This is a genomic window from Arthrobacter sp. B1805, assembly GCF_002929745.1.
In the GTDB taxonomy this organism is placed as follows: Bacteria; Actinomycetota; Actinomycetes; order Actinomycetales; family Micrococcaceae; genus Arthrobacter_D.
This window is the reverse complement of the sequence record NZ_PJIQ01000001.1, coordinates 451,891-507,057: the sequence shown is the minus strand read 5'-3', so window position 1 is coordinate 507,057 and position 55,167 is coordinate 451,891. Positions and strand designations below refer to the sequence as shown.

Annotated in this window: 57 protein-coding genes and 1 pseudogene (2 of these 58 cut by a window edge); 19 read left to right on the top strand and 39 right to left on the bottom strand. The window is 68.0% G+C overall.

What is annotated here, in order from left to right:
* Positions 1–853: the 5' portion of an alpha-ketoacid dehydrogenase subunit beta gene (locus CXQ96_RS02510; protein WP_104116413.1), read on the bottom strand. The gene continues 224 nt to the left of window position 1, outside the view; the window shows 853 of its 1,077 coding nt (coding positions 1–853); it begins with the start codon at positions 851–853; its stop codon lies beyond the left edge, outside the window.
* Positions 850–2,031, bottom strand: coding sequence for a pyruvate dehydrogenase (acetyl-transferring) E1 component subunit alpha (pdhA, locus tag CXQ96_RS02505; protein WP_181036332.1), 1,182 nt, complete (start codon positions 2,029–2,031; stop codon positions 850–852). Before pdhA ends, CXQ96_RS02510 begins: the two co-directional genes overlap by 4 nt.
* 240 nt (positions 2,032–2,271) lie before the next feature.
* Here pdhA and CXQ96_RS02500 point away from each other — a divergent pair, with 240 nt between their 5' ends.
* The 3 genes from CXQ96_RS02500 (at position 2,272) to CXQ96_RS18570 (ending at position 3,836) form a co-directional block, all read left to right on the top strand.
* Entirely contained in the window at positions 2,272–2,715 is a 444-nt protein-coding gene (locus CXQ96_RS02500; RefSeq protein WP_104116411.1) for an Lrp/AsnC family transcriptional regulator, read from the top strand.
* A 99-nt stretch (positions 2,716–2,814) separates the two neighbouring features.
* Complete coding sequence (locus CXQ96_RS02495) at positions 2,815–3,195, top strand: hypothetical protein (protein ID WP_104116410.1); 381 nt, start codon at positions 2,815–2,817, stop codon at positions 3,193–3,195.
* A 95-nt stretch (positions 3,196–3,290) separates the two neighbouring features.
* Entirely contained in the window at positions 3,291–3,836 is a 546-nt protein-coding gene (locus CXQ96_RS18570) for a CE1759 family FMN reductase (RefSeq protein ID WP_219816068.1), read from the top strand.
* Between the two features lie 21 nt (positions 3,837–3,857).
* Here the strand turns inward: CXQ96_RS18570 and CXQ96_RS18565 are convergent, their stop codons facing one another.
* The 7 genes from CXQ96_RS18565 to CXQ96_RS02455 form a co-directional block, all read right to left on the bottom strand.
* Complete coding sequence (locus tag CXQ96_RS18565) at positions 3,858–4,637, bottom strand: enoyl-CoA hydratase/isomerase family protein (RefSeq protein WP_104116497.1); 780 nt, start codon at positions 4,635–4,637, stop codon at positions 3,858–3,860.
* Between the two features lie 53 nt (positions 4,638–4,690).
* Positions 4,691–5,821 carry a 1,2-phenylacetyl-CoA epoxidase subunit PaaE gene (paaE, locus tag CXQ96_RS02480; protein WP_104116409.1) on the bottom strand — a complete coding sequence of 377 codons (1,131 nt, stop codon included), beginning with the start codon at positions 5,819–5,821 and terminating at the stop codon, positions 4,691–4,693.
* The gene (gene paaD, locus CXQ96_RS02475; protein WP_258058755.1) at positions 5,821–6,330 is read right to left on the bottom strand and encodes a 1,2-phenylacetyl-CoA epoxidase subunit PaaD; all 510 of its coding nucleotides are present in this window, start codon (positions 6,328–6,330) and stop codon (positions 5,821–5,823) included. The genes paaE and paaD overlap by 1 nt, the downstream gene beginning before the upstream one ends.
* Positions 6,331–6,337: 7 nt before the next feature.
* Positions 6,338–7,162: a 1,2-phenylacetyl-CoA epoxidase subunit PaaC gene (paaC, locus tag CXQ96_RS02470; RefSeq protein WP_104116408.1), complete on the bottom strand. Its 825-nt coding sequence runs from the start codon at positions 7,160–7,162 to the stop codon at positions 6,338–6,340.
* Positions 7,159–7,506, bottom strand: a complete 348-nt coding sequence (paaB, locus tag CXQ96_RS02465) for a 1,2-phenylacetyl-CoA epoxidase subunit PaaB (RefSeq protein WP_104116407.1) — start codon at positions 7,504–7,506, stop codon at positions 7,159–7,161. The genes paaC and paaB overlap by 4 nt, the downstream gene beginning before the upstream one ends.
* Positions 7,506–8,480, bottom strand: a complete 975-nt coding sequence (gene paaA, locus CXQ96_RS02460) for a 1,2-phenylacetyl-CoA epoxidase subunit PaaA (protein WP_258058754.1) — start codon at positions 8,478–8,480, stop codon at positions 7,506–7,508. Before paaA ends, paaB begins: the two co-directional genes overlap by 1 nt.
* A gap of 98 nt (positions 8,481–8,578) precedes the next feature.
* Positions 8,579–8,959, bottom strand: coding sequence for a hypothetical protein (locus CXQ96_RS02455; RefSeq protein WP_104116405.1), 381 nt, complete (start codon positions 8,957–8,959; stop codon positions 8,579–8,581).
* A gap of 208 nt (positions 8,960–9,167) precedes the next feature.
* On the opposite strand from CXQ96_RS02455, the gene CXQ96_RS02450 reads away from it, so the two are divergent.
* Positions 9,168–9,782 carry a TetR/AcrR family transcriptional regulator gene (locus CXQ96_RS02450; protein WP_104116404.1) on the top strand — a complete coding sequence of 205 codons (615 nt, stop codon included), beginning with the start codon at positions 9,168–9,170 and terminating at the stop codon, positions 9,780–9,782.
* Between the two features lie 24 nt (positions 9,783–9,806).
* Here the strand turns inward: CXQ96_RS02450 and paaZ are convergent, their stop codons facing one another.
* From paaZ to CXQ96_RS02430, 4 genes are read right to left on the bottom strand one after another with little or no spacing between them, the layout of a single operon-like run.
* Positions 9,807–11,894: a phenylacetic acid degradation bifunctional protein PaaZ gene (gene paaZ, locus CXQ96_RS02445; RefSeq protein WP_104116403.1), complete on the bottom strand. Its 2,088-nt coding sequence runs from the start codon at positions 11,892–11,894 to the stop codon at positions 9,807–9,809.
* Between the two features lie 14 nt (positions 11,895–11,908).
* Entirely contained in the window at positions 11,909–12,874 is a 966-nt protein-coding gene (locus CXQ96_RS02440) for a 3-hydroxyacyl-CoA dehydrogenase family protein (protein WP_104116402.1), read from the bottom strand.
* A complete protein-coding gene (locus CXQ96_RS02435) occupies positions 12,871–13,611 on the bottom strand; it encodes an enoyl-CoA hydratase/isomerase family protein (RefSeq protein ID WP_104116401.1) in 741 nt (246 codons plus the stop codon). Before CXQ96_RS02435 ends, CXQ96_RS02440 begins: the two co-directional genes overlap by 4 nt.
* On the bottom strand, positions 13,611–14,819 hold the full coding sequence (locus tag CXQ96_RS02430; protein WP_104116495.1) for an acetyl-CoA C-acyltransferase: 1,209 nt from the start codon (positions 14,817–14,819) through the stop codon (positions 13,611–13,613). The genes CXQ96_RS02435 and CXQ96_RS02430 overlap by 1 nt, the downstream gene beginning before the upstream one ends.
* A 179-nt stretch (positions 14,820–14,998) precedes the next feature.
* Between CXQ96_RS02430 and CXQ96_RS02425 the strand changes: the two genes are divergently transcribed.
* A complete protein-coding gene (locus CXQ96_RS02425; protein ID WP_104116494.1) occupies positions 14,999–17,194 on the top strand; it encodes a S9 family peptidase in 2,196 nt (731 codons plus the stop codon).
* On the opposite strand, the gene CXQ96_RS02420 is transcribed toward CXQ96_RS02425, so the two are convergent.
* The 5 genes and pseudogenes from CXQ96_RS02420 to CXQ96_RS02400 form a co-directional block, all read right to left on the bottom strand.
* Positions 17,125–18,204 carry a LacI family DNA-binding transcriptional regulator gene (locus CXQ96_RS02420; protein WP_104116400.1) on the bottom strand — a complete coding sequence of 360 codons (1,080 nt, stop codon included), beginning with the start codon at positions 18,202–18,204 and terminating at the stop codon, positions 17,125–17,127. The two genes, CXQ96_RS02425 and CXQ96_RS02420, sit on opposite strands and share 70 nt — an antisense overlap.
* Positions 18,204–19,673: a GH1 family beta-glucosidase gene (locus CXQ96_RS02415; RefSeq protein ID WP_104116399.1), complete on the bottom strand. Its 1,470-nt coding sequence runs from the start codon at positions 19,671–19,673 to the stop codon at positions 18,204–18,206. Before CXQ96_RS02415 ends, CXQ96_RS02420 begins: the two co-directional genes overlap by 1 nt.
* On the bottom strand, positions 19,670–20,575 hold the full coding sequence (locus CXQ96_RS02410; protein ID WP_104116398.1) for a carbohydrate ABC transporter permease: 906 nt from the start codon (positions 20,573–20,575) through the stop codon (positions 19,670–19,672). Before CXQ96_RS02410 ends, CXQ96_RS02415 begins: the two co-directional genes overlap by 4 nt.
* Positions 20,572–21,561 carry a carbohydrate ABC transporter permease gene (locus CXQ96_RS02405; protein WP_104116397.1) on the bottom strand — a complete coding sequence of 330 codons (990 nt, stop codon included), beginning with the start codon at positions 21,559–21,561 and terminating at the stop codon, positions 20,572–20,574. Before CXQ96_RS02405 ends, CXQ96_RS02410 begins: the two co-directional genes overlap by 4 nt.
* A 3-nt stretch (positions 21,562–21,564) precedes the next feature.
* Positions 21,565–21,843: pseudogene (locus CXQ96_RS02400) on the bottom strand (carbohydrate ABC transporter substrate-binding protein); the annotation flags it as partial.
* Between the two features lie 174 nt (positions 21,844–22,017).
* On the opposite strand from CXQ96_RS02400, the gene CXQ96_RS02395 reads away from it, so the two are divergent.
* The gene (locus CXQ96_RS02395; RefSeq protein ID WP_104116396.1) at positions 22,018–22,449 is read left to right on the top strand and encodes a hotdog fold thioesterase; all 432 of its coding nucleotides are present in this window, start codon (positions 22,018–22,020) and stop codon (positions 22,447–22,449) included.
* A complete protein-coding gene (locus CXQ96_RS02390) occupies positions 22,446–23,297 on the top strand; it encodes an SGNH/GDSL hydrolase family protein (RefSeq protein ID WP_104116395.1) in 852 nt (283 codons plus the stop codon). The genes CXQ96_RS02395 and CXQ96_RS02390 overlap by 4 nt, the downstream gene beginning before the upstream one ends.
* Here the strand turns inward: CXQ96_RS02390 and CXQ96_RS02385 are convergent.
* Positions 23,294–24,007: a DUF4386 domain-containing protein gene (locus CXQ96_RS02385; protein ID WP_258058753.1), complete on the bottom strand. Its 714-nt coding sequence runs from the start codon at positions 24,005–24,007 to the stop codon at positions 23,294–23,296. The two genes, CXQ96_RS02390 and CXQ96_RS02385, sit on opposite strands and share 4 nt — an antisense overlap.
* Before the next feature lie 104 nt (positions 24,008–24,111).
* On the opposite strand from CXQ96_RS02385, the gene CXQ96_RS02380 reads away from it, so the two are divergent.
* The 4 genes from CXQ96_RS02380 (at position 24,112) to CXQ96_RS02365 (ending at position 27,965) form a co-directional block, all read left to right on the top strand.
* On the top strand, positions 24,112–24,798 hold the full coding sequence (locus CXQ96_RS02380) for a TetR/AcrR family transcriptional regulator C-terminal domain-containing protein (protein WP_258058752.1): 687 nt from the start codon (positions 24,112–24,114) through the stop codon (positions 24,796–24,798).
* Between the two features lie 138 nt (positions 24,799–24,936).
* On the top strand, positions 24,937–25,890 hold the full coding sequence (locus CXQ96_RS02375) for a 1,4-dihydroxy-2-naphthoyl-CoA synthase (protein WP_104116394.1): 954 nt from the start codon (positions 24,937–24,939) through the stop codon (positions 25,888–25,890).
* 7 nt (positions 25,891–25,897) lie between these two features.
* A complete protein-coding gene (locus tag CXQ96_RS02370; protein ID WP_104116393.1) occupies positions 25,898–27,028 on the top strand; it encodes an AMP-binding protein in 1,131 nt (376 codons plus the stop codon).
* A gap of 52 nt (positions 27,029–27,080) precedes the next feature.
* On the top strand, positions 27,081–27,965 hold the full coding sequence (locus CXQ96_RS02365; protein WP_104116392.1) for a 1,4-dihydroxy-2-naphthoate polyprenyltransferase: 885 nt from the start codon (positions 27,081–27,083) through the stop codon (positions 27,963–27,965).
* A 39-nt stretch (positions 27,966–28,004) separates the two neighbouring features.
* Here the strand turns inward: CXQ96_RS02365 and CXQ96_RS02360 are convergent, their stop codons facing one another.
* Entirely contained in the window at positions 28,005–28,310 is a 306-nt protein-coding gene (locus tag CXQ96_RS02360; protein ID WP_104116391.1) for a DUF4229 domain-containing protein, read from the bottom strand.
* A 30-nt stretch (positions 28,311–28,340) separates the two neighbouring features.
* Here CXQ96_RS02360 and CXQ96_RS02355 point away from each other — a divergent pair, with 30 nt between their 5' ends.
* Positions 28,341–28,781: a PLD nuclease N-terminal domain-containing protein gene (locus CXQ96_RS02355; RefSeq protein ID WP_104116390.1), complete on the top strand. Its 441-nt coding sequence runs from the start codon at positions 28,341–28,343 to the stop codon at positions 28,779–28,781.
* A 213-nt stretch (positions 28,782–28,994) separates the two neighbouring features.
* Here the strand turns inward: CXQ96_RS02355 and ccsB are convergent, their stop codons facing one another.
* From ccsB to CXQ96_RS02330, 5 genes are all read right to left on the bottom strand, one after another.
* Positions 28,995–30,023 (bottom strand): c-type cytochrome biogenesis protein CcsB, encoded by a 1,029-nt coding sequence (gene ccsB, locus CXQ96_RS02350; protein ID WP_104116389.1) that lies wholly within the window; start codon positions 30,021–30,023, stop codon positions 28,995–28,997.
* The gene (locus tag CXQ96_RS02345) at positions 30,023–31,681 is read right to left on the bottom strand and encodes a cytochrome c biogenesis protein ResB (RefSeq protein WP_258058773.1); all 1,659 of its coding nucleotides are present in this window, start codon (positions 31,679–31,681) and stop codon (positions 30,023–30,025) included. Before CXQ96_RS02345 ends, ccsB begins: the two co-directional genes overlap by 1 nt.
* A 119-nt stretch (positions 31,682–31,800) precedes the next feature.
* Complete coding sequence (locus tag CXQ96_RS02340; protein ID WP_258058751.1) at positions 31,801–32,592, bottom strand: cytochrome c biogenesis CcdA family protein; 792 nt, start codon at positions 32,590–32,592, stop codon at positions 31,801–31,803.
* A gap of 21 nt (positions 32,593–32,613) precedes the next feature.
* On the bottom strand, positions 32,614–33,147 hold the full coding sequence (locus CXQ96_RS02335; protein ID WP_181036330.1) for a TlpA disulfide reductase family protein: 534 nt from the start codon (positions 33,145–33,147) through the stop codon (positions 32,614–32,616).
* A 123-nt stretch (positions 33,148–33,270) separates the two neighbouring features.
* Positions 33,271–33,948 carry a histidine phosphatase family protein gene (locus tag CXQ96_RS02330; protein WP_104116388.1) on the bottom strand — a complete coding sequence of 226 codons (678 nt, stop codon included), beginning with the start codon at positions 33,946–33,948 and terminating at the stop codon, positions 33,271–33,273.
* A 169-nt stretch (positions 33,949–34,117) separates the two neighbouring features.
* Here CXQ96_RS02330 and CXQ96_RS02325 point away from each other — a divergent pair, with 169 nt between their 5' ends.
* Entirely contained in the window at positions 34,118–34,675 is a 558-nt protein-coding gene (locus tag CXQ96_RS02325) for a YceI family protein (protein WP_104116387.1), read from the top strand.
* 196 nt (positions 34,676–34,871) lie between these two features.
* Positions 34,872–35,537 carry a DUF4282 domain-containing protein gene (locus CXQ96_RS02320; RefSeq protein WP_104116386.1) on the top strand — a complete coding sequence of 222 codons (666 nt, stop codon included), beginning with the start codon at positions 34,872–34,874 and terminating at the stop codon, positions 35,535–35,537.
* A 16-nt stretch (positions 35,538–35,553) separates the two neighbouring features.
* Here CXQ96_RS02320 and CXQ96_RS02315 read toward each other — a convergent pair whose 3' ends face one another.
* Together CXQ96_RS02315 and CXQ96_RS02310 are read right to left on the bottom strand one after the other, a co-directional pair.
* Positions 35,554–36,240 carry a redox-sensing transcriptional repressor Rex gene (locus CXQ96_RS02315; protein ID WP_104116385.1) on the bottom strand — a complete coding sequence of 229 codons (687 nt, stop codon included), beginning with the start codon at positions 36,238–36,240 and terminating at the stop codon, positions 35,554–35,556.
* Between the two features lie 179 nt (positions 36,241–36,419).
* Complete coding sequence (locus CXQ96_RS02310; RefSeq protein WP_104116384.1) at positions 36,420–36,677, bottom strand: glutaredoxin family protein; 258 nt, start codon at positions 36,675–36,677, stop codon at positions 36,420–36,422.
* 95 nt (positions 36,678–36,772) lie between these two features.
* On the opposite strand from CXQ96_RS02310, the gene CXQ96_RS02305 reads away from it, so the two are divergent.
* Positions 36,773–37,585 carry an HAD family phosphatase gene (locus CXQ96_RS02305; RefSeq protein WP_104116383.1) on the top strand — a complete coding sequence of 271 codons (813 nt, stop codon included), beginning with the start codon at positions 36,773–36,775 and terminating at the stop codon, positions 37,583–37,585.
* Between the two features lie 137 nt (positions 37,586–37,722).
* Here the strand turns inward: CXQ96_RS02305 and CXQ96_RS02300 are convergent, their stop codons facing one another.
* The 4 genes from CXQ96_RS02300 to CXQ96_RS02285 all read right to left on the bottom strand — a co-directional run bounded on the left by CXQ96_RS02300 (position 37,723) and on the right by CXQ96_RS02285 (position 40,270).
* Positions 37,723–37,821, bottom strand: a complete 99-nt coding sequence (locus CXQ96_RS02300; protein WP_003792170.1) for an AURKAIP1/COX24 domain-containing protein — start codon at positions 37,819–37,821, stop codon at positions 37,723–37,725.
* Positions 37,822–38,013: 192 nt separating this feature from the next.
* Positions 38,014–38,226: a helix-turn-helix domain-containing protein gene (locus tag CXQ96_RS02295; protein ID WP_104116382.1), complete on the bottom strand. Its 213-nt coding sequence runs from the start codon at positions 38,224–38,226 to the stop codon at positions 38,014–38,016.
* A 195-nt stretch (positions 38,227–38,421) separates the two neighbouring features.
* On the bottom strand, positions 38,422–39,018 hold the full coding sequence (locus CXQ96_RS02290; protein WP_104116381.1) for a helix-turn-helix transcriptional regulator: 597 nt from the start codon (positions 39,016–39,018) through the stop codon (positions 38,422–38,424).
* A 49-nt stretch (positions 39,019–39,067) separates the two neighbouring features.
* Positions 39,068–40,270, bottom strand: coding sequence for an acetoin utilization protein AcuC (locus tag CXQ96_RS02285; RefSeq protein WP_258058747.1), 1,203 nt, complete (start codon positions 40,268–40,270; stop codon positions 39,068–39,070).
* Between the two features lie 147 nt (positions 40,271–40,417).
* On the opposite strand from CXQ96_RS02285, the gene CXQ96_RS02280 reads away from it, so the two are divergent.
* Positions 40,418–41,830, top strand: coding sequence for a TrkH family potassium uptake protein (locus tag CXQ96_RS02280; RefSeq protein ID WP_104116487.1), 1,413 nt, complete (start codon positions 40,418–40,420; stop codon positions 41,828–41,830).
* Positions 41,823–42,491: a TrkA family potassium uptake protein gene (locus tag CXQ96_RS02275; RefSeq protein WP_104116380.1), complete on the top strand. Its 669-nt coding sequence runs from the start codon at positions 41,823–41,825 to the stop codon at positions 42,489–42,491. Before CXQ96_RS02280 ends, CXQ96_RS02275 begins: the two co-directional genes overlap by 8 nt.
* Positions 42,492–42,598: 107 nt before the next feature.
* Here the strand turns inward: CXQ96_RS02275 and proC are convergent, their stop codons facing one another.
* From proC to CXQ96_RS02245, 6 genes are all read right to left on the bottom strand, one after another.
* A complete protein-coding gene (gene proC, locus CXQ96_RS02270; protein ID WP_104116379.1) occupies positions 42,599–43,450 on the bottom strand; it encodes a pyrroline-5-carboxylate reductase in 852 nt (283 codons plus the stop codon).
* A gap of 270 nt (positions 43,451–43,720) precedes the next feature.
* A complete protein-coding gene (locus tag CXQ96_RS02265; RefSeq protein WP_104116378.1) occupies positions 43,721–44,521 on the bottom strand; it encodes a sugar phosphate isomerase/epimerase in 801 nt (266 codons plus the stop codon).
* Between the two features lies 1 nt (position 44,522).
* Positions 44,523–45,536 carry a Ppx/GppA phosphatase family protein gene (locus CXQ96_RS02260; protein ID WP_104116377.1) on the bottom strand — a complete coding sequence of 338 codons (1,014 nt, stop codon included), beginning with the start codon at positions 45,534–45,536 and terminating at the stop codon, positions 44,523–44,525.
* Positions 45,537–45,594: 58 nt separating this feature from the next.
* Complete coding sequence (gene topA / locus CXQ96_RS02255; protein WP_104116376.1) at positions 45,595–48,342, bottom strand: type I DNA topoisomerase; 2,748 nt, start codon at positions 48,340–48,342, stop codon at positions 45,595–45,597.
* Between the two features lie 121 nt (positions 48,343–48,463).
* On the bottom strand, positions 48,464–50,206 hold the full coding sequence (locus tag CXQ96_RS02250) for a methyltransferase (RefSeq protein WP_258058745.1): 1,743 nt from the start codon (positions 50,204–50,206) through the stop codon (positions 48,464–48,466).
* Positions 50,203–51,129: a rhodanese-related sulfurtransferase gene (locus tag CXQ96_RS02245; RefSeq protein WP_104116375.1), complete on the bottom strand. Its 927-nt coding sequence runs from the start codon at positions 51,127–51,129 to the stop codon at positions 50,203–50,205. Before CXQ96_RS02245 ends, CXQ96_RS02250 begins: the two co-directional genes overlap by 4 nt.
* 85 nt (positions 51,130–51,214) lie before the next feature.
* On the opposite strand from CXQ96_RS02245, the gene CXQ96_RS02240 reads away from it, so the two are divergent.
* Together CXQ96_RS02240 and CXQ96_RS02235 are read left to right on the top strand one after the other, a co-directional pair.
* Complete coding sequence (locus CXQ96_RS02240) at positions 51,215–51,865, top strand: GNAT family N-acetyltransferase (protein WP_104116374.1); 651 nt, start codon at positions 51,215–51,217, stop codon at positions 51,863–51,865.
* Between the two features lie 48 nt (positions 51,866–51,913).
* Positions 51,914–54,376: a DEAD/DEAH box helicase gene (locus CXQ96_RS02235; RefSeq protein ID WP_104116373.1), complete on the top strand. Its 2,463-nt coding sequence runs from the start codon at positions 51,914–51,916 to the stop codon at positions 54,374–54,376.
* Positions 54,377–54,540: 164 nt separating this feature from the next.
* Here CXQ96_RS02235 and CXQ96_RS02230 read toward each other — a convergent pair whose 3' ends face one another.
* Positions 54,541–54,891 carry an Rv3654c family TadE-like protein gene (locus CXQ96_RS02230; protein WP_104116372.1) on the bottom strand — a complete coding sequence of 117 codons (351 nt, stop codon included), beginning with the start codon at positions 54,889–54,891 and terminating at the stop codon, positions 54,541–54,543.
* A gap of 103 nt (positions 54,892–54,994) precedes the next feature.
* A protein-coding gene (locus tag CXQ96_RS02225) for a TadE family type IV pilus minor pilin (protein ID WP_258058744.1) crosses the window boundary here: on the bottom strand, positions 54,995–55,167 show its 3' portion. The gene runs 151 nt beyond the window's last position; the window shows 173 of its 324 coding nt (coding positions 152–324); its start codon lies off the right edge, out of view — the gene reads right to left on this strand; its stop codon occupies positions 54,995–54,997.

Below are 55,167 nucleotides of genomic sequence, written 5' to 3'. Positions count from 1 at the left end.
TGCGGACGCTCGCGCAGACGGTCTCGTCATCGAACGGGACGATGGAGCGGAGGTCGATGACCTCGATCGAGCGCCCCTCCTCCTCCGCCGCAGCGGCTGCTGCGAGCGCGGTCGGCACCGACGGGCCGTAGCTGATCAACGTCGCGTCCGTGCCGGGGCGTGCGACGACGGCACGGCCGATGCGGCGCGGCGCCTGTCCGTCCTCGAAGGTCCTGCGAAGTTCGGCGAGATCCACCTCCTCCTTGGACCAGTAGAGCTTCTTCGGCTCGAGGAACACCACCGGGTCCGGGAAGGCGATGGCCTCGCGCAGCATGAAGTAGGCGTCGCGGACCGTGGCGGGAGCCAACACCGTGAGTCCCGGCGTGTGCGCGTAGTAGGCCTCGGAGGAATCGCAATGGTGTTCGACGCCGCCGATCCCGCCCGCGTACGGGATGCGGATGACGATCGGCAGACGCACTGCGCCCTTCGTGCGGTTCGGCATCTTGGCGACGTGACTGACGATCTGCTCGAAGGCCGGGTAGGCGAAGGCGTCGAACTGCATCTCGACGACAGGCTTCATGCCGTTCATCGCCATGCCGACCGCCATGCCCATGATGCCCGCCTCGGCGAGCGGGGTGTCGAAGCAGCGCTCCTCCCCGAACCTGGCGGTCAGGCCGTCGGTGATCCGGAAGACCCCGCCGAGCCTGCCGACGTCCTCACCGAACATCAGGACGCCGGGATCCGCCGCCATGGTGTCTGCCAGTGCGGCGTTGAGTGCCTTCGCGAAGGTAGCGGTGGCTCGCGCCGGGGGTGCCGCAACGGCCTCCGGCTGGTGGGTGAGGCGGGCGGCTGGTGCTTCCGTCGTCTGCGTCATCGCTGGTCCCCTTTGCCCTGGTGCTCGACGTCGTCGGAGGCTGAGTCGACGGAGGCTGCATCGGCTGCAGCATCCCGCGCCAGTTCCTCACGCAGTTGCTGGGCCTGCTCACGCAACTGCGTCGTCTTCTCCGTGTAGACGTACTCGAAGAGCTCTGCCGGATTCACCTCGACCTCCGTGTTGAGTCCCTTGCGGATCGCGGTGGCTATCGCATCGGCCTCGTCGGCGAAGGCGCGCTCGCCCACGTCACCCAGCAGGGTCAGCGCCCGCAGGTAGGTGCGCATGCGCAGGATCGGATCCCTGGGCACCCAGCGCTCGACGTCGTCGGCCGAGCGGTAGCGCGTCGCGTCGTCCGCGTTGGTGTGTGCCTGCATCCGGTAGGTGTGCGCCTCGATCAGTGAGGGCCCGCCGCCGTCCCGGGCCCGGTTCACGGCTGCTCCCAGCACGGCCAGCAGAGCGGCGAGGTCATTGCCGTCCACGCGTTCGCCGGGCATCCCGTACCCGATGGCCTTATGCGCGAGCGACGGCGCCACCGTCTGGTTCTTGAGGGGCACGGAGATCGCGAATTCGTTGTTCTGGATGAAGAAGACCACCGGCACGTGGAAGACCGCTGCGAAGTTCAGGGCCTCGTGGAAGTCCCCCTCGCTGGTCGCACCATCGCCGCACATCGCGAGGACCACCGTGGACTCACCGCGCAGCTTCGCGGCGTGGGCGACGCCGACGGCATGCAGCAGCTGCGTCGCCAACGGAGTAGCCTGGGTCGCCACGCGGTGCTCGTGCGGATCGTAGCCACCGTGCCAATCGCCGCGCAGCAATGTGAGGACCTGGAGCGGGTCCACACCCTTCGTGATGACCGCGACCGTATCGCGGTATGTCGGGAACAGCCAGTCCTCGTCCCCGAGGACGAGGGCTGCGGCGACCTGGCACGCCTCCTGCCCGTGCGACGACGGATACACCGCCATGCGCCCCTGCCGCACGAGCGCATTCGCCTGGTCGTTGATCCGGCGGCCGGCGACGAGGCACCCGTACGCGCGCAGCAGCTGCTCACCGTCCGGAAGGGGATATCGATCGTCATGGACATGCTGCCCGTCCGGGCCCACCAGCTGTACGGGCTCCGCGGAAGGAAGCAGGGCGCCGGCTCCCGCCGGCGGCGTTCCGCCCGACGCTCCGCCCATCATGCTGCCGCGACCGCCATTGATTGCCGTACTCATCCCGCCTCCATCACCGGCCGCCGGAGCGGCACTCGTTCAACGGCGCCGGCAGTAGCTCCGACGCTGGATGCTGTGTTGGTCCAGTATGGTCAGCGCCCTGCTTTTGTATCCATGAGCTGCCGGAAGTGTGGATGATCGTGCTCGACGAGGGGTATCGTGTGGACGAATTGTTCATGTGACCTGCATTACGCGAAGGAGCGTGCACGCATGGTGGATGGAGTCCTCGACGACGTGGACCGCAAGATCCTCGCCGAACTCACGCGCGACGGCCGGCAGTCGGTGACCTCGGTCGCGGAGCGCGTCCACATCTCCCGCGCCCACGCCTACTCGCGCATCGCCAGGCTGACGGAGGACGGTGTGCTGACGCGGTTCACGGCGATCATCGATCCCGCGAAGGCGGGACTGCGCTCCTCGGCCTATGTGACGCTCAAGGTGCGTCAACACTCCTGGCGCGAACTGCGCGAAGCCCTGCGGCGAGTTCCGGAGATCCACCACATCGCTCTGGTCGGAGGCGACTTCGACGTCATCCTCCTGGTGCGAGCAGAGGACAATGTGGGGTTGCGACGCGTCATCTTCGACCAGCTGCAGTCGATGCCGGGCGTCCTCGATACGCAGACATTCCTCGTCTTCGAGGACCTCGATACGCGCTGACGCGCTTCGGCGGGCAGCGGCGGGCAGTCCTCCCCATCGTGCCGACCCCGCGGCGGTGCGGAGGGCACGTTCATCCTCCTCAACGCGAACAGCTGCGACATGCTGCTCGAGCAGGCGTACATGCCACCGCTCGAGGGCGATGACGACCTGTCAAGCGACGCGGCGGCGACCCGGAGCTACATGACCTACCTGCTGGAGTTCCTGGCCGACCTCGAGGGTGGCACCGCAGAGGGCACGGCCGGCTCCGTGCCGGTGAGCATCAACTTCGCGGGTGGCCCTACGCTGGACCTCGCGACGACCGTGCTTCCCGGAGTGACTTCGGACGGCGAGGACAGCGTCAGGTTCGTCGCCACGCGCGCCATGCCTGCCAGCACGGGTGTCGTGAGCACGATCATCACCTGCCCGCAATCCGTCGTCGCGGCGGATCCCGACTATTTCGAGCAGGCCATCGCGGAGCTGTACATCATCCCCGCTCCGTGACCTCGACGGCCGGGAATGGCGCCGGCCGTGCAGCTGTTGAGGGGTACATGCAAACGTATGTAGATGGAGAAGTACACCAGCCGCGGACCGGACTGGTGGTAGTGACCGCCGGCGTGGGTACGCCGTCGTCGAGCAGGGTGCTGGCAGACCTCCTCGCGGAGGAGGCGGCAAGCGCACTCGCGGCGTCGGGCGACCCGCTGGAACCGGTGGTCATCGAACTGCGGGACGTGTTCGCTGACATCGCGGCGGCGTTCACCGGTCCGACGAGCCCGCGACTGCGCGTAGCGCTCGACCAGGTAGCGGCGGCCGACGCCCTGATCGTCGTGACACCGGTGTTCGCCGGGTCGTACAGCGGCATGTTCAAGGCCTTCTTCGATCTGCTGCACGCGACGGCCATCACGAACACCCCGATGATCATCGGCGCGACCGGCAGCACGCCCCGGCACGCCCTGGTGCTCGAATACGCCCTGCGCCCCCTGTTCTCCTACCTGAGGGCGGCCGTGGTCCCGACAACCGTGTTCGCGACGTCGTCGGACTGGGCAAGCGCAGACTCCTCGCAGGCTCTGCACGAGCGGGCGAGGCGAGCTGCCGCGGAACTGGCGCAGGCGATGCGCGGCGCCACGGTCCTGGCAGCGAGCTGAGCGCGCGCCGCAGGTTGGGCACTAGACGCCGAAGCGCGGCGCCCGCTTCTCCCTGAACGCCTCGAGGCCCTCACGGTAGTCCTCCGAGGCGCCGAGGGTGCCCTGGGCATCGTTCTCGGCACTGATGGCCTGCCACAGCCCGAGGCGCTCGTCGCGGATGCGGCCGACGAGCTGCTTCGAGGCGACGAGCGCCTGCAGCGGACCACCGGCGGCCCGAGCCGCCTTTGCACGTGCCAGCGCGAGCAGTTCGCCCGCTGGAACGGCCCGGCTGAAGAGTCCTCCGGCCACAGCCTCCGCTCCGCTCATGAGGTCCCCCGTGTACATGAGGTCGAGGGCCCGGTGCGGTCCGAGCCGCTCGGTGAACAGCCAGTGCCCGCCCGAATCGAGGATGAGCCCGAGGTTGGCGAACGGGGAACCGATCTTCGCGTCCGACGCGACATAGACCACATCGGTCGCCATCAGCAGGCCCAGCCCGACGCCGAGGCACGCCCCCTGCGCCGCGGCGAAGGTCGGGGCCGGGAATGCGGCCATCTTCCGTAGTAGCGGCGTGAGCGCGGCGGCCAGGAAGCCGTACGCGTCGTCGGAGCCGGGCTCGATGGAGCCGAGATTCCTGCCGGCGCAGAACGCGCGCCCCTCCCCGCGCAGCACCAGCGCCCGCACAGTGCCGTCGCGGACGCCGTCGGCCGCGGCGTCGTACGCCGTGGATAGGTCCTCCAGCGCCTGTTCGTCCACGGCGTTGAGCCTGTAGGGGGCATCGAGCACGACCTCCGCGATCCCGTCCGCGATGGTGAGGCGGACCATGCCTTCGTGGCCGTCGTGCGGTGTCGGTACCGAATCAGCGGTCATGGGAGCTCCTAGACGTCGTAGTCGACGGAGACGGCGTCGCTCGTCGGATGGGCCTGGCAGGTGAGGACGTAACCGGCAGCCACTTCGTCGGGCTCGAGGGCGTAGTTCTCCGTCATGGCGACGCTTCCCTCGACGATCTTCGCCCGACAGGTTCCACAGACGCCTCCGGCGCAGGCGAACGGGACGTCGGGGCGGACCCTCAGTGCCGCATTCAGTATGGATTCACGCGCGTGGGTAGGGCTCTGCACGGAGCCCCTGAGTCCGTCGAGGGTGAACGAGATGCTGTAGTTCCCACCGCTGTCCGAGGGCACCACGGGCCGCCCGGTGTTCCCCTCGGGGCGGCTGGGCTCGCCCGTCGTGAACAGCTCGAAGCGCACCGTCCCTGCCGGGACACCCCGGGCGGCGAGGGAGTCGCGGCACAGCTGGACGAGCTCGAACGGCCCGCATAGAAACCACTCGTCGACCTGCTCGGCGGCGATCACGGTCCCGAGCAGTTTCTCCAGCTTCTCGGCGTCGATCCTGCCCGACAGCAGCGGCGAGATGCGCTGCTCCCGGGAGAGCACGTGGTGGAGCGCGAAACGGGAGGGGTACCGGTCCTTCAGGTCCGCCAGTTCCTCGAGGAACATGACGTCCATCGCCGCCCGGTTCGCGTAGATGAGGTCGAAACGGACGTTCGGGCCGCTGGCGAGCATGGAGCGAGCGATCGACATCACGGGCGTGATGCCGGAACCGGCTGCGACGGCGACGAGTGATACGGCGCGGTCCCCCGGCTCCGTACGTGGGGTGAACTGCCCGAGCGGGCTCATGACGTCGAGCGTGTCGCCTGCCTTGAGGGATTCGTTCGCCCAGGTCGAGAAGATCCCGCCGAGATCCCGCTTGACGGCGACCCGCAATTCGCCCGGGTGGGGATCGGCGCAGATCGAGTAACTGCGGCGCACCTCCCTCGGTTCGCCGTCGACGAGGAGCGTCGTACGCAGTGCGACGTACTGCCCCGGCAGGTACTCGTACCTGTCCTGCAGTTCCGGCGGGACGGCGAGCGTGACCTCGACGGCGTCCTCCGTGAGGCGGCGCACATCGCGCACCGTGAGGCTGTTGAAGGCGCTGCGCCGCTTGGTCGAGGGGGCGAGGACAACGGCCATCAGTGCACCTTGAAGTAGTCGAAGGGTTCCCTGCAGTCGTTGCAGACGTAGAGGGCCTTGCAGGACGTAGACCCGAAGCGGGTCAGCTCGCGCGTGTGCAGCGAGGAACACTGGGGGCACTTGACGCTGAGTCCGACATGCACCGGTCCTGCCGCAGCCGTACCCGCCGGCGGTGCGATGCCGTACTCCGCGAGCTTCGCCTTCCCGTCATCACTGAGCCAGTCCGTGGTCCATGCCGGCGAGAGCACCAGGCGCACCGCGACGTCGTCGTACCCCGCGCCCCGCAGCGCTGACGTCACATCATCACGGATGGCGTCCATGGCCGGGCACCCCGAGTAGGTCGGCGTGATCGTGATCTGGACCTGGCCCGACGCCGTGACGCGCGCGTCCCGCAGGACGCCGAGGTCCTCGATGGTGAGGACAGGGATCTCCGGGTCGCAGATGGTTGCCGCGATGCTCCAGACGGCGGCGTCGGTCGCCGTCGAGGGACGCACATGAACCTCCGTCACGATGACATCACCATGACGCTCCGGGATGTTCGCGGGCGAGCACCTGCAGCTCGGCGAGGATGTAGCCGAGGTGCTCACTGTGGCGTCCGAGCCGCCCACCACCGACTGCACCGGGCACTGCGGGTACCTCCAGTTCGGCCTCGACGAGCACCTTCTGCACTGCGGCGTCGAAGGGTGCGCGCAGCGTGCTGGGCCGGACACCGGCACCGCCGAGCGCGTCGATCAGTGGGAAATCGGCGAACAGCTCGTCCACGTAGGGCCAGGTCAGCCTGAGACCGTCGACCATGCGGCGGCGCGACTCGTCGGTCCCGAGGGCGAGGCGCAGGACCCACTGGACGCTGTGGTCGCGGTGGTAGTCGACCTCCTTGACCGCCTTGGCCGCGATCGCGGCAATCGTAGGATCATCGGATTCCACGAGCCGCGAATAGAGCTCCCACTGGTAGAGCGCGACGACGAACTGGCGCGCGATGGTCCTGGCGAAATCACCGTTCGGCTGTTCGACGAGATGCACCGAGCGGAACTCGGGCTCGCGGCGGAAGTACGCGAGGTCGTCCTCCGTCCGGCCCCAGGCCCGGCCTGCGTAGGTGAGGAAGGAGCGCGCGTGGCCGATCTGGTCGAGGGCGATGTTGGCCAGCGCCACGTCCTCCTCGAGTTCCGGCGCCCGCGAGATCCACCAGCCGAGTCGCTGCGCGAGAATCAGGGCGTCGTCGCCCAGGCAGAGCGCATACTCCGCGACTGCATCGCCCGGCTTCACGTCGAGGAGCGCGATGTCTTCCGGTCGCAGCGCGTTCCCGGGTGTGATGCGGGTCGCGCTGGCACTGGACTCGCTCACAGGTGCTTCACTCCCTCGCTCTTGGTGTAGTACGTGGCGTGGCGGTAGTCCTTGCCCTGGGGGGACTCGAAGAACCTGTCCTTCGCGTCGGGGTCGCTCGTGACGATGGCGGCGGCCGGAACCACCCAGAGGCTCACGCCCTCGTTCCGCCGCGTGTAGAGGTCACGCGCATTGCGGACCGCCATCGCCGCGTCCGGCGCGTGCAGGGACCCTGCATGGACGTGCGAGAGACCCCGCGACGACCGCACAAAGACTTCCCAGAGCGGCCATGGCGCCCGCGATTCCTGCGGGCCGGACGACGGTGCGTTCGCGCCGTCGTCGCCCGTCGTCGATCCGCCGGTCATCAGGCCGCCCGACCGTTCCTGAGTGCCTGCTTCTCCGCGTAGGCGGTCGCGGCTTCCCGGACCCATGCGCCCTCCTCATGGGCTTCACGCCGCCGTTCCATGCGCTGCGCGTTGCACGGTCCGCGCCCTGCAAGGACTTCCTTGAACTCGTTCCAGTCCAGGGGTCCGTGCTCCCAGCGGCCAGTCACCTCGTTGAAGCGGACGTCCTTGTCCGGCAGCTCGAGCCCGAGCGCCCTGACCTGTTCGACCAGCATGCCCACGAACCGCGAGCGCAGTTCGTCGTTCGAGAAGCGCTTGATGTTCCACTCCATCGACTTCTGCGAGTTCGGCGAATCCTCGTCCGGCGGACCGAACATCATGAGCGACGGCGCGTACCAGCGGCCGACGGCGTCCTGGGCCATGGCGCGCTGCTCGGGCGTGCCGTTGGCGAGTTCCAGCAGGATCTCGAAGCCCTGCCGCTGGTGGAACGATTCCTCCTTGCAGATGCGTACCATCGCGCGCCCGTACGGGCCGTAGGAAGCACGGCACAGCGGCACCTGATTGCAGATGGCCGCTCCGTCGACGAGCCAACCGATGGCCCCGATGTCGGCCCAGGTCAGTACGGGGTAGTTGAAGATGCTCGAGTACCGGGCCTTCCCCGCGATCAGGTCTTCGGTCATCCGGTCCCGCGGCGTCCCGAGGGTCTCTGCCGCGGAGTAGAGGTAGAGCCCGTGGCCCGCCTCGTCCTGCACCTTGGCCATCAGGACGGCCTTGCGCTTGAGCGACGGCGCCCGCGTGATCCAGTTCGCCTCGGGCTGCATGCCGATGATCTCGGAGTGCGCGTGCTGGGAGATCTGGCGGGTCAGGGCCTTGCGGTAGTCGGCAGGCATCCAGTCGCGGGGCTCGATGCGGGAGTCCTGGGCGATGAGCTCGTTGAACAGTCTCTCGCCGGCGTCGTCCGCCCGACCGTCTGTCTCAATAGCTGGTGCCGTCATCATGCCTGCCTCGCTCGTCTGGACTTCCGGTGACTTACCGACCGTTCGTTCAGTATAGGGATGGGGCCGGGAGGCCGTCAACGAGGCTTTGCACTCCCCTAGGGGGAGCGCGCTGCGAGTGATAGCTCGAGCCACTCCCGAGCGCTCGACTCCGACAGGAAGAACCGTGTGGGGTGCAAGGCCCTGCACGCACCAGCCGCCAGGACCTCGTCCATCGGACCGCGACCGAGCAACGCCGCCGCCACCACGAGCGGCTCGGCATTGAAGACAGCACGAGCATCGGGCGGAAGATCGACGATGGACGTCATGATCACGAGGATCGCGTAGGGCTCCCCCTTGGACAGAACCCGGCTCGCCGCCAGGACCGATCTTGCGTCTCCGGGAGAGATGCTGACCCGCTCGGCCCATTCGAGGCGCTGCAGGTTGCGGGCGAGCAGCGTCAGGGTCGCCCTTCCATCCGCAGCTCCCAGGCGTTGCATAGATCTCCCTCGACCGGTGCAACGCTGCACGGGAACACACGTCGTGCGGACGGCGCTACACCTGCGCAGAAAGTAGCACGGACACGAGGAGGACGTAAGGGGCCGGGGAGCAGCGTCCACTCCGACAGGCGAGGCGTCGCCCGGCACATGCAGCAAGGTGGCACCGGCGGCCTCCTTCCCGACCGAACGGTCGTGCAAAAATGAGCCTATGACCGTCGCCGGAAGCCCTTCCACCCCCGCCGCCCGCCGCGGGCGGCCCGGATACGACCAGCAGTCCGTCCTCGCCGTCGCCGTCGCCGCCTTCAACCGGCACGGCTACGAGGCGACCTCGATGGGGATGCTGGCCGAGGAGTTGGGCATCAGCAAGTCCGCGATCTACCACCATGTCCCCTCCAAGGGCGATCTCCTGCGGCTCGCCCTCGACCATGCGCTCGGAGGCCTGGAATCAGTGCTGACACGGCCCGGGGCGATGGTGGGAGCGGCGGACGCACGGCTCGAGTTCGTGCTGCGAGGGACACTCGCCGTTCTGACGGAGCGCCTTCCCTTCGTGACCCTCCTGCTCCGGCTGCGCGGCAACACCGACGTGGAGCGCGAGGCCCTGGAACGACGTCGGACCTTCGACCGCGAGGTCGCCGCGCTCGTGGACGCCGCGCGTCACGAAGGATCGATCCGCCGGGACATCGATCCCAGGACCACCACGCGCCTCATCTTCGGGACCATCAATTCGATCGTCGAATGGTACCGGCCGGGCGGCCCCCTGACCGCGGACAAGCTGGCGGACGACGTCATCCTGATGGTCTTCGACGGCCTGCACCGGCGCTAGCCGCCCCGCGCCACCTGCGGCGCGCTACTTCCGCACGAGGGTGAGCACGTCGTAGGTCGCCACGATGTCGTCGTCCTGGTTGTGCAGGACGGCGTCCCAGGCCACCTCGCCGTACTCGTCCGTCTCACGCGGCGTGATGCGCTTGGCGGTCAGGGTCACCCGGATCGAGTCTCCCGCCGCGACCGGCGTGAGGAAGCGCAGGTTCTCCAGGCCGTAGTTGGCGAGGACGGGCCCGGGAGCCGGGTCGACGAACAGCCCCGCAGCCCAGGACAGCAGCAGGTATCCGTGCGCCACGATCCCGGGGAAGAACGGGTTGGCTGCCGCTGCCTCCTCGTTCGTGTGCGCATAGAAGCTGTCGCCCGTGGTCCCGGCGAAGGCGCTGATGTCCTCCAGCGTCACCTGGCGGAGCTCGGACCGCACCGCGTCACCGATGCGCAGGGTCGAGAGGTCCTTGCGGAACGGGTGCACGTCGTCGAACCGGCGGTCCGCTCCCGCGTGCCACTCGCCGGTGATGCTCGTGAGCATGTTCGGCGACCCCTGGACGGCGGTGCGCTGCATGTGGTGCAGCACCGAACGCATGCCGCCGAGTTCCTCGCCACCGCCAGCACGGCCGGGACCGCCGTGCACGAGGTGCGGAACGGGCGAGCCGTGGCCCGTGGAGGACCGCGCGTCCTCGCGATTGAGGATGAGCACGCGGCCGTGGTGTGCCGCGATACCGAGCACGAGCTCCTGCGCGACGGCGGGGTCGTTGGTGCAGACCGTCGCGACCAGCGAGCCCGAGCCGAGGGCTGCGAGGCGGACGGCGTGGGCGAGGTCGGCATAGCCGATCACGGAGGCGACGGGACCGAAGGCCTCGACGGTGTGGAGCGCGCCGGCTTCGACGTCGTTCCAGGTGAGCAGCACCGGCTCCATGAAGGCCCCTCCGGGCGCTTTGCCCGAGGTATTGTCCGCCAGCACGACGTCGGGCGCCTCCAGCGACCCGAAGGCGAGGGAAGCGCCACCGGCGATCAGCTCCCGCACGGCGTCCTGGACGCCTTCAAGCTGATCGAGCGACGCGAGCGCCCCCATGGTGACGCCCTCCGCGCGGGGATCACCCAGCGTGACGCGCTGCCGGATCCGCTCGCCCGCAGCTCGCACGACGTCGTCGACGAGGGCGTCAGGCACGATGGACCGCCGGATACTGGTGCACTTCTGGCCTGCCTTCACCGTCATCTCGGTCACCAGTGACTTGATGAAGGCGTCGAACTCGGGAGTCCCGGGCACGGCATCCGGGCCGAGGATGGCGGCGTTCAGCGAGTCCGTCTCACACGTGAACCGCACCCCGCCCTGCGCGACGGAGGGATGGGACTTCAGGTGGTTGGCGGTCGACGCCGATCCCGTGAAGGACACGAGGTCCCGATAGTCCAGATGGTCCAGTATGTCCCGGGCCGGGCCGGAGATGAGCTGCAGCGCCCCCTCGGGAAGGATCGCCGAACCGATGATGAGCTTCACCACGGCCGCGGTCAGGAACCCGGTGGGCGTCGCCGGCTTCACGATCGTGGGCACGCCCGCGAGGAACGAGGGAGCGAGCTTCTCCAGCATGCCCCATACGGGGAAGTTGAAGGCGTTGATCTGCACGGCCACGCCGGGGATGCGCGTATGGATATGGGTGCCGAGGAAGGACCCGTCCTTCGACAGCACCTCGGGGGGACCGTCGACGATGACGTGGGAGTTCGGCAGCTCGCGGCGGCCCTTCGAGCCGAAGGTGAAGAGGACGCCGATACCGCCGTCGATGTCCACCATCGAGTCGATCTTCGTGGCACCTGTCTTCGCGGACAGCTCGTAGAGGGGCTCGCGGTGCGCGGTCAGGTACTGCGCGAGCTCCTTCAGCTTGAGCGCCCGCTCGTGGAACGTGAACCGGCCGAGGGCCGCCTGGCCCCTGCTCCTCGCGAAACGGACGGCCGCTGCGGTGTCGATGCCCGCCGTGCTGACGATGGCGAGTTGCTCACCGGTGCTCGCATCGCGCACCACGGTTCCGTCGTCGGCGGCGGCGGCCCGCTCCGGGGTCCACCAGGCGTCCTCGATGAAACTGGGGACGACGTCGATCTGCACTCGTTCCGGGGCGGTTGTCATGGCCCGCTCACCTTTCACTGGTTTCCGCTGGTCTTCATGCGTGCTGCTGGTATGGCCGGCTGTGAAGTGTCCGGCTGGTGGTCGGTCCGATGGTCGCCCGGGCCGACGGTAGCGGGCGACGGCGGGGCGTCGTTCCAGTCGAAGAAGCCGCGGCCGCTCTTGCGCCCGAGCTGGCCCTGCTCCACCTTCCTCCGCAGGATCGCGGGCGGCGTGAACCGCGGACCGAGGGTGGACTCGAGGTATTCGGCGATGCCCAGGCGGACGTCGAGACCCACGAGGTCCGTTGTGCGCAGCGGTCCCACGGGATGCTTGTACCCGAGGACCATGGCGGCATCGATGTCCTCCGCGCTCGCTACTCCCTCCTCGAGCATGCGCATGGCCTCGAGCGCGATGGCGACGCCGAGGCGCGAGCTGGCAAAGCCTGGCGTGTCCCGCACGACGACGGGGGTCTTGCCGAGATCGGCGACCCACGAGCGGGCGGCCGACGCGAGCTCCGGCGACGTCCTCGCACCCAGGACCACCTCGATCAGGGTCGACGCCGGGACGGGGTTGAAGAAATGGAGCCCACAGAACCGCTCGGGACGCCGCAGAGTCTCCGCGAGCGTGTCGACGGACAGGGACGACGTGTTCGTGGCGAGCCAGGCGCCGGCGTCGAGCTCTTCCTCCACAGCCGTGAGCGCCTGCCGCTTCAGCGACAGGTCCTCCGGCACCGCCTCGATGACGAGCCCGCAGGAACCGACATCGGCATACTGAGTGGACACCGAGACGCGAGACCTGAGGTCCACGAGGGGCACCGACGTCGAACCCCGTTCGATGCTGCGGGCCAGCGCCTGCGTGATGCGGCCGAGACCCGCCTGTGCTGCCGTGTCATCCCGCTCCAGGACCACGACGTCGGATCCCGCGAGGCAGAAGGCGTGGGCGATGCCCGCGCCCATGCGTCCGCCGCCGAGGACACCGACGCGTGCAGGGATCGTGCTCATGAGCCCTTCTTCCGGTCCAGGAACCGCTGCATGCGGTCGAACTTCGCCTCGGACTCGAACAGGACGGCCTGTGCCAGCTGGTCGATGACCGGATGGGCCTCCCTCGGGGCGTGGAACACGCTCTTGGTGATCCTCACTGCCAGCGGGTCCTGCCGGCCGATCCGGTCCGCGAGGTCGTACGCCGCCTGCAGAAGGTTCTCGGGCGCGTGGATCGCGGAGATGAGCCGGGCCGCCAGGGCTTCCTCGGCCGTGAGGATGCGCCCGGCGAGCAGGATCTCCATCGCGAGGGGCTCCCCCACGAGTTCCTTGAGCCGCCAGGTGGCCCCGGCCGCCGGGAGGATGCCGAGGCCCGTCTCCGGATTGCCGATCGTCAGGCGGGGCGTACCCAATCTGAAGTCGGCAGCGAACGCCAGCTCCGCCCCGCCGCCCAGCGCGTACCCGTCGAGGGCCGCGATGACCGGCATCGGCAACCGGGCGATACGCGTGAAGAGCGTCGAATTGATGCCCGCGAGGGCGTCGTCGCGGCGTCTCTCCCGCAGCTCGGCGATGTCAGCACCGGAGGCGAACACACCGTCGGATCCTGCGAGGATGAGCGTGCGCGGCGTGCGTTCGAGGTCGTCGCAGACGCCGTGCAACTCGTCGACCATCTGGCGGTCGATGGCGTTGCGGACCTCGGGCCGGTGGAGTTCGACGACGACGCGATCGGGGCCGTCGGTGATCCTGAGGGCGGTGGCCATCACACCGCCTCGACGAGCATCGCCGTGCCCTGCCCGACGCCGACGCACATCGTCGCGAGTCCGAGCCGTCGGGCCGGGCCGCCGAGTTCCCGCTCGAGCCTGCCGAGCAGGGTGACGGCGATCCGAGCACCCGATGATCCCAGCGGATGGCCGAGGGCGATCGCACCGCCGTCGCGGTTCACGATCTCTTCGTCGAGCCCGAGCCGGCGGATGCACGCGAGCGACTGCGTCGCGAACGCCTCGTTGAGTTCGACGGCGCCGAGGTCGCCGACGGACAGCCCCGTCCGCTCGAGCACCTTCTGCGTGGCGGGTACCGGGCCGATGCCCATGACTTCCGGCGGGACTCCTGCGGACGCGCCGTCGAGGATGCGGGCCCTGGGCGTCAGTCCGTAGCGCTCGATGGCTGCCTCCGATGCGACGACGACCGCGGAGGCGCCGTCGTTCAGCGAACTCGAGTTGCCCGCCGTGACGATGCCGTCGGGCCGGACGACCGGACGGAGCCCCGCGAGCACCTCGAGGGTCGTGTCCGCGCGGGGGCCTTCGTCGGCGTCGACCGCGAAGGACGTCTTGCCGCGGTTCACCTGGACGGGGACCATCTCGTCGTCGAACCGTCCCGACTGCGTCGCTGCGAGCGCGCGCTGGTGGGAGCGGAGGGCGAAGGCGTCCGCGTCCTCGCGCGTGATGCGGTCGAGGGCCGCCAGCTCCTCCGCGGTCTCCGGCATGGAGTACGTGACCTTGTCCCGTGCCGCGAGTCTCGGGTTAATGAAGCGCCAGCCGATGGAGGTGTCGACGACGGCGCCGGGTTTGGCGAAAGCCCTGTCGGGCTTCTCCATCACCCAGGGTGCGCGGCTCATCGACTCGACACCCCCCGCGATGACGACGTCCGCGGCACCCGCCTTGACCATCTGTGAGGCCATGATGATGGCCGACAGCCCCGAGGCGCAGAGCCGATTGACCGTGATGCCGGGCACGCTGTCGGGAAAGCCTGCGAGCAGGGAGGCCAGCCGCGCGACATTGCGGTTCTCCTCCCCGGCGCCGTTCGCGTTGCCGAGGATGACCTCGTCGATCGCGGCCGGGTCGACGCCGGCGCGCTGCACGACGGCGGACAGCACGAGGGCTGCGAGGTCGTCCGGCCGGACACCCGAGAGCGCTCCGCCGTAGCGGCCCACAGGAGTGCGGACGCCACCCACCAGGAATGCCTCGGCCATGGTCGTCTCCCTCGTCATCGTGGTCCGGCGGGCTAATTACCGAACGTTCGTTCTGTAATAGCCTGCTCCAGAATTACACGCCCTTCCGGTACGGTCAACCGGCCCACCCCTGCCGGTGGGTGCCTTCGAGCGGCGCCGATCCATCCGGGGCCGGGAGCGGCGGTGGCAAGATGGGAGCCATGACCGCTGACGCCACCACCCTCGTTGTCCCCGTCCCGCCGCCCGCCCGGAAGGTGCCCTTCGAACGCACCCACCACGGCGATACCTTCGTCGACAACTACGAGTGGATGCGCGACAAGGAGAGCGCCGAGCTGATCGACCACCTCAAGCGCGAGAACGAGTACACGGACTCCGTCACCCGCCACCAGGAGCCGCTGCGCGAAGCCATCTTCACCGAGATCAAGGAACGGACGCAGGAGACGGACCTCTCCGTCCCGGCCCGCAAGAAGGGCTGGTGGTACTACTCCCGGACCGAGGAAGGGAAGCAGTACGGCATCCAGTGCCGCGTGCCTGCGGCGGACACCGGCGACCTCGGCCGGGACTGGACGCCCCCCGAGGTGGTCCCGGGCCGGCCCGTCGAGGGCGAGCAGGTCATGCTCGACGGCAATGAACTCGCCGAGGGCAAGCCCTTCTTCTCCCTGGGCGGCCTGTCCGTCACCGAGGACGGACGGCTGCTCGCCTACTGCGAGGACAACGCCGGCGACGAGCGCTTCACGCTGCGCATCAAGGACCTCGAAACGGGCGAACTGCTCCCCGACGAGGTCCCGAACATCTTCTACGGGCTCTCCTTCTCACCCGACGGCGAGCGCGTCTACTACACCGTCGTCGACGACTCCTGGCGTCCGTACCAGGTACGGGTCCACACGCTGGGAACGCCGGTCGCGGACGACGTCGTCGTCTACCAGGAGGACGACGTCGCCATGTGGACCGGCTTCGAGGTCTCGGCGGACCGGACCCAGCTCCTCATCAGCATCGGTTGCTCGGAGTACAGCGAATACCGCGTCCTTGACCTCGCGAAGCCCGACGGCGGACTGACCACCCTGATCCCGCGCTCCGAGCGCATCCTGTACGACGCCGAGCCGGTCAGCATCGACGGCACCCCGCACTACCTGCTGACGCACGACCGCGACGCCAGGAACTCCATGGTCAGCCTCGTCGCCGCAAGCGAATTCGGGAAGCCGCTCGCCGAGCAGCAATGGACGACGGTCGTCGGGCATGACGACGCCGTCCGCGTGAACGGCGTAGCCGTCACCCACACCCACATGGTGCTCTCCAGCCGCAAGAACACGATCGAGCGTGTTCAGGTCCTCCCACTGGCGGGGCTCGGGACGTCGGACCAGGAGCCTCCGACGGAACCGGACTTCGACGAGGAGCTGTTCACCTGCACCCTGGCGAATGCCGAGTTCGACTCCCCGATCATCCGCCTCTCCTACACCTCCTACCTCACTCCCCCGCGCGTCTACGACTACCTGCTCGATGACGGCGCTCTGCAGCTGCGCAAGGAGACGGAGGTGCGGAGCGGTTACGATCCGAGCCAGTACATCGCGGAGCGGCAGTGGGCCCCGGCCGCCGACGGCACGCTGATCCCGCTCTCGGTGGTCCGCCGGGCGGAGCTCGCCCAGGACGGCACCAACCCCGCGGTCGTCTATGCCTACGGCAGCTACGAGGCCAGCATGGATCCCTCGTTCTCGGTCGCGCGCCTGTCGCTGCTGGATCGCGGCATCATCTACGTCACGGCGCACATCCGCGGTGGCGGCGAGATGGGTCGCAGCTGGTACGACGACGGCAAGAAGCTCGCGAAGAAGAACACCTTCACCGATTTCGTCGACGCCACCAGCTACCTCGGCACGTCGGGCTGGATCGACGCCGGGCGGATCGCGGCGATCGGCGGGTCGGCCGGTGGGCTGCTCATGGGCGCCGTCGCGAACCTGGCCCCCGAGAAGTACCGGGCCATCGTGGCGCAGGTGCCCTTCGTCGACGCCCTGACGACCATCCTCGACCCGGAGCTGCCGCTGTCGGCACTCGAGTGGGAGGAATGGGGAAACCCGATCACCGATCCGGAGGTGTACCGCTACATGAAGGAGTACACCCCCTACGAGAACGTGCGCCCTGTGGCCTACCCTCGCATCGCCGCGGTCACCAGCTACAACGACACACGGGTGCTGTACGTGGAGCCCGCGAAGTGGGTGGCACAGCTGCGTGAGACCACGACGGGCAGCGAGCCGATCGTGCTGAAGACCGAGATGGACGGAGGCCACGGCGGTGCGAGCGGGCGCTACTCTCGCTGGCGCGACGTCGCCTGGGACTACGCCTTCGTGGCGGACGCGCTGGGTGCCACCGAGGTGCTCTCGCGCTCCACCAGTTCGGTCGAGTAGATGACGGGCTCCGGGTGCGAGCCCGGAGCCTCGATCTCCTCGAGGAGCATCGAACCCGCCTTCACGGCCATCTCGACCATGGGCTGGGTGATCGTGGTGAGCGGCGTCGGAGCTGTCTCCGCCACGGCGTGGTTGTCGTAACCCACCAGGGCGATGTCCCCCGGAACGGTCTTGCCGACCGCATGGATGGCATCGAGGACGCCGAGTGCCATGAGGTCCGAGGCCGCGAAGATGCCGTCGATGTCCGGATGGTCGGCAAGCAGCCGGCGTGCCGCCGCCGCCCCGCCATCCGTGGTGAAGTCCGCGTGGACCACCGGCCCTTCGGGAATGCCCGCCTCGGCGAGTCCTGCCCGCCAGCCTCGCAGGCGGTCGACGGCCGCCGTCATGTCCGCCGGACCGGCGACGGTCGCCAGCCTCCGCCGGCCGATGCCGGCGAGATGCTGCGCGGCCAGGCGGCCACCGCCCTCGTTGTCGGTATCCACATACGTGACATCGAAGGTCATGTCCCACGGCCGGCCGATGAAGATGGTGGGGAGGCCGGTCTCGGCGAGCGATCTCGCCCACGAATCAGCCTTGTGGTGCGAGACCACGATGGCGCCGTCGACGTGCCCGCCCCGCAGGTAGCGCAGGGTGCGGGACGAGTCGTCATCGGTCCTCGACATCAGCAGCACCAGCTGCACGTCGGTCTCGCGGAGGGCCTCCGTGATGCCGGTGACGACGACGGCGAAGAAGGGATCCATCATGACTCGGACATCCGGTTCGGGGATGACCAGGGCGATCGACGAGGTGCGGCGCGTCACCAGGCTGCGCGCGGCCCGGTTCGGGATGTACCCGAGGGCGAGCACTGCGCGGTCCACGGCGGCCTGCGCCTCCGGGCTGACACGGTCCCCGCCGTTGATCGCGCGCGACGCGGTGGAGCGCGACACCCCGGCAGCCACGGCAAGGTCCTCGAGCGTGGGGCTCGGGCGGGCTGCCACTTGCCGCAGCGACCGGGGCGGAGAGGTTTTCATCACCTCGACAATACGACACCCGACTGGTTCGCGTCCGATGATGAAGCGCGTGCCGGCACCACGTTCGAGGCGGCGAGGCGGGAGTACCAGAGGGCACTCGCCTTCGGGACGCGCTGCTGCGTCTCGTAGTCCACCCGCACCAGCCCGAAGCGCTGGTGGTAGCCCCAGGCCCACTCGAAGTTGTCCATCAGGGACCACGCGAGGTAGCCGCGGAGGTCGACGCCGTCGTCGATGGCGTCCTTCATGGCCCGCACATGGACGTCGAAGAACCCGAGGCGGTCCTGGTCGTCCACGAAACCCGACTCGTCCGGGGAATCGTTGTAGGCGGCGCCGTTCTCCGTGATGTAGATCGGGATGCCCGAGGGTCCGGTGTACTCGTCCTGCAGCCTGTTGAGGAGGCGTCGGAGCCCTTCGGGCTGGACCTCCCAGTCCATGGCAGTGACCGGCAGGCCCCGTGGCACGGAACGCACGCCGTGAGCGGCGACGTACGGCGAGGAGACGGGGCGCTCGAGGGGCGCGTGCCCCTCCTGCGGCACGGCCTCGTCCGACGGCGTCTTCGTGACGGCCTCTCCGTGGTAGTAGTTCACGCCCAGAACGTCGATCGGGGTGCCGATGATGTCCAGGTCACCCTCGCGGATGTGGTCCGTCAGCCCCAGGTGCTCGACGTCGCGGAGGACATCCTCCGGGTACTCGCCACGCAGCACGGGGTCCAGGAAGATGCGGTTGAACTGTCCGTCGATTCGTCGGGCGGCGTCGCGATCGGCCTCGCTGGTCGGGTCGAGGGGGTCCGGGACCGTGAGGTTCAGCGTGATGCCGAGTGTCGCCTCCGCATCGCGACGGCGCAGCTCCTGCGTCGCGAGACCATGGCCGAGCAGGAGGTGGTGCGCTGCAGCGAGGGCCGCGGTCGGCTCCTGCCTGCCTGGCGCGTGCACTCCCGCGGCGTAACCGAGGAAAGCGGCGCACCAGGGCTCGTTCAGGGTGGTCCAGACCCGCACGCGGTCGCCGAGTGCCTCGTGCATGACGGCCGCGTACTCCGCGAACCGGTACGCCGTGTCGCGGTTGGTCCAACCCCCCTTGTCCTCGAGGGCCTGCGGGAGATCCCAGTGGTACAGCGTGAGCCACGGCTTGATGCCGGCCTCGAGGAGCTGGTCGACGAGCGTCGAATAGAAGCGGATGCCCTCGATGTTGGGCGTGACCCCGTCTCCCATGCACCGCGACCAGGACGTGGAGAAGCGGTAGGCCTGCAGGTTGAGGCTCTTCATCATGGCGACGTCCTCGGCGGAACGGTGGTAGTGATCGCACGCGACGTCTCCGTTGTGCGCGTCCGCCACCGCTCCGGGGACGCGGGAGAACGTATCCCAGATGGAAGGCGCCCTGCCGCCCTCCTGGGCAGCGCCCTCGATCTGGTAGGCGGCTGTCGCCGCGCCCCAGAGGAAGCCCTCGGGGAAGGTGATGTCGGTGCTGCTCATCCTTTGACTGCTCCTTGCATGATTCCTGATACGAGTTGACGTCCCGCTACCGCGAAGAGGAGCAGCAGGGGGATGGTGGAGAGCACGGCTCCGGCGAGCACGATCGAGTAATCGACGAAGTGCGCGGCCTGCAGCAGTTGCAGTGCCACCGGGAGGGTGGGGTTCGACGGATCCAGCACGATGAACGGCCAGAAGAAGTTCGTCCAGGTGGCGACGAACGTGAACAGGGCGAGCATGGCGGCCGCGGGCCGGGCCGCAGGGAGACCCACGTACCAGAATGCCTGGATCATGGATGCCCCGTCGATGCGGACTGCTTCGATGAGCTCGTCAGGCAGCGCGTCCCGCAGGTACTGCGTCATCCAGAAGACTCCGAAGGCCGTGACCACACCGGGAACGATGACGGCCCACAGCGAACCGGTCCAGCCGAGCTTCGACATCACGATGAACAGCGGAACCACGCCGAGCTGGGTGGGCACGGCCATCGTCGCGATGACGAAGACCAGCAGGGCCTTGCTGCCCCGGAAACGGAGCTTGGCGAAGGCGAATCCTGCGAGGGTCGAGAACAGCACCACGGAAGCCGCCGTGACGGTGGAGACGATGATGCTGTTGCTGAGCGCTTTCCAGAACGGGATGCTGTCGAGCACCGTGGCCGCGTTGGCGAAGAAGTTCCCGCCGGGAACGAGCGGTACGCCCTGGCTGATGACAGAGCTGTCGTGGCTCCCCACCAGGAACGACCACCACAGCGGGAAGACCGAGCCGAGGATGACCGCTCCGAGGAATCCGTAGGTCAGGAAGCCGGGGCGGCGCATGGTGCCGCCGGGGGCGCCGCGGCGTCGGGCGCCGAGCCCGCGCTGGGCCGCACCCTTCCCTGCGGTCTGTTCGATCATCGGTATCGAGCTCATCGTCGGCCTCCCTGGTTCGCGATACGGCGGGTGATGAGGAAGTTCGCCATCGCGATGATGACGATGATCAGGAACAGGAGCCAGGCGACCGCCGAGGCCCTGCCGAAGTTGCGCTGGCCCCAGCCGAGCTCCCAGATGTACATGGTGAGCGTCTGCCATTGCCGGTCCGCTCCGCCGAGGCCTGCCTGGTCGAAGACCCTGGCGCCGTCGAAGATCTGGAGTCCACCGATGGTCGCCGTGATGACCACGAAGATGATGGTCGGCCGCAGCATCGGCACGGTGACCGAGAAGAACTGACGGAAGCGGCCGGCACCGTCGATGGTCGCCGCCTCGTAGACGTCCCTGGGAATCGCCTGCATTGCGGCGAGGAAGATCAGGGCGTTGTATCCGGTCCAGCGGAAGTTGACCATCGTCGCGATGGCGGCGTGACTCGCGAGGGAGTCCGAATGCCAGCGGACCGGGTCCAACCCTATCCCCGTCAACAGCTCGTTGAACAGGCCTGCCTGATCAGCGAAGAGGTTGTTGAAGATCAACCCAACGGCCACGGGGGCCACCACGAAGGGGACGAGGACGCCCATCCGCCAGAACGTCTTGGCCCTCAGGTTGGCCTCCAGCACTGCCGCGATGGCGATGGCGAGGACGACCTGCGGGACGGACGAGAGGAGGAAGATGCTGAACGTATTGCCTACCGCGTTCCAGAAGAACGGCTGCGCGAGCACGAACTCGTAGTTCTCCAGCCCCGTGAACTTGCCCTGGCCTCCGATGAGGTTCCAGGTGTGGAGCGAGACCCATGCGGTGTACAGCAGGGGAAACAGGCCCGTGATCGCGAAGAGGAGGAAGAACGGCGAGATGTAGAGATACGGGGACAGCTTGACGTCCCACTTCGACACCTTCTGGGAGAAGGCCAGCCGTTTCACGCTTTTGTCGCGTGAACCTCGCTGGTCGGTGTTGGGAGGTGGGGATTGGACCCGGTCCGTGACAGCCATGCGTTACAGAGCGCCTACAGCGGTGACGAACTTCTCCCAGGAGGAGGCGGGATCGTCGGTCTTGTCGACATCGACACGCGTCAGCGCCTGCTGCATCGCATCATTGATCGCGAAGTACTTCGGACCCTTGAACGGCGTGACTTCGACGGCTTTCGCGCGGTTGGCCAGGATCTCGCCCGTGGGTGCGTCGTTGAAGAAGGCGTTCGTCTGACCCGTGGGTTCTTCGCTCTCGAGCGCCTCGACCTGGCTCGGGAACGTGCCCTTGGACTCGAAGGCCTTAATCGGCGCTTCCACACCTAACGGAAATCAGCGGGAACAGCTATCGCCGCAGGTCAGGGGGTTGCACCATGCAGCTCCGTAACGCACTTGTTATGCAAGGGTCGTGGTGGTGGACGCGAACCGCAGCGCTAGAGTGGCGACCAGCACGCAGACCGAAGAGCTCAGGAGCAGCACGCTATGACGCAGGAACCCCTGGCCCCCTGGACCATTGCCCTCGGTGAGCTCGATGAGAAGATGGGCGTGGTCATCGTGGAACAGTCGGTCGACCGGGTCGTCGCGACCATGCCCGTGGAGGGCAACCGCCAGTCGTTCGGGCTCCTCCACGGCGGGGCCTCCCTCGCTGTCGGCGAAGCAGTCGGCTCCTGGGCCGCCGTGATTCACGCGTCGACGCTGGGGAAGACGGCGGTGGGGGTGGACGTGTCAGCAACCCACCACCTGGGTGCCCGGGAGGGCACGGTGACGATCACGGCGACCCCGATCCACCTGGGACGCACCCTGACAACCCACGAAGTGCTGCTAACCAATGACGCAGGCCGACGCCTGTGCACCCTTCGCATCACAAATCTCCTCCTCGACAAGCCGGTCCCCGCACGTACCGTTGAGGAATGACGCAGCACGCTTTCAGAGCAGCCCGTCTCGCCGCCGTCGTCATCGCCACCAGCATGATGCTCGGTGGTGCCTCCGGTCTCGGAGCTGATCGACGCGCGGCACCGCCTCGGTACGTGGCCCTCGGGGATTCGTACGCTTCGGGGTTCGGCGCCGGCTCCTACACCGGCGACTGCGGCCGGTCCCCGCTGGGCCTGCCCGGCATCCTCGACGCTGAGGGACAGCTCGACCTCGTGGCGGATGCCACCTGCGCGGGTGCGAGGGCGACGTCGGACCCGGGCGGTGCCGTCGACCTGCCGGAGCAGGTGGACCAGGTGATCGCCTCCGGGGGGCTGGATACGGACACCGGCGTGGTGAGCGTCTCGGTGGGCGGCAACGATGCCGGCTTCGGCGAGGTCGCCGTCGTGTGCGCAACCCGTCCGGCGCCCGCCTGCTCACAGACCATCGCGTCCAGGAGCGCGACGGCGCTGCCAGCCCTCGGCGCCCACCTCGACGCCCTGTACGGCACCATCCGGACGGCTGCACCGGACGCTGTTGTCGTCGTCACCGGCTACCCCCACCTGTTCTCACCCCGCTTCGGGAACGATCTCATCCCCCTGGCGTCGCAGCAGGCCTTCAACGCGGGCACGGACTCGCTCAACGCGCTCATCAGGTCCCGGACCGAAGCCCATGGCTTCATCTTCGTGGACGTGGTGGCACCCTTCGAGGACCACGGACTCGGCTCCCCCGACCCCTGGATCACTCTCCGCATGGAAGCGAGCGACAACCTGCATCCCACTGCCGAGGGCTACCGGTACGGGTACTACCCCGCGGTCCGGAACGCCCTGGACCTTCCGCAGCTTCGACGCTAGGTGAGCGGCGTGGCCGAAACTGTCCTGGAAGCGTCCCCGGCAGACCGGCCTCGGACCCCCACGAACGCGAGGTAGATGCCGAGCGATGCCTCCCACAGGATCTCCGGGAGCGTCGCCAGCCCGGACCACACCGACACCTGCTCGTACGCGCCGAAGAGCACCGCGACCCCGGACACGGACATCAGGGGCCCGCCGATGAGGCCCAGCAGCGCCAGGCGCCGAGGCACGAGGCCGGACCTGTACATGAGGAACCCGAGCAGCAGGCCGTTCCCGATCCCGACGACGAATCCGGGACCCAGGAGGAACGTCCAGTCGTGGAGGGCGACGAGGGCGCGGGCCACCGGGAGGTAGGACGCCCCGTCGCCGTCGGATGCGGCAACCTGGCGAAGGGTCACGACGGCCAGCACGCTGAGCATCCCGACGACGATCAGGGCGCACTCCATGATCCGCGCGGCGACGTAGCCGAGGGCAGCAGCCTCGTGGTGCCGCCGAAGCAAGGGGAAAAGGACGATCGCGGTGCCGATGTTCGTGATGACCAGCACGATCTCACACACCGCGCCGAAAAGGACCCGGACATCCGCACCGGGCCCGGTTACGTATTCGGGGTCGGTCAGCACCGGCCCGTAGAGCAGGGCGCCCGCAATAGCGGACACGAACGTGATGATGAAGAAGATCCCGGCCAGCCGGGCAGCCCTGTCGTCGGATTTCATGATGCTCCTGTCAACTCGATGTGTACGGCGTACACCAGTGCCTCGACGGTAGGTGTATCCCGTACACTTTGTCAACGGGACAGTCGGCATCAGGAGGAGCATCCGTGGCTCAGCGGGAGGAGATTACGCGCCGCCGCCTCAACAGGCAGGCAGTGCTGCACGCCGGCATAGAGCTCGCCGACGATGTCGGAATCGACGGTTTCACGATGCGCACGCTCGCGCAGACGCTCGGCGTGGTTCCGATGGCGCTGTACAAGCACGTCGCGAACAAGGAGGACCTGCTCGACGGCATGGTGGACATCGTCTGGGGCGAGGTGACCGAGCCGGGTGCCTTGCGCGGGTGGAAGCGTGCAATGCGCGAGCGCGCGGTCTCACTCCGCGCTGCACTCACCCGGCACCGCTGGGCGGTGGGACTCATGGAAGCCCACAGCCGGCCGGGACCGCAGAACCTACGGCAGCACAACGCCATGATGGGATGCCTGCGCGAGAGCGGATTCTCCTTCAGGACGACCGTCCACGTCACCTCCGCCCTGGACGCCTACGTCTACGGTTTCGCCCTGCAGCAGAAGACACTGTCGTTCGAGACGCCGGAGGAGTCCGGCCAGGTCGCGGCCGCAACGCAGCAGGGGCTGGCCGCGGAAGCCGGGGAGCTGTACCCCTACCTGATGGAGGTCGTCGTCGAACTGGGGCGGTCGGGCTATGACTACGACGAGGAATTCGCCGTGGGACTGGACCTACTGCTCGACGGCATCGACGCGCTGAGGGAGTCGTGGCGCACGGACAGGTCATGACCCCTGCCTCCCCGCGCGGGCAGCCTCCCTCCACTCACCCCCGTCGGTCCCGCAATCACTCACCCCGACCGGACAGGCGGGCACGCGGGCTGGCCCTCGGCCGGATCGGACACGAGCGGGCGCGGCTAGACTCGACGGGTGACTTCAGAGCTCCCGGCAAAGGTATCCGACATCTTCGACCCGACCCGCTGGCGGGTCGTGACGGGGTTCGAGGACTTCACGGACATGACGTACCACCGCCAGGTCGAGCGCGACGCCGACGGCACCGTGGTGCGCGACCTCCCCACCGTCCGGATCGCCTTCGATCGCCCCGAGGTGCGCAACGCCTTCCGCCCCGGCACGGTCGACGAGCTGTACCGCGCCCTGGACCACGCCCGGATGACGCCGGATGTGGCGACCGTGCTCCTGACAGGAAACGGCCCGAGCCCGCGCGACGGCGGCCACTCCTTCTGCTCCGGCGGCGACCAGCGTATCCGTGGCCGCGACGGCTACCGGTACGCCGAGGGCGAGACGAAGGAGACCATCGATCCGGCGCGCGCGGGGCGTCTCCACATCCTCGAGGTCCAGCGCCTGATCCGGACCATGCCGAAGGTCGTCATCGCCGTCGTCAACGGCTGGGCGGCGGGTGGTGGCCATAGCCTGCACGTCGTCGCAGACCTCACGATCGCCTCGGCCCAGCACGGCAGGTTCAAGCAGACCGACGCCACCGTGGGCAGCTTCGACGCCGGCTACGGTTCAGCCCTTCTCGCCCGGCAGATCGGCCAGAAGAAGGCCCGCGAGATCTTCTTCCTCGCGCGTGAATATTCTGCGCAGGACATGATGGACATGGGTGCTGTCAACGAGGCCGTCGACCACGCGGAACTGGAGGCCACGGCACTCGCGTACGCAGCCGACATCGCACGGCAGAGCCCCCAGGCCATCCGCATGCTGAAGTTCGCGTTCAACCTCGCGGACGACGGGCTTGCCGGCCAGCAGGTCTTCGCAGGCGAGGCGACGCGCCTTGCGTACATGACCGACGAGGCGGTGGAAGGCAAGGAAGCGTTCCTCGAGAAACGCGCCCCGGACTGGTCCTCGTTCCCCTACTACTTCTAGGAGCGGCGTGGAACTCCTCCCCGTGCACACCCCCGAGGGCTTCGATCCCCTCGGGCTGCTCAAGCCCCTCGCAGCCGCCCTCGCCGGCGAGGGTCCCGCCGTCGCGCCCCATGCCCTGCCGGACCAGGCGTTCGAGGGGGTGCTGCCCAATGACGAGATCGCCGCGGTGATCAGCACCTCCGGGTCGACGGGAACCCCGAAGCAGACGATGCTCAGCGTCGACGCCCTCGCGGCCTCGGCGATGGGCACGGCCTTCGCGCTGAAAGCCGAGGGCCAGTGGCTCCTCACCCTCCCGGTGCACTACGTCGCGGGATTCCAGGTGCTGGTCCGGTCGCTGTTCGCCGGCACGCAGCCGTGGGTCATGGACACCTCCGCGGGTTTCACGCCGCAGGCGTTCACCGACGCCGCGGCGGAGCTGACGGACCGCGTGCGCTTCACCTCGCTGGTTCCGACACAGCTCCACCGCCTGCTGGCTGATCCGTCCCCCGAGACACTCCGGGTACTGCGGCGGTTCGACGCGATCCTGCTGGGCGGTGCGCCGGCCGGAGCAGCGCTGCGGTCGCTCGCTCGCAGCCACGACCTCAAGGTCGTCGAGACCTACGGCATGAGCGAGACCTGCGGCGGTTGCGTGTACGACGGCACCCCGCTCGACGGCGTCGAACTCCGCTCCGTGGAGGGGCGCCTGCGCATCGGTGGTGCGGTCCTTGCAGACGGGTACCTCAACGCGCCCGCGCTCACGGAGGATAGGTTCGTCTTCAACTCCGGCCGGCGGTGGTTCATGACCGACGACGCCGGGGACGTGGCGCTCGACGGGTCGGTCACCGTGCACGGGCGGCTCGACGACGTCATCATCACGGGTGCCCTGAAGGTCTCCGCCACGAAGGTGTCCGACGTGATCCAGAACCTGCCCGGCGTGGAGCAGGCCATGGTGCTCGGCATCCGGAGCGAGGAGTGGGGCATGTCCGTGGCCGCAGCCGTGGTGGGCGACGTCGACGCCGAGGTCATCCGCCAGGCCGTGCACGTGGAACTGGGGGCACACGCCGTCCCCAAGGCGATCGTGACCCTGGACGCCTTTCCGCTCCTGCCCGGCGGCAAGCCCGACCGCCGCACCATCCACTCACTCCTCGAACGTGCCTGAGCCGGCTCCCGGACACCCGACGCACGACCGACCCGACCAGGAGGACACACCTGTGGCGACTGCCGCTCAATGGCTCGAAGGGGCCCGTCCGCGTACCCTTCCGATGGCCTTCGCTCCCGTGATCATCGGAAGCGCCGCTGCCTTCGGCCTCGGATCGTTCAAGCCGCTCAACGCCGTGCTCGCGGCGGTGGTCTCCGTGCTGCTGCAGGTCGGCGTGAACTACGCCAACGACTACTCGGACGGCATCCGGGGAACGGACGACGAACGCGTGGGACCGCTTCGCCTCACCGGCTCGGGGGTCGCGCGGCCGCAGCACGTCAAGCTCGCGGCCTTCATCTGCTTCGGCCTCGCGATGCTCGCCGGTCTGGCCCTGATCATCCTGTCCCAGGCCTGGATACTGCTCCTAGTCGGAGTAGGTTCCATCGCGGCTGCATGGGGCTACACCGGGGGGAAGAACCCGTACGGCTACCTGGGCCTCGGCGACATCTTCGTGTTCGTGTTCTTCGGACTGGTGGCGACCTTGGGAACGACCTTCACGCAGGCGGACCGGCTCAGTGGCCCTGCGTGGGTCGGCGCGGTGTGTACGGGCCTGATCGCCATGGCCCTGCTGATGGCGAACAACGTGCGCGACATCCCGACGGACAGCGCAGTGGGCAAGAAGACCCTGGCGGTGAGGCTCGGCGACACCGCTGCCCGCGTCAGCTACGTGATGATGCTCGCCGCGGCCCTGCTGCTGCCCCTGTTCCTGAGCTACGACTACCCTTGGGTCCTGCTCGTGCTGCTGCTCATCCCTGCCTGCCTGATGCCGAGCTGGCTCATGCTCAAGGGCAAGAAGCGCAAGAGCCTCATCCCGGTCCTCAAGCAGACGGGCCTGATCAATCTCGCGTTCAGTGTTCTCTTCGCGGCGGGGATCGTGATCACCACCGTGCTCGCGTAGCTCCTGCCTGCCGGGCGGGCAGGTGGACCGGCAGGCGGATCAGGCGGCGTTGCCTCGCGGCTTGCGGTCGGAGTTCACCGGGGTGTTGGGGTCCAGCGCGTCCTCGGCAGCGGCGTCGTCGAGCTCGACCGCGGTCCGCACGGGCGGAGCGCCAGGCGTGAAGCGGCGTTGCAGCGAGGCCGCGGCGGAGTCACGGAGTTCCCGGAAGAAGAGGTAGGTCACGCACCAGGCCAGGATGGCGGCCACCACGGCGGACAGGAAGATCCCCAGTCCCAGCAGCACGCACGCCACGTAGAAGACGACGATCAGCACCAGGCGCAGGGCGGTGAATTTGAGGAAGGCCACGCTCCAAGTTTACTCGCCTACAATTGGCGCATGCCCCGCCTCCTGCTCTTCGCCGCGATCCTCGGGGTCGCCGTCGTCATCTACGCACTGATCGACTGCGTCATGAGCCGAAAACATGAGGTACGGAGCATCTCGAAGACCGCCTGGTTCGTCACCATCCTGATCCTGCCGCTCATCGGCGCGGGGATGTGGTTCCTCTTCGGCAGGCCGCGCTCGCAGGGTCCCTCCGGGCCTCGCCGCCCGGCGCCACGCACTCCGACTGCTCCTGACGATGATCCCGCCTTCCTCCAGAACCTGGAGACCCAGCGCCGGCAGCAGGCCCGCGAGCAGGAGAGGCGGCGCCGCGAACAGCAGCAGAAGGATCGGGAGGCCAAGGCGCGCGAGGACGACAAGGACAAGCCCGCCAAGGGCGACGAGCACGACGGCAACGACGACGCCGGTTCGGGATCCGCAGGCGCACACCGGCCCTGAGGTGCTGGTCGTCGATGGGACAGCGCTCGCAGCCTTGAGGTGCCGGTCCTCGATGCGGCGGCTCGCACGGGGCGTCGTCGATGGGACAGCGCTCGCAGCCTTGAGGTGCAGGTCCTCGGTACGACAGCGCAGACGGCCCTGAGGTGCAGGTCCTGGATATGACAGCGCGGCGCACAGGCGGACGTGCCGCCGGTGCGCCGCGCCACCCGCCTGCTACACGCCGGAGTAGCTGTGCAGGCCCGAGAAGTAGATGTTGACGATCGTGAAGTTGAACACGATGCAGAGGTACCCGACGATCGAGAGCCAGGCAGCCCGGGTGCCCGTCCAGCCGCGCGTGGCGCGGGCGTGGAGATAGCCGGCGTAGACGGTCCAGATGACGAAGGTCCAGACCTCCTTGGTGTCCCAGCCCCAGTAGCGGCCCCATGCCTGCTCGGCCCAGATGGCACCCGCCATGAGCGTGAAGGTCCAGCCCACGAATGCGACGGCGTTGAGGCGGTAGGACAGGTTCTCGAGGCTCAGTGCCGAGGGCACGAGGCGGAGGAACCTCGCCCTGTCGGGCTTGCCTGCCATGAGCTTGGCCTCACGGGAGGTCTGCAGGAGTTGCAGCACGGACATGGCGAACGTGATGGTGAACAGGGCCGAGGAGGCGACCGCGATGGAGACGTGCACGATCAGCCAGTAGCTCTGGAGCGCGGGGATGAGGCGGGCGACGGGAGTGGGGAACCCGACGGTCGCCGCACACAGCATGATGACCACGAGTCCCACGACGAAGGATCCCACGAAGCGCAGATCCTTCCGTGTGAGGGTGATCAGGAAGATCGCGGCAACGAGGAAGGCGCCGGTCGTGCAGAACTCGTACATGTTGCCCCAGGGCACGCGGTGTGCGGCGACACCGCGTGTGACGACGGCGGCACCGTGGATCACGGCGGCAAGCACCGTCAGGGAGACAGCCACGCGTGCCGTCCCACGCCGCGGGCCCCTGCCGTAGTCCATCGAGTCGTCGGCCGTCTCGGCACGCGTCGGCACGGACTCCGCCGTCGGACCGGATCCGCGACCGCCGACGCCGGCGAGCACCGGAGCCGCCTTCTCGCCGGCGAGCCGCGCCTCGAGGGTACCGATGGTCGCACTCGACTTCACGAGGTCGAGCACGAAGAAGATGAGCGCCACCACATAGGCGATGGAAGCCAGGAGCATGAAGAGCTCACTGAGCTGCCCGAGCTCGGCATTGACTGGTTGTGGCATCAGGTGTCCTTTGCGTTGTGGTGCGACTGCCCCGTGCCGACCGCAGTGGATGCGGCGGCGTCCTGCGTACTATTTTCCTCCGGCGTGCCGCTCGGCACCAACCATCGGTCGGCCAGCAGCTTCGCGACGGCGTCGCCCTCCGCCGGGAGCCGGTGGTCCTCGCCCCGCGCCAGCAGCGCGTACTCGACCATGATCCGCCCGTCCGGATGCTCGCCCGTCCTCACCCATAGCCTGCGGCGGCCGATGAACAGGGACGCGGAGAGGCCGAGCAGCGCGAGCGTCGAGAACACGAGGGCGCCCAGCTCGCCCGGATCGTGGTGGATGTCGAGGGCGGCGTACCGCTTGAGTCCGTCGAAGGTGATCGAGCCCTTGCCCTCGGGCAGGTCGTAGGTCTGGCCGACACCGAGCACGATGCCGCCGTCGTCGTTGTTCCTGCTGTTGAGCTCCGTGAGGTTCTCCGTGTCCAGCACGTAGACGTTCTCGGGTGTTCCGTCGTCGAGTCCGAGGTCGCCGTAGTAGGAGTTCAGGTTGAGCTGGGGGTTGAAGGGATCGGGGTCCCGGGAAAAGGAAACGCCCTGCTCGTCCACGAACGCGGTGGGCAGGAAGAACCCGACGAAGCCGAGCTGCTCGGGCTTGGCGTCGGGAGCCTTGATCACGATCAGCGAGGTGTAGAGGCCGTCGGACGGCACCGATACGACCGGTCCCTGTGAGGCGATGTTGCCTTCGCCGTCGCGCACGGTCACGACCGGTGCGTAGCCGTTCCCGACGAGGTACACGTTGGTCCCGCCGATCGTGAGCGGTGCGTTGACCTTGAGGACCTGCTGCTCCTCGTCCTCGCCGGGGCCGTCCTGCGTGGTGATGTTCGCGGTGAAGTCGAGCGGCTGGCCGTAGTGGCTCTCCTGCTCCCGGTCGAAGCGGACGTCGAAGGAGTCCAGGCGGATCGAGTAGGGATCGAGCTGGTCGTCGGTGAAGTTCGACCCCGGGTTGAAGCTGTCGTAACCGATCAAAGTGTTGACGAAACTCTCGCCCTCGACGACCACCTTCTGGCCGTTGTAGCCGAAGAGCCCACCGACCGCGACCGAGACGAGGACTCCGATCAGCGAAGTGTGGAAGACCAGGTTGCCGAACTCCTTGGCGAGACCGCGCTCGGCGCCCACCGATGGACGGTCCGTCCCTGCGTCGCGGACATCGACCCGATACCCGCGCTTGCGCAGCACCGCGGCAGCCTGTTCCGCGGCCGACGACGGCGTGAGTCCGGCGTCGCGCGCGCGGGCCGCGGACACCTCCAGGGTGCCGTAGACGGGCAGGCGCGACAGGCGCTTGGGCGTGCGCGGGGGCTTGGAGCGCACGGCCCGGAAGTGCGCGGCCGCACGGGGTACCACGCAGCCGATGAGCGAGATGAAGAGCAGGAGGTAGATCGCGGAGAACCAGACCGACGAGTAGACGTCGAACAGCTGGAACCAGTCGAGGACCGGCCCGCTCTCCGGATTGTCCTGGATGTACTGGGTGACGACGGCAGGATTCGCCGGCCGCTGCGGGAACAACGATCCGGGAACAGCCGCGACGGCGAGGAGGAGGAGGAGGAACAGGGCCGTGCGCATGCTGGTGAGCTGCGTCCATGCCCAGCGGAGGGTCCCGAGGAACCCGAGGGAGGGCAGGACGACGTCGGGCTTGGTGCCCTGCGCACAGTCCCTGCCTGTCGCGTCCTGCGTGACGTCCTGCTTCACTGTGCCTGTCCCATCAGAGTCGTTTGCTTCCTTGCCGTGCGTGCCGCCGATCAGATCGGCAGCACCACGTTCCCGATCAGCACGTCCTGCAACCGGGTGATCCAGAAGTTCCACACACCCGTGACCATGAGCACGCCGACGAGCACGAGGAGCCCTCCCCCGGCACGCTGCAGCAGGAGCCGGTGCTTCCGGAAGAAGGCGAGCGCCCCCATGCCGCGACGCACTCCGAGCGCGATCAGCAGGAACGGCAGCCCCAGTCCGAGGCAGTACACGAAGGTCAGCACGGCGCCCTTGAGGGCTGTCGCGTCGTTGCCGGAGATCGCGAGCAGCTGCACGGCGCCGAGGGTCGGACCGATGCACGGAGCCCAGCCGAGGCCGAAGGTCACGCCGAGCAGCGGCGCCCCGAGGAGCCCCGCCGGGACCCTGGCGTGCACCCTGCTCTCACGCTGGAACCAGGACAGGCCGCCCATGAAGACGATGCCGAGGAGTATCACGACGACGCCGAAGACCTGGATGAGCCATCCCTGGGACACCCTGAGGAAGGCTCCCAGCTGGCCGAACAGGGTCCCATAGGCCATGAACACGGCGGAGAAGCCGAGGACGAAGAGCCCGATCCCGGCGACCATCCGCCCCTTCTTCTGCTTCTCGAGGTCGACGCCGGTCAGGCCGGTCACGTACCCGAGGTACCCGGGCACCAGCGGAAGGACGCAGGGCGATACGAAGGAGACCAGGCCTGCGAGCAGCGCGACCGGGAGGGCGAGGAGCATCGACCCGTTGAGCACGGCGTCGGCGAAGGCGTTCCCCGCGGCGAGGGGAACGGTTACGGCCAGCGGACCCGTCATGGGCGCGGCGCGAGCAACGCGCTACTCGGCGAGGGCATCGGTGATCAGGGCCTTGAGGGTGCCGCGGTCGGCGAGCCCGAGGATCCTGGCAGACACGCGCCCTTCGCGGTCGAGCACGATCGTCGTGGGCACGGCCTGCGGTGGCACGTACTGCGTCATGTCGAGCAGGACGCCGCCGTCCTTGTCGTCGAAGCTCTGGTACGGGATGCCGAAGCTGCGCTCGAACGCCTCGGCGGTCGCCCGCTCGTCGCGGATGTTCACGCCGTAGAACGCGGCACCCTGTGGCGTGTACTCGTCGTGGAGCGACACGAGATCAGGGGCTTCTTCCCGGCACGGCGCACAGGACGCGTACCAGAAGTTCAGGACCGTCACCTGGTCGTCCCAGTCGGCACTGGAGACCGGCGTTCCGTCGAACAGCGTGCCCGATACCTCGACGGGCTGACCGCGGTCCGACTCGGCGTATTCGGTGACCGAGCCGTCGCCTGCGATGTAGTTCTTGCCGTCGCCCGCCGCTGCCTGCTGGGCCAGCGGATCCTCTGCCGTGCACGACGTCATCACGAGGGAGACCGGCACGGCGAAGGCCAGCGCCGCCAGCCTGAGCAGGCGTCGGCGGTTCGTGGGACGGGCGGTTGCGGTCACGGCTTCTTCCCTTGATTTCTACGACGTGTAGTAATTCTATTACGCCCCGGGGACATTCGCCGCACCGGGCAGGAGATCGGCGCTCGGCTCCGCGTACCGCACGCGCGTGATGACGTCGCCGTCGAAATCGAGCGAGGTGACCGACGTGAGGGTGCATTCACGCTGACGCGGATCGTGCCACAGGCGGCGGTGCTCGGCGGCCAGTCGCGTCACCCAGATGGGTAGCTGGTGACTGATGAGGATCGCCTCGGCGGGCCGGTCCACCGCGTCCGGCCCGGCCAGCTCGACAGCGCGCCGGCGGGCATCGTGCACTCCAGCCATGACCCGCTCGACCTGCTGGTTGTAGGGCTCGCCCCATGAGGGGAGGAACGGGTTGACGAGGAGGGGCCAGTACCGCGGCTGGCGGAGCCTGCTCTTGATCCTCGACATGCCTTCGAAGCGGTTCTCCGCCTCGATGATGCGCTCGTCGGTGGAGATCGTGAGTGCGAGCGCATCGGCTACGGGCTGCGCCGTCTCCTGTGCCCTGGTCAGCGGGGAGGCTACGAGATGCACGATGTTCGCGCCTTCGTCGCGTCGCTGCACGAAGTACCCGGCCATCTGTGCGGCCATCCGCCGGCCGAGGTCGGAGAGGTGGAACTCGGGAAGCCTGCCGTAGAGGACCCCCTCCGGGTTGTGGACCTCACCATGGCGCACCAGGTGGACGGTTGATCGCTGCATGGTCCCAGTTTCTCGCATGTGCCCGCGGCTCGGCGAATCGGCCTGAGCGGCGCGCTCGACCTCCGACGTCACTTTGGTTGAACATTTGAGCGATGTGTGGAATAAAACATGCATACGCATGCTTCTACACCCCGTAAGCATTCGCCACCCACTCTTCCAGGAGAACATCATGACTGTCCCCTCAGGCCTCACCTCCGGCACCTGGTCCTTCGACCCCGCTCACAGCGAGGTCGGATTCAGCGTCCGTCACGCCGGCATCAGCAAGGTGCGCGGCTCGTTCAAGGATGTCGACGCCTCCCTCACCGTCGGCTCCTCGCTCGAGGACTCGAACATCACGGCCACCATCAAGACCGCGTCCTTCACCTCGGGCGACGAGAACCGCGACGCCCACGTCAAGGGCGCCGACTTCTTCGACGTCGAGGAGTTCCCCGAGATCACCTTCGTCTCCACCTCCCACGAGGGCTCGGGCGAAACCTACAAGATCCACGGAGACCTGACCATCCGCGGGATCACCAAGTCCGTGGTGCTCGACGCCGAATTCAACGGTGTCGCCGTCGATCCCTTCGGAGCGACCCGCGCAGGTGTCTCGGCATCGACCACCATCTCCCGCAAGGATTTCGGCCTGACCTGGAACGCCGCCCTCGAAGCCGGTGGCGTCCTCGTCGGTGACAAGGTGACCATCACCATCGAAGCCGCTTTCGTGGCTCCCGCCGTCGCCACGGTCTGATCCGCCGCGCCACGCAGACCGCCTTCGGCCTGCCTCTCGGCCGGCGTCGTCCCGAGGACGACGCCGGCCGCCGGCGTTAAGCACTGTGCCCGCCGCGACGCGACGAACTAGGCTGACAGGGACCACATCCACGCCGGGTACGTCCATGGGGGCACCAGCGCAGGATGACCGCATCAGATCAACGGAGGACGCCGCAATGAGCACGCCACAGGACAACCCGAACGGACAGGGCAGCGGGCCGGCTTGGAATCCCGCCGGCGCGAACGGCGGCAGCCAGGGCCCGGACCACCAGTCCGGCCAGCCCCGCCCCTACGGGCAGCAGAACGACGGGGGCCAGTACGGCTACCAGGCCGCCCAGCCCTCGGGCTACGCCTATCCGACCTCCGGCGGTGATCCCGACGCGAGCGGGAAGGGCCCCGCACCCCGTGAGGTCGAGCGTGCCTACTACCTGATCCTCGCCGCCGGCGTCCTGACGCTGCTGTCCTCGATCATCTCGGCCCTGACGGCCGAGGTGCCGGACCTGCCGGGTGCTTCAGTCGGCGTGGTGGTCGGCCTCGTCTTCGCCGTCCTCTTCGCTGCGGTCTACGTCGTCCTCGCGATCTTCATCCGCAAGGGCCAGAACTGGGCGCGCATCACCGCGACCGTGCTGGCGACCCTGAACGCGCTCTTCGTGCTCGGCGGACTCCTGCTGCTGCCGCTGGCGACCCAGGCAGCCGAAGCCAGCGGGCAGTCGATGCCGGAGACACCGGTGGTCTCGACGGCCCTGGGTGTCATCGTGATGGTCCTCGGCCTCGCCGGAGTCATCATGACCTACCTCAAGCCCGCGCGCCCCTACTTCGCCCCGCAGAAGCTGGGCTACTGAATCTACCGCCGCGAACCTACTGGGCGCGGGAGATCGGACCGAGGTCCGGCTCCTGCGCCCTTTGCGCGTGATAGGCGAGGATCTGCAGTTCCGTGGACATGTCCACCTTCCGCACCTGCACGTGCGGCGGAACCTGGAGCACCACGGGCGCGAAACTCAGGATGCTCGAGATGCCCGCCGCGACGAGACGGTCGCACAGCTCCTGCGCGACCGCCGCGGGGACTGAGAGAACAGCCATGTTGGTGCGCGTACGTTCCAGCACCGTCTCGAGATCACCGACCGAACTGACGCGGAGGTACCCGACCTCTGACCCGACGACGAGCTGGTCAGCATCGAAGAGCGCCACGATCTCGAACCCGCGCGACACGAACCCCGAGTAGCCGGCCAGCGCGCGGCCGAGGTTTCCCGCTCCGATGATGGCGACGCGCCAGTCCAGTGTCAGCCCCAGGGCTGCGGAGATCTGCCGGTTGAGGTACTGCACGTCATAGCCGACCCCACGCGTGCCGTAGGACCCCAGATAGGAGAGGTCCTTGCGCAGCATCGGGGAATTCACGCCGGCTGCGTCGGCGAGTTCGTCCGAGGAGACACGCTCGATGCCCTCGGCCAACAGCGAATTGAGTGCCCGTACGTAGATGGTCAGGCGGGCTACGGACGCAGGCGGTATGTGGCGCGCGGGATCGCCTACGGGATGAAGGCCTGGCATGTCCGGCGTTGTCACTGTCGTCGCTCCGTCGATAGCACCGCCGCACCCGGTCCGGAACAGCGGATCCGTGATCCCGGCGTCGGGGGCGGAAGTACCACCACTTTATGCCGACCACGCGGCGCCTCCAAGCCGGCTGATCGGACAGTGCAGCACTGCCCTGTCATCCGGTACGGAGCGTTTCAGGCCAGCAACCTGCGCAGCCTCGCTTCGTCGATGGACCAGAAGTCGCGCTGTACGCCGTCGATGAAGAGGACGGGCAACTCCTCCGCGAACCGGGCACCGAGACCCGGCGCCTCGGTCACCGACAGCTCCTGCCAATCGACGCCGAGTTCAGCCGCCACCCGTGCCACGACACTCCGCGCGTCCTCGCAGAGATGGCACTCGGGCCGGGTGAGGAGCACGACGCCGGCACCGGGCGAGTCCGTCGGGGTCTGCATGCTTCCACCGTACTTCGGCGGCACCCCGGGGGGCACTTCCGCGGCATTGCTGTGCCGGGGAGCAGGTGGGAAGGACGCATGACTAGACTCGGATCATGCCGGACGCCAGCCGGGCCACGAAGCCCTCCCCGGAGCATCCGGAACAGATTAAGGGCGAGGCCGCCTTCTTCGACGTCGACAACACGCTGATGCGCGGGGCGAGCCTGTTCCACGTGGCGCGCAAGATGTATCAACGCAAGGCCTTCACCCTCCGCTTCGCCGCCGGGCTGGCGTGGAAACAACTCCGCTTCATCATGCGCGGTGAGACCATGACGGACGTGAACTCGGTGCGTGATGCCGCCCTCGCCTTCGCCATCGGCATCGCCCACGAGGACATCCTCGCCCTCGGCGAGGAGGTGTACGACGAGATGATCGCCTCGAAGATCTGGCCGGGTGCACGTGCACTCGCCGAGCAGCACCTGTCCTCGAACCGCCAGGTCTGGCTCGTGACAGGGACGCCGGTGGAGGTGGCGGCCGTGATCTCCAGCCGCCTCGGACTGACCGGAGCCCTCGGCACAGTGGGCGAGGTTGCCCAGGGCCTCTACACGGGGAAGCTCGTCGGTGACTTCCTGCACGGGCCGGCGAAGGCGGCTGCTGTCCTGGATCTCGCCCAACGGGAGAACCTGGACCTCGCGCGGTGCTGGGGATACAGCGACTCCTACAACGACATCCCGCTACTGACGGTCGTCGGCCATCCCGTGGCGATCAATCCGGACAGCAAACTCCGCAGGCATGCCAGGGCGAACAACTGGCCGGTCTACGACTTCCGCAGCGGGCGCCGCGCCGCAACCCTCGGCCTGCGTGTGGCCACCGTGGCCGGTGCGGTCTACGGACTCTGGCGCGGGTTCTCGCGGTTCAGAAGCCGCTGACACCACTGACGCTCCGAGGCGCCGGGACGCCGCGGAATCGGGTTCGTGCTCCGGAGAACGACGACGGCCCGGCTCCCATGCCCTGAGGGCTGGGATCCGGACCGTTCGGCACGCTCCGACTCGTGGCCGGGCGCCTGCTACTTCTTGTTGCGACGCTGGTGACGCGTCTTGCGAAGCAGCTTGCGGTGCTTCTTCTTCGCCATCCGCTTACGGCGCTTCTTGATTACTGAACCCATAGAGTCCTCACAAACTTGTTTGGTTGCCAGCGGAACTCCGGCCGGAAGCCGGGGACCGCGCTGGGATGACGAACGGCGAATGCCTGGTGGCAGCTGCCGAGATGATACACAAAGATGAGCAGGCGGAAGCCCGCCCAAAACGCTCCTTAACAGGGTACATCCGTTTGGAGAACGGGCCGGACGGCGGCCGCCTCAGGCGCTCTCGGTCTGCCCGTCGACCTGTGCGCGGTGAAGGAACTCCTGGACTGCTGACTCGGGAACGCGGTAGGAGCGGCCGAACTGCACCGCCGGAAGGTCTCCTGCGTGGACGAGCCGGTACACGGTCATCTTCGAGACACGCATCAGCTCCGCCACTTCGGCGACCGTCAGAAACTGCACATCCGAGAAGTTATTCCCGTCTGCCATCTCACCACTATTCCTTTGCTTGGAGGCCTGTACTCACCCTGAGACCGGCATCAGAAAGACTACCCCCGGAGCGACTGTTCGGCGTGTCGCCTTGAAGCATAAGGATTATCCGCCTAGGGGATAATCCTAGTGGCAGTTGTGACCAAAGTGAAAGGGCACCGCCCCGCCTGTGCACTGTTCACCCCTCTGCCCCGATCAGGACGACGGATCGCGGCGTCGCCGTAGCTGTGACAGGAGGTCGGCGGCCCGTTCCGCGGCCCGGCCCATCGTCCGTCCGATAGGGGGCCGCTGCACGTCTGCGCCGGAGGGCGAATCGGGCCCTGCCAGGACTGCCGCCGCCAGGACACCTGCCTCGGCGAGCTCCGGATCCGTTCCCCCGGCCGCCGTCCCGTCCTGTTCGTCCGCAGCGGGGGCCCCGGCGGGGGCGCCGCCGGCGGACCCGGAGAAGGTGTCGGTGGTGTTCCCGCCCTCGACCCCGTTCGCGACATCCTGCAGGTTCGTCCCGACCGGCATTCCGTGGTCCTGGTCAGCCTGCCGATCGAACGCCGCGAGCCACTGGCCGACCAGTGCCAGCGGAGCAGTGTCCAGGGAGTAGTAGCGCTTCTGGCCCTGCGCTCTCATGGAAACCAGTCCCGCTTCCCGCAGGACCTTGAGGTGTTTCGAGACCGTCGGCTGACTCACCTGCAACTCGACAACGAGCTCCCCCACCGCTTTGTCGCCGTCGCGCAGGTTCTCGAGTATCTGCCTGCGGGTTCCTTCGGCGATGACCGCGAATACATCATCGATTCCCATTCGCCCACCCTAGCGATATATACGTGGCAGGGCATCCTGCCCGGAGTCGTCAGTCGAACCAGGGGTCCAGGCCGTGCAACGGGAACACGGCCTTGCGGGTGGCCATCACCGTCCGATCCAGGTCGTCGTTCGGGTCGTAGCCGATCTCCCAGGACCGCCACCACGTGTCGGCGCCGTCGCCCATGAGTTCCGGAGCATCGATCCCGTGCCGTTCGAGCACGTAGTGCCGCCATGCCGCCGGCACCGGGGTACGCGGCCCCAACGGGGATCCTGCGGCGACGGCCACCAGGAGGGACCATGAGCGCGGCACCACGCTGGCCAGGGCATAACCGCCTCCGCCGGTGGCGATCCATCGGCCGCCGCACAACCTGTCCGCCAGATCCCGTACGCCGAGCATCAGGGCATGCTGGGCGTCGACGCTGACCCGGAGGTTGGTCAGCGGGTCCTCGAGGTGGGAGTCGCAGCCATGCTGGCTGACGATGGCGTCCGGTGCGAAGGCCTCCGCGAGTTGGGGCACGACGGCGTGGAAGGCACGCAGGACCGCGGAGTCACCGGCGATCGTCGGCAGGGCGACGTTCACCGCGTAACCTTCGGCTCCGGGCCCGCCCGTCTCGTTCGCGAAGCCCGTTCCGGGGAAGAGGCTCATGCCGGTCTCATGGAGCGAGATCGTCATCACGCGTCGGTCATCCCAGAAGATACTCTGCGTGCCGTCCCCGTGGTGGGCGTCGACGTCGACGTACAGGACACGCTGGGCACCTCGGTCCAGCAGTCGCTGGACCGACGCCGCGGCGTCGTTGTAGATGCAGAAGCCGCTGGCTCGCGCTCGCGCCGCGTGGTGCATACCTCCACCGAAATTGACGGCCCGGACGACGGTACCCGCCATGATCGCCTCCGCCGCCCCGATCGACCCTCCGGCCAACCGGGCGCTGGCTTCATGCATCCCCGCGAATGCGGGATTGTCCTCCGTGCCCAGGCCGTGGGCAGCGTCCGCTTGGTCCGGATTGCTGCTGACCCGCCGGACGGCACTGATGTAGTCGGCGTCATGCACGGAGGCGAGATCGTCGACGGACGCGATCGACGGAGCGGCGACGCTGACTCCGTCGAGCTCGAGGAGACCGCAGTCGCGTGCGAGCCGGGCTGTCAGGTGGAGGCGCTCAGGATTCATGGGATGCTGCCCACCGAAGTCGTAGGCCAGCATCGAGTCGTCCCAGACGACCTGGAGGGGTACCGCCGGCCCGGTGCGCGTAGACATCCCTGCAAGGCTACGCGATGCGCGATACTTCGACGATGCCCCGGGGTGGGATGCTTTACTACTGCAGGGACAATCAGGTAACGACAAGCCATGGTCACGGTGCCGCTCCGGCGGCACGGACCAGCGAACGGGGCAGAGCAGGCGTCAATGGTAAGTCAACAGCCACTGCGGCTGAAGGACGATCGACGCGGATACGTCAGGCTGCTGGCGTCGGTCCGCGACTTCGTCGACTCCTTCGCGAACAGCTCGCCCGCGCGGCTCGCCCTGTTCATCTTCACCGGCGTGATCCTGGTCTTCACGGCCCTGCTGAGCCTGCCCATGTCATCGAGCAACGGCACGGTGACCCCCCTGCACGATGCATTCTTCACGGCGGTGTCCGCCGTGTGCGTCACGGGCCTCACCGTCGTCTCGACGGCAGCCCACTGGTCCTTCTTCGGCCAGCTGGTGATCCTGCTCGGCATCTTCATCGGCGGCCTGGGCACCCTGACGCTCGCGTCCCTCCTCGCCCTGATCGTCAGCAAGCGCCTCGGCGTCCGGGGCAAGCTGCTCGCCCAGGAGGCGCTCAACAACGCCAGCCGCCTCGGAGAGATCGGCACGCTGCTGCGGATCGTCATCACCACCTCGGTCGTGATCGAGATCGTGCTCGCCGTCGCCCTGGTGCCCCGTTTCATGATCCTCGGCGAACCGTGGTGGCAGGCGCTCTGGCACGGCGTCTTCTACTCCATCTCCGCCTTCAACAACGCCGGCTTCACACCGCACAGTGATGGCCTGGTCCCTTATGAGACGGATCTCTGGATCCTGACGCCCCTCATGGTCGGGGTGTTCCTCGGCAGCCTCGGCTTCCCCGTGATCATGGTCCTCGTGCAGGTGCGCCACCGCTTCAGCAAGTGGACGCTCCACGCGAAGCTGACCGTGGCGGTCTCGCTGATCCTCCTCGTGGCCGGCACCTTCGCCTGGGGTTTCCTTGAATGGGAGAACGACCGAACCATCGCGAACCTCAGCGTCGTCGACAAGACCATCCATGCCCTCTTCGCCTCGGTCATGACCCGCTCCGGCGGCTTTAACCTCGTGGACCAGAACGACATGGGTAGCACGACGATGCTCCTGACGGACGCCCTGATGTTCGCCGGCGGCGGTTCCGCCTCCACGGCCGGTGGCATCAAGGTCACCACGATCGCGGTCATGTTCCTCGCCATCGTGGCGGAGGCGCGTGGTGACGCCGACGTCCGCGCCTGGGGTCGGACCATCCCCCATGGAGCCATGCGCGTCGCCATCTCGGTGATCTTCATGGGTGCGACGCTCGTGCTGGTCGGCAGCGGCCTCATCCTCGCGATGACCGACGAACCGCTCGACAAGGTGGTGTTCGAGGTCATCTCCGCTTTCGCCACGTGCGGGCTCAGCACGAATCTCAGTGCCGAGCTGCCACCCGAGGGCAAGTACGTCCTGTCCGCCCTGATGTTCGCCGGGCGCATGGGGACCATCACACTCGCCTCGGCCCTCGCGCTGAGGCAACGCAGCACGCTGTACCGCTACCCCGACGAGAGGCCGATCATTGGCTGAAAGACCCGCCCACAACGCACCCGTCCTCGTGATCGGCCTCGGCCGCTTCGGTGCGGCCACGGCCGAGCAACTGGTCCGGCAGGGCCGCGAGGTCCTGGCGATCGAGCGCGATCCGCAGCTCGTCCAGAAGTTCTCGAGCATCCTCACGCACGTGGTGGAGGCCGATGCGACGAACATCGACGCCCTCCGGCAGCTCGGCGCCCAGGAGTTCTCCGCCGCCGTCGTCGGGGTGGGAACCTCGATCGAGTCGAGCGTCCTGATCACGGCCAACCTGGTGGACCTCGGCATCGACCACTTATGGGTCAAGGCCATCACGCCCTCGCACGGCAAGATCCTCAAGCGCATCGGTGCCAACCACGTGATCTACCCGGAGGCCGACGCCGGTCAGCGGGCCGCACACCTGGTCGGCGGGCGCATGCTCGACTTCATCGAGTTCGACGACGGTTTCGCGATCGTGAAGATGTACCCGCCGAAGGAGACTCAGGGCTTCACCCTCGCCGAATCGTCCGTCCGCTCGAAGTACGGCGTCACCGTGGTCGGCGTGAAGTCGCCGGGCGAGGACTTCACCTACGCACGGCCGGATACGAAGGTGTCCGGTCGCGACATGCTGATCGTTTCCGGCCACGTCGACCTGCTCGAGCGGTTCGCCGGCCGCCCCTAGGGCGGGGCCCGCCAGGAAGGCGGGGCAGGTTCACGGCCGCGCTGCGGTCTCGCAGCGCTCGGCGCCGTCCTGCGGGTGGCACCGCCCACTCATGGTCGCTGCGCCCGTCAGGACGACGACGGGCCTGCCAGTTCCCGCGTGATCTCGGCCGCCCGAGCGGTTGCGGCGCGCGCACCGTCGGCGACGATGCCCGCCAGGCCCAGCGTCTGGAATGTCTCGATGGCGCTCTGCGTCGTACCGTTGGGGCTCGTGACCGCGCGGCGGAGGGCCGCGGCGTCCGCGCCCTGCTCGGCGAGCATGAACCCCGCGCCGGCGACCGTTTCCCGCGCGATCAGCGCGGACAGCCCGGCGTCCAGCCCCAGTCCCTCCCCCGCCGCGGCCATCGCCTCCGCGAGGTAGAACGCGTACGCGGGCCCCGAACCGCTGACCGCCGACAGCGCGTCGACCTGCTCCTCCGGAATCTCGACGACGGTGCCGGCCGGCCTCAGAAGCTCGCGCGCCTGCGCCATCAGGTCGGGGCCGACAGAGGACCCGGCGGAGATGGAGAGGACTCCCCTGCCGAGCTTTGACGGCGTGTTGGGCATCGAGCGGATGACCGGCTGGCCGGCCGGCAGGGCTCCCTCGATCATCGCGATCGACACTGCGGCGGCAACGCTCAGGACGACGGCGGACGGCTTGAGCGCGGGACCGATCTCCCGTGCGAGCGGCACGATCCCGACGGGCTTCACCCCGAGGACGACGACGTCGGCCTCCCGCACTGCGGCGACGTTCGCTGCGTCGTCGTCCGCCGTGGCGAGGGCCCTCACGCCGTGCCGGTTACGGAGCTCCTCGGCCCGCTCGGCGCGCCGGACGGTCGCGGTGACCGATGCGGGATCCAGGCCCGCCGCGAGCAACCCGGCCAGGATGGACTCGTTCATCGATCCGCAGCCGAGGAAGGCGATGCGCCGGGTTGTCGTCATGACTTCCATCCTGCCACGCGCACCTCACAGGCTGCTCCCAGCTATCTTGGTGTTGCGACACAAGGAGGGCGCCTAGTGTTCTAAGTACCTCATAAGGGTGCGAGTGATGAGGACCGGACTTCCTGACCCGGTCCGGCGTCGGTGGCAGCAGATGATCCCCCCAACATCTGCAGGCCACCGGCGCCATCTCTCTTTAAGCGCCCAGCCTCTTCGACACCGTCAGTGGCGAAGATGCGTCAGTGGCGAAGATGCCTCAGTGGCGAAGATGCCTCAGTGGCGAAGATGCGTCCGCGCGAAGCGCAGCGTCTCTGCGAGCCACTCCTCGCGCTCCCCCGCACCACGCGCGCGGCGTGTGCTCACCTCAACGGCCACGACGCCGTTCCACTCCGATTCGGCCAGGTGGTCGAGGGCCTCGGCACACCGCTGCTGGCCCTGACCCGGCAACAGGTGCTCGTCCTTGCCGTTCGGCGTCCCGTCCGTCAGGTGCACATGGGCAAGCCTGCTGCCGAGCGCACGGATCTCCTCGTAGGAGTCCATGCCCGCGATCGCGGCATGGGAGAAGTCCCAGGTGATCCACTCGTACGGCTCCGGCACGGGGTTCCAGTGCGGCAGGTAGGCCTTCGCCTCACGGCCCCGGACTTTCCACGGGTACATGTTCTCGACAGCGATCTCGACCCCGTACTCCGCTGCGACGCGCGCTATCCCCTCGGGGAACTCCTCGGCATATCCTGTCTGCCAGCGGAAGGGCGGGTGCGTCACCACGGTCTTCGCGCCCACCTCGGCGGCCATCGCGGCGGAGAGCTCGATCTTCGTCCAGGCCTTGCCCCACACCTGCTGGGTCAGGAGCAGCGTCGGGGCGTGAATGGCCAGGATCGGCATCTCGTACCGCTGGCTGAGGACGTTCAACTGATCGGGATCCTGGCTCACGGAATTGTTCGTGACCATGACCTCGACGCCGTCGTAGCCCAGATCCTGCGCGAGCGCGAAGGCGTCATGGACCGCAAGGGGATAGACGGAGGCGCTCGAGAGCGCCACCGGAATGTGCGGGGACCCGTGTCCGGGAGCGGCCACGTCAGACCCCACCGGAGACGGACGTCCGCCGGGTCGAGTCGAGTTGGTGGTGCCCCACCCCGGCACCGGGCAACGGCTCGTCGGCGTCGAACATCTTGGCGTCGAACCGCCTCAGCAGCAGTCCCTCCCGCAGCGCCCAGGGGCAGATGTCCATGGAGGGAACGTCGAACAGCTCGAGGGCGCACTCGGCCACGAGCGCACCGGCGAGCACCTGCGGCGCGCGCAGCTCGGACACCCCGTCGAGGTTGCTGCGGTCCTCGATGCTCATCGCCGCGAGGCGCTTGGTCCAGAGCTTGAGGTCCTCCAGGCGCAGCTCACGACGCACGAAGGGTCCGGCGGCGGACGGAGCAGCACCCGCTATCCGCGCGAGCGAGCGGAAAGTCTTGGAGGTGCCTGCGACGAGGTGCGGCTCCCCGAGGCGGGCGAACTGCGGCACGGCGTCCCGCAACGTGTCGCGGATGTAGCGGCGCAGTTCCTTCACGCTCTTCGCCGACGGCGGGTCCTCGTGCAGCCAGTCGCGCGTGAGCCGCCCTGCGCCGAGGGGGACGGACAGCGCAACCTCGGGAAGCTCGTCGGTGCCCATCGCCATCTCGAAGGATCCTCCTCCGATGTCCAGGTTGAGGATCGAGTGGGCGCCCCAGCCGTACCAGCGGCGGACGGCCTGGAAGGTCACCGCGGCTTCCTGGTCGCCCGAGAGTTCCTGAAGATCGACGCCGGTCTCGCGACGGACGCGCGCCAGCACGTCACTGCCGTTGCCGGCCTCCCGGATGGCCGAGGTGCAGAACGCGAGGAAATCCTCCGCGTCGTGACCCGCGGCGAATTCACGCGCCTCGCGGACGAACCCGACGAGCTCGTCCTGCCCTCTCTTCGAGATCCTGCCGTTCTCGTCGAGATAGGCGACGAGTTGCAGGGGCTTCTTGTGGGACGCGAAAGGCACCGGCCGTCCGCCGGGATGGGCGTCCACGAGCAGCAAATGGACCGTATTCGACCCTATGTCCAGCACACCTAGCCGCATTGTTCCTGCGCCTTCCAGCTTCCGTCCGCTATCGTCTGGTCCCGCACCGCGCGGCAGGCTACTTGCCCGCAGCGACCTTGCGCTTTGCGGGCGCCCGACGGGTGGTCTTCTTCGGGGCAGGGCCCTTGGCGCGCTTCTCGGCGAGCATGTCGATCGCCTGTTCGCGCGTGAGCTCCTCGATGGCCATCGAGCCGGGCACCGTGATGTTGGTGACGCCGTCGGTGATGTATGGACCGAAGCGGCCGTCCTTCACCACGATGGGCTTCTCGCTCACGGGGTCGTCGCCGAACTCGGCCAGAGGCGGAGTCACTGCGCGGCCACCCCGCTGCTTGGGCTGCTTGTAGATCTCCTGCGCCTGCTCGAGGGTGATCGTGAAGATCTCCTCCTCGGAGCCGATCGACCGCGAGTCGCTGCCCTTCTTCAGGTACGGGCCGAAGCGGCCGTTCTGCACCGTGATCTCCTTGCCGTCCTCGTCCGTGCCGAGGACGCGCGGCAGATTCATCAGCTTGAGGGCATCCTCGAGCGTCACGGAGTCCACGGACATGGACTTGAACAACGATCCCGTGCGCGGCTTGACCTTCGCAGGCTTCTTCGGGGGCTTCGGCTTGCCGTTCTTGTAGTACTCGACCGGCTGGCTTGCGATTTCCTCGGCAGTCATCTCGGGAATCAGCTCGATCACGTACGGCCCGTAGCGACCGTCCCGGGCGACGATGGTGCGGCCCGTCTCCGGGTCGGTGCCGAGCACGCGCTCCTCGGATGTCGGCGCCTCCATCAGCTCGATGGCCTTCTCCGCCGTCAGTTCGTCCGGTGCGAGGTCCTCGGGCACGTTGGCGCGCTGCGGCTCGGTGCCTTCCGGCGCGTCGGCCGGCAGCGGCTTCTCCAGGTACGGTCCGAACTTCCCGACCCGCAAGGTGATGCCGTCCGCGATCTCCACTGAGTTGATGCGGCGTGCGTCGATCTCGCCCAACTCGTTGACGATCGTATGCAGGCCGGTGTCCTTGCGGTCCCCGAAGTAGAAGTGGTTGAGCCACTCGACGCGTCCGGCCTCGCCGCGCGAGATGCGGTCGAGGTCCTCCTCGAGCTCCGCCGTGAAGTCGTAGTCGACGTAGTCGTGGAAGTGCTCCTCGAGCAGGCGCACGACCGAGAAGGCGATCCAGCTCGGCACGAGGGCCTGACCCCGCGTGCGCACGTATCCCCGGTCCATGATGGTGGACATCGTCGCGGCGTAGGTCGACGGGCGGCCGATCCCGCGCTCGTCGAGCACCTTCACGAGCGATGCCTCGGTGTAGCGCGGGGGCGGCGAGGTCTCGTGACCGATCGGCTCGATCGCCGTCGCGCCCAGGGAATCACCCTTGGCGACGTTCGGCAGGCGTGTGCCCTGCGCGTCGTCGTCCGTGCCGTCCTCGTTGCGATCGGCGTCGCGGCCCTCCTCGTAGGCGGCCATGAAACCGCGGAAGGTGATGACGGTGCCGGACGCGGCGAACTCGGCGTCCCGTCCGTCGGCACTCCTGGCACCGAGGCGGAGCGACGCCGTCGAACCCTTGGCGTCCGCCATCTGGGAAGCGACCGTGCGCTTCCAGATCAGTTCGTACAGGCGGAATTCGTCGCCGCGAAGCGACTGGGCCACCTGCGCGGGCGTGCGGAACGAGTCGCCCGCAGGGCGGATGGCCTCGTGCGCCTCCTGCGCGTTCTTGGCCTTCCCCTTGTACACGCGGCGCGCCTCGGGGACGTACTCGGGGCCGTACAGCTCGGAGGCCTGGCGGCGGGCGGCGTTGATGGCCTGGTCCGACAGCGCCGAGGAGTCGGTACGCATGTAGGTGATGTAGCCGTTCTCGTACAGCCGCTGGGCCACCTGCATGGTGACTTTCGAACTGAAGCGCAGCTTGCGCGCCGCCTCCTGCTGCAGGGTCGACGTCGTGAACGGGGCCGCAGGGCGCCGCGTGTAGGGCTTGGTCTCGACGGACCGCACGGTGAAGGCCGCGCTTTCGAGCCCGGCCGCCAGCGTGCGTGCCGATTCCTCGTCGAGGCGGACGGCATTCGCTGCCCTCAGCTCGCCCCGATCGGAGAAGTCCTTGCCGGTGGCGATGCGGCTGCCATCGACGGCAACGAGCTTGGCAGGGAAGGCGTTGCCCTTGCTCGTGTCCTGTGGGGCGAAAGTGCCCGTCAGGTCCCAGTACGACGCCGAGCGGAACGCCATGCGCTCGCGCTCCCGTTCGACGACGAGACGCGTGGCCACGGACTGCACGCGGCCGGCGGACAGGCCGCGGGCCACCTTGCGCCACAGCACCGGGGAGATCTCGTACCCGTAGAGGCGGTCGAGGATGCGTCGGGTCTCCTGGGCGTCCACCATGGGGATGTCGACGTCACGCAGCTCGCCCATGGCGCGGGTGACGGCTTCCTTCGTGATCTCACCGAAGGTCAGCCGGTACACGGGCACCTTCGGCTTCAGGACCTGCAGCAGGTGCCAGGCAATGGCCTCGCCCTCGCGGTCCGCATCGGTTGCGAGGTAGAGCTCGTCGGCGTCCTTCAGGGCGGCCTTCAGCTCCGCGACGGTCTTCCGCTTCTCGGGCGACACCACGTAGTAGGGCTCGAAATCGTTGTCGATGTCCACGGCGAACTTGCCCACCGAGGACTTCTTGAGTTCGGCAGGGAGGTCGGAGGGCTGCGGGAGGTCCCGAATGTGCCCCATGGACGCCGCGACCTGGAAACCCTCGCCGAGATAGCCCGAGATGCTCTTGATCTTGCTGGGGGACTCAACGATGACGAGCTTCTTGCCGTGCTTCTTGTCCGTGGCCTTGGTCGGCACTTCTCTCCTATATATACGGGGGCGATGCCGCTGCAACTCTTAGGTGTCCGGTCAGGATCCCGCTGCCGGGGCTCCCTCACAGTATGCGTCATGCGTACCGACACAAGGGTAACCGCTGGTTTCAGGGGGCCGGAATCAGGAACCCTTCACGGATCAGCTGCTCGACATCGACCAGCAACTCCGACGTGAACGCGGCGTCCGGCCGCTGCAGCAGCATCGCGAGGGCGCCGGCGATCTGGCCGGCAGTGAGGTCACCGTCACATGCCGAGACGAAGCCGGCGAGTTCGGTGCTCAGCAGGGTCGTACGCCGGAGCCCGGCTCCCTGCCGCAGGAGGATGACGCCCGGATGTTCGGCCCCGGGCCGCTGGTGGCGTTCCTCGGTGACGTCGTCCGCGACGAGGAGGAACTCCTCCGCGATGCCGACGCCCGAAGCGGCCTGTTCCGTATGCGCGGCGAGCCAGTCACTGCGTTCGACGGCGGCGGCCAGGTGCGGGCCGACGGGCTGTTCGATGTCGTGCGTGATCTCCTCGAACGTCACCCGGACGAGGTCGCGTGATGTGGCCGGCCTGCGCAGCCATACCGAGCCGAAGCCGACGCCCTCGACATCGCGCGAGGCGAAATCCTCGAGGTAGGCGGCGAAACTGTCGAGGTAGGCTGCGCGGTCACGGTTCTCGGCGGCGTCCCGCAGCCACGTCTCCGCGTACTGCACCGGCGACAACTGTTCGCGCTGGATGATCCAGGCATCGACTCCGGGCGGCACGAAGGAGCGGACGCGGCGGTCCCAGGGCGTACCCTCGGTGATCTCCCAGTTGCCGAGCAGCTGGGCAGCGGCGCCGGGAGCGAGCACCGTCGGCAGTTCGCGGATCAGTGTCTCGACGATGGCGTCCCCGGCCAACCCACCGTCCCTGTAGGTATAGGCCTCGTCGCGCATTTCCGAGCGCAGGGTGATCACGAAGGGAGGATTGGACACCACGAGGTCGAACTCCTCGCCCGCGACCGGCTCCAGCAGACTGCCCAGGCGGAGGCTGACGCGGTCGTCGAGGCGCAAGGGGTTGATGCCGAGTGCGGGCGCGTTCAGGAGGAGGTTGAAGCGGGTGAAGGCCAGCGCCCGATCCGAGATGTCCGTCGCTGTCACGTGGTTGGCGTGCGGCAGGAGGTGGAACACCTGGATACCGCACCCCGTACCGAGGTCGAGGGCACGGCCGACGGGTGTCCTCATGACGGTTTGAGCGAGGGTCAGTGACGCACCACCGATGCCCAGGACGTGGTCGTGGCGCAGCGGTCCGGGCCGCTGCTCCGCCCCGAGGTCGCTGGCGACCCAGAGGTTCCCGCCGACGTCGGAGCCGTACGGGCGCAGCTCGACCGCTGCCCGCCACAGTGGTGCGGTTGCGGATTCGCTCGCCTCGGCTGCCGGTGCTGTCGTCGGCCCGACTGCCGGTGCAGGCGCTGGTGCTGTCGCGGCTACCGGCTCGGCCGCCGGCGCCGTCGCGTATTCGACCGAGGGCGCAGCCTGTTCGATGAGTCGCAGGTGCTCGAGGCCCCGGACTCCGACGGTGGGAAAGGCGTCGCCGAGGTCCGCCTCGGCGACCGGCTCCCCCAGGAGCCAGAGCAGGACCGGCGCGGCCCGGACGCCGTCGGGCCCCCGGTGGCGCTGCTGTGCGCGCAGCAGCGCCGGGACGAACTGTCCCCTGCCGAGGGCGGCATAGGCCTGCGCGCCGAGGAGGTCCTCGACGCCGTCGACCGTGTACTGGAGCCTGGACAGATCGGCTGCGAGCGCCGTGAGCGCGGCCAGGTCCCGGCTCGACGGCGCCGAGGGGACGTCATCGTCGAATCCCTCGTGGACGCTTGCAGTGTCGCGTATCAAGCTGCGCCCGCCGCCGTGGCCTCGGCCTCGTCCGACTCGCAACCCTGGGGGCAACGCAGGGTCGCGGGATCCGCCGCGCACCCTGCACAGTAGAGGGTGAGGTTGCGGCAGGTGGGATTGGAGCAGTTCTCGAACTTGTTCGTCGGCGCCTGGCAGCGCACGCACGCGCCGATCGTGACGGCGTCGTCGCTGAACTCGAGGTGCATGCGCTTGTCGAAGACGTAGAGCGAGCCTTCCCACAGTCCGCCGTCACGGTACTTCTCGCCGTAGCGGACGATGCCGCCGTCGAGCTGGTAGACCTCCTGGAAGCCTCGGTTGATCATCAGGCTGGAGAGCACCTCGCAGCGGATGCCACCCGTGCAGTACGTGACGACGGGCTTGTCCTTGAGGTCGTCGTACTTGCCCGAGTCCAGCTCACGGACGAAGTCGTGGGTGGTTTGGACATCGGGGACGACGGCTCCCTTGAAGCGTCCGATCTGTGCCTCGAGGGCGTTGCGTCCGTCGAAGAAGATCACCTCCTGCCCTGCGGCGCGCTTGGCGTCGACAAGTGCATGTACCTCCTCGGGTGCAAGGTGTGTCCCGCCGCCCACCACCCCCGTCTCATCGACCTTCAGCTCGCCGGGAGCACCGAAAGAGACGATTTCGTCGCGTACTTTGACGCTCAACCGGGGGAAGTCGTCGGCGCCACCCTCCGACCACTTGATCTCGATCCCCCTGAAGGCCGGGTACTCGCGCGTGGTCCTGACGTACTGCTTCACCGCACCGATCTCGCCGCCGACGGTCCCGTTGATGCCGTCTTTCGAGACGATGATCCTGCCGCGCAGCCCCCACTTCTCGCAGAGGGCGCGCTGCCACAGCCGGATAGCCTCGGGATCAGGCAGTGGTGCAAAGGCGTAGAAGAGGGCAATACGGTTCATCGACACGGCTTAAAGCCTACTGGGCGTCGCAATCGGTCACTGTCGTGGCGTCGCCTGTGCTTGTCGGCCGGCGAGAACTATCGTTCAGCACATGGGCGCATCTGCAGACAACGAACTTCTCCAGACCTGGATAGCCGGATGGACCGCATGTCGGGGTTACGAGCCGCACGACGACGGCCGCACCACCTCCGTTCTCCTGACCGATCAGCAGAACCAGACGGAGCACTTCCTCTTCGAGCCCGACACCGACCAGTTCCTGGAACTGGCGCGGGAGACGAAGCAGGACCCGACGCGCGTGCTGACCGTTGTCACGAACCGGGCGCAGGATCTGTTGGACGCGGCAGCCCCGCTCCGCATGCGCGTGACGGACCGCCAGCAGTCCCTGATGAGCGTCGACATGCACGGGCAGGACGTCGAGGACCCGCGCGCGCCGGGCGACGGCTTCACCCTCGAACGCTCCAGTGAAGGTACCTGCCGCCGCGTTACGGTGCACGCCGACGGGCTCCTGGCAGCGCGCGGTTCCGTGTCCGTGGTCGGCGATTTCGCGGTCTACGACCGCATCGTGACCGAGGAGGGTTTCCGGCGCAGAGGATTGGGCAGCTACGTCATGCGAGCCCTGACCGCAGGGGTGCTGGAGGACGACGTCACCACCGGACTGCTCATGGCGTCCGCGGACGGACGGGCGCTCTACGAGTTCCTCGGGTGGCGGCACCTCGCCGACGTGTTCGTTATCAGAGGATAAGAACGGTTACCCGAGTCCCTTCGCTCGGCCCGATGGGACAATTGCCGGGTGGCTGCGCAGAACTCATTGATCTCCGTGCTCGGGGGTGGACCCGACCCCGAGCAGCTGCTGCATGTCCGCGAGATACCGGCGCGCGATGCCGAGCACGCCCCCTGGCCGGGGTGGGCCCATCCTGACGTCATTGATGCCTTCGCCGCGCGGGGTGTCCGTGAGCCCTGGCGCCATCAGGTGGAGGGAGCCACGTCCGCCCATGGTGGAGCGCACACCATCATCGCGACGGGCACCGCCTCGGGGAAGTCCCTCTGCTACCAGCTGCCGGTCCTCGACGAGATCCACCGCAGCGAGCTGACGAACCGCGCCACGTTGGCCCCGAACGGCTCGGTGGCCCTTTATCTGGCACCTACGAAGGCGCTTGCCGCGGATCAGTTGTCCGCGATCACCGCCTTGAAGCTGCCTACCGTTCGTGCAGAGACGTACGACGGCGACACCGAATCGGGTTCCCGCCGCTGGATCCGGGACCATGCCAACCTCATTCTCGCGAATCCGGACATGCTCCATTACGGCATTCTTCCCAACCACACCTGGTGGGCGCGGTTCTTCCGCCGGCTCAAGTACGTGATCATCGACGAGGCACATAGTTACCGGGGCGTGTTCGGGTCTCACGTGGCCAATCTCCTGCGACGGCTCCGCCGGATTTGCGCGAGCTATGAAGCGAACCCGGTGTTCATCGGGGCCTCCGCGACGTCGGCCGAACCGGCAGCGTCGTTCGGGCGCCTCATCGGCGCTCCGGCGCGTGCCTTCGACCGGGACAGCTCTCCGCACGGATCCACCACGGTCGCCTTCTGGGAGCCACAGCTCACCGGGATGAAGGGCGAGAACGGTGCTCCCACCCGGCGGACGGTCATCGCCGAGACATCGGACCTCCTCGCCAACCTGGTCTCCTCCCATGTGCGGACGATCGCCTTCATCAAGTCCAGGCGAGGGGCGGAAAGCATCGCACAGACATCCCGGCGCATGCTCGAGGACGTGCATCCGAGCCTCCCGCACCGCATCGCGGCCTACCGGTCGGGGTACCTGCCGGAGGAACGGCGCGCTCTCGAGAAGGATCTGCGCAGCGGTGAGTTGCTCGGGGTAGCGAGCACCTCCGCCCTCGAACTCGGTATCGACATCTCCGGACTCGATGCGGTCCTGGTGGCCGGGTGGCCGGGAACACGCGCGTCCCTGATGCAACAGATCGGACGTGCCGGTCGCTCGGGCCAGGACGCCATCGCCGCGTTCGTCGCCAGTGACGACCCCCTGGACACATACCTGGTGCACCATCCCGAGGCGGTCTTCGACCTCGCAGTGGAAGCCACCGTTTTCGATCCCTCCAACCCCTACGTACTCGGCCCGCACCTGTGCGCTGCCGCGGCCGAGCTACCCCTGACGGACGCTGACCTCGATCTGTTCGGCGCCACCTCGGAATCCTTGCTCGCAACCCTGTGTGAGCAGGGATTCCTCCGGCGCCGCCCTGCAGGGTGGTTCTGGACGCACCCGCAGAGCGCGGCGGCGATGGTCAACCTCCGAGCGGACGGCGGTGGACCGATCAACATCGTGGAAGCGGAGTCCGGCGCCCTCCTCGGCACGATGGACTCTCCCCAAAGTCACTACCAGGCACATCCCGGGGCGGTGTACGTCCATCAGGGCCGCACCTATGTAGTGCAGGAGCTCAACGAGCAGGACCACTGTGCGGTGGTTGCCCGCGCGCATCCGGACTACTACACGCAGGCGCGGGACGTCACGCAGATCGAGGTGATCGGCCGCGATGTCAGCCAGCTGTGGGGCGGTGTCCTCGCGAACTTCGGCGATGTGAAAGTGACCACCCAGGTGGTCTCCTTCCAGCGCAAGGCCTTCTCCTCCAACGAGGTCCTCGGCGAGGAACCCCTGGAACTCGAGGCCCGCGACCTCTTCACCAAGAGTGTCTGGTTCGAGATCAGCCCCGAGTTGCTCGAGGCCGAGGGCATCCTCGCGGAGGAGCTGCCCGGAGCGCTGCACGCCGCCGAGCACGCAGCGATCGGACTGCTGCCTCTCGTCGCCTCGAGTGACCGGTGGGACATCGGCGGGGTGTCCACCGCCCTGCATGCCGACACCGGCCTGCCGACGATCTTCGTATACGACGGTCATCCCGGCGGCGCCGGTTTCGCCGAGCGAGGGTTCGAGGCCGCACGGACCTGGTTGTCCGCAACCCGGGATGCCATCGAAGCGTGCGAGTGCGAGTCGGGCTGCCCGTCCTGCGTGCAGTCCCCCAAGTGCGGGAACCGGAACAACCCGCTGAGCAAAGGGGGTGCAGTTGCGGTGCTGACACTGATCCTCAGGGAGGCCGGCATTGCCATGGGATCCGGCGGTACGGGGACACCCGGCGGCGCGGCCGACGCGAACCCGCCCGTCGACCCGGTCCAGGGTGCGACTGGAACGACTCCGGCGACCTCCACCAGGACTGACGGAACCAGGAGCGGTGCACCAGCGGCCTGACCCTTCTGTCCGCACGCTGTGCGCACTCACGGCAGCTCGTCCAGCCATCCGAACACCTTCTCGAATTCGCGCACCTGATCGAGGACGCGCGCGGGGAAGTCCGCGGAACCTTCCCGAGGTGTCCGGCGCATCGACTCCGTGCGGTCTTCGATGCTGTCTTGGGCTCACGGCGGAGGCCCCGCTCGCGCTGCTCCGACCGCGTCCGGCAAAAGCCCTTCCACAGGGACAGACACGCGAATCTGCGCCGTTCCGGCCCCAGTTGCTCCTATCGAGCAATCACGCAGGGCAGCTCCTTGCCGTTGCGCGACCGATCCGGCGACCGAGCAGGGGTCACCAGCAGACAGACCCCGGGCAACATCAGCAGCAGCCAGTGCTGCCAGGTCCGCTGCTGTAGCTGCCTTCGATGCTGCCGATGCCGCCTGCAGCAGCAGGACGGCCGCGGCGATCAATAGTAGTGTCAGCAGCGCGAGAGCGGCCATCAGGAGTGTTCCCGCGCCCTGATCGGAACCCGCCACCGAACGAGTGCCGCGACCGAGGCGGCTACGTGACGCGCAGCGTGTGCGTCGCGCGCCATGCGATACAGATCGTCGTCGTCGCAGGCTGGTTGCACGGGCCTGCCTACCCACTGTGCTCGACCTTCCCCGTGGCTGTCGCGCTCAACTCGAGGCCCAGAAGGTCCACGACCGGTCCGTCGACCTTTGCCCGGACTTCGATGGTGGTCCACTCTGTCCCGCCCCCTACCGTCGTCGTCGCATTTTTCCCGGCCAATCGGCGGACCGTCTGCTCCACGG

Excerpts from the sequence above, each read along its gene's own strand:
- pdhA (WP_181036332.1), bottom strand. The coding sequence starts at position 2,031 with ATGATGGGCGGAGCGTCGGGCGGAACGCCGCCGGCGGGAGCCGGCGCC.
- CXQ96_RS02500 (WP_104116411.1), top strand. The coding sequence starts at position 2,272 with ATGGTGGATGGAGTCCTCGACGACGTGGACCGCAAGATCCTCGCCGAA.
- CXQ96_RS02495 (WP_104116410.1), top strand. The coding sequence starts at position 2,815 with ATGCTGCTCGAGCAGGCGTACATGCCACCGCTCGAGGGCGATGACGAC.
- CXQ96_RS18565 (WP_104116497.1), bottom strand. The coding sequence starts at position 4,637 with ATGGTCCGCCTCACCATCGCGGACGGGATCGCGGAGGTCGTGCTCGAT.
- paaE (WP_104116409.1), bottom strand. The coding sequence starts at position 5,821 with ATGGCCGTTGTCCTCGCCCCCTCGACCAAGCGGCGCAGCGCCTTCAAC.
- paaB (WP_104116407.1), bottom strand. The coding sequence starts at position 7,506 with ATGACCGGCGGATCGACGACGGGCGACGACGGCGCGAACGCACCGTCG.
- paaA (WP_258058754.1), bottom strand. The coding sequence starts at position 8,480 with ATGACGGCACCAGCTATTGAGACAGACGGTCGGGCGGACGACGCCGGC.
- CXQ96_RS02455 (WP_104116405.1), bottom strand. The coding sequence starts at position 8,959 with ATGCAACGCCTGGGAGCTGCGGATGGAAGGGCGACCCTGACGCTGCTC.
- CXQ96_RS02450 (WP_104116404.1), top strand. The coding sequence starts at position 9,168 with ATGACCGTCGCCGGAAGCCCTTCCACCCCCGCCGCCCGCCGCGGGCGG.
- paaZ (WP_104116403.1), bottom strand. The coding sequence starts at position 11,894 with ATGACAACCGCCCCGGAACGAGTGCAGATCGACGTCGTCCCCAGTTTC.
- CXQ96_RS02440 (WP_104116402.1), bottom strand. The coding sequence starts at position 12,874 with ATGAGCACGATCCCTGCACGCGTCGGTGTCCTCGGCGGCGGACGCATG.
- CXQ96_RS02435 (WP_104116401.1), bottom strand. The coding sequence starts at position 13,611 with ATGGCCACCGCCCTCAGGATCACCGACGGCCCCGATCGCGTCGTCGTC.
- CXQ96_RS02430 (WP_104116495.1), bottom strand. The coding sequence starts at position 14,819 with ATGGCCGAGGCATTCCTGGTGGGTGGCGTCCGCACTCCTGTGGGCCGC.
- CXQ96_RS02425 (WP_104116494.1), top strand. The coding sequence starts at position 14,999 with ATGACCGCTGACGCCACCACCCTCGTTGTCCCCGTCCCGCCGCCCGCC.
- CXQ96_RS02420 (WP_104116400.1), bottom strand. The coding sequence starts at position 18,204 with ATGAAAACCTCTCCGCCCCGGTCGCTGCGGCAAGTGGCAGCCCGCCCG.
- CXQ96_RS02415 (WP_104116399.1), bottom strand. The coding sequence starts at position 19,673 with ATGAGCAGCACCGACATCACCTTCCCCGAGGGCTTCCTCTGGGGCGCG.
- CXQ96_RS02410 (WP_104116398.1), bottom strand. The coding sequence starts at position 20,575 with ATGAGCTCGATACCGATGATCGAACAGACCGCAGGGAAGGGTGCGGCC.
- CXQ96_RS02405 (WP_104116397.1), bottom strand. The coding sequence starts at position 21,561 with ATGGCTGTCACGGACCGGGTCCAATCCCCACCTCCCAACACCGACCAG.
- CXQ96_RS02395 (WP_104116396.1), top strand. The coding sequence starts at position 22,018 with ATGACGCAGGAACCCCTGGCCCCCTGGACCATTGCCCTCGGTGAGCTC.
- CXQ96_RS02390 (WP_104116395.1), top strand. The coding sequence starts at position 22,446 with ATGACGCAGCACGCTTTCAGAGCAGCCCGTCTCGCCGCCGTCGTCATC.
- CXQ96_RS02385 (WP_258058753.1), bottom strand. The coding sequence starts at position 24,007 with ATGAAATCCGACGACAGGGCTGCCCGGCTGGCCGGGATCTTCTTCATC.
- CXQ96_RS02355 (WP_104116390.1), top strand. The coding sequence starts at position 28,341 with ATGCCCCGCCTCCTGCTCTTCGCCGCGATCCTCGGGGTCGCCGTCGTC.
- ccsB (WP_104116389.1), bottom strand. The coding sequence starts at position 30,023 with ATGCCACAACCAGTCAATGCCGAGCTCGGGCAGCTCAGTGAGCTCTTC.
- CXQ96_RS02340 (WP_258058751.1), bottom strand. The coding sequence starts at position 32,592 with ATGACGGGTCCGCTGGCCGTAACCGTTCCCCTCGCCGCGGGGAACGCC.
- CXQ96_RS02335 (WP_181036330.1), bottom strand. The coding sequence starts at position 33,147 with ATGACGTCGTGCACGGCAGAGGATCCGCTGGCCCAGCAGGCAGCGGCG.
- CXQ96_RS02330 (WP_104116388.1), bottom strand. The coding sequence starts at position 33,948 with ATGCAGCGATCAACCGTCCACCTGGTGCGCCATGGTGAGGTCCACAAC.
- CXQ96_RS02325 (WP_104116387.1), top strand. The coding sequence starts at position 34,118 with ATGACTGTCCCCTCAGGCCTCACCTCCGGCACCTGGTCCTTCGACCCC.
- CXQ96_RS02320 (WP_104116386.1), top strand. The coding sequence starts at position 34,872 with ATGAGCACGCCACAGGACAACCCGAACGGACAGGGCAGCGGGCCGGCT.
- CXQ96_RS02315 (WP_104116385.1), bottom strand. The coding sequence starts at position 36,240 with ATGCCAGGCCTTCATCCCGTAGGCGATCCCGCGCGCCACATACCGCCT.
- CXQ96_RS02310 (WP_104116384.1), bottom strand. The coding sequence starts at position 36,677 with ATGCAGACCCCGACGGACTCGCCCGGTGCCGGCGTCGTGCTCCTCACC.
- CXQ96_RS02305 (WP_104116383.1), top strand. The coding sequence starts at position 36,773 with ATGCCGGACGCCAGCCGGGCCACGAAGCCCTCCCCGGAGCATCCGGAA.
- CXQ96_RS02300 (WP_003792170.1), bottom strand. The coding sequence starts at position 37,821 with ATGGGTTCAGTAATCAAGAAGCGCCGTAAGCGGATGGCGAAGAAGAAG.
- CXQ96_RS02295 (WP_104116382.1), bottom strand. The coding sequence starts at position 38,226 with ATGGCAGACGGGAATAACTTCTCGGATGTGCAGTTTCTGACGGTCGCC.
- CXQ96_RS02290 (WP_104116381.1), bottom strand. The coding sequence starts at position 39,018 with ATGGGAATCGATGATGTATTCGCGGTCATCGCCGAAGGAACCCGCAGG.
- CXQ96_RS02285 (WP_258058747.1), bottom strand. The coding sequence starts at position 40,270 with ATGTCTACGCGCACCGGGCCGGCGGTACCCCTCCAGGTCGTCTGGGAC.
- CXQ96_RS02280 (WP_104116487.1), top strand. The coding sequence starts at position 40,418 with ATGGTAAGTCAACAGCCACTGCGGCTGAAGGACGATCGACGCGGATAC.
- proC (WP_104116379.1), bottom strand. The coding sequence starts at position 43,450 with ATGACGACAACCCGGCGCATCGCCTTCCTCGGCTGCGGATCGATGAAC.
- CXQ96_RS02260 (WP_104116377.1), bottom strand. The coding sequence starts at position 45,536 with ATGCGGCTAGGTGTGCTGGACATAGGGTCGAATACGGTCCATTTGCTG.
- CXQ96_RS02240 (WP_104116374.1), top strand. The coding sequence starts at position 51,215 with ATGGGCGCATCTGCAGACAACGAACTTCTCCAGACCTGGATAGCCGGA.